46 protein-coding genes and 2 CRISPR repeat arrays are annotated in these 49,739 nt (G+C 68.9%); of the genes, 19 read left to right on the top strand and 27 right to left on the bottom strand.

The genetic code is table 11. The annotated features are described in order from the left end of the window. Nucleotides 1-40: 40 nt before the first annotated feature. Nucleotides 41-1,585: a CRISPR direct-repeat array (repeat unit 29 nt; unit sequence GTGCTCCCCGCGCGAGCGGGGATGGTCCC). A gap of 981 nt (nt 1,586-2,566) precedes the next feature. From GSI01S_RS13815 to cysE, 15 genes are all read left to right on the top strand, one after another. Then, the gene (locus GSI01S_RS13815; RefSeq protein WP_006897201.1) at nt 2,567-2,812 is read left to right on the top strand and encodes a hypothetical protein; all 246 of its coding nucleotides are present in this window, start codon (nt 2,567-2,569) and stop codon (nt 2,810-2,812) included. A 237-nt stretch (nt 2,813-3,049) separates the two neighbouring features. Beyond that, on the top strand, nt 3,050-3,568 hold the full coding sequence (locus tag GSI01S_RS13810; protein WP_006897200.1) for a hypothetical protein: 519 nt from the start codon (nt 3,050-3,052) through the stop codon (nt 3,566-3,568). Between the two features lie 673 nt (nt 3,569-4,241). Continuing rightward, on the top strand, nt 4,242-7,025 hold the full coding sequence (locus GSI01S_RS13805) for a CRISPR-associated helicase/endonuclease Cas3 (protein WP_006897198.1): 2,784 nt from the start codon (nt 4,242-4,244) through the stop codon (nt 7,023-7,025). Then, nucleotides 7,022-8,611: a type I-E CRISPR-associated protein Cse1/CasA gene (casA, locus tag GSI01S_RS13800; RefSeq protein ID WP_006897197.1), complete on the top strand. Its 1,590-nt coding sequence runs from the start codon at nt 7,022-7,024 to the stop codon at nt 8,609-8,611. The genes GSI01S_RS13805 and casA overlap by 4 nt, the downstream gene beginning before the upstream one ends. Beyond that, nucleotides 8,608-9,234: a type I-E CRISPR-associated protein Cse2/CasB gene (gene casB, locus GSI01S_RS13795; protein WP_006897196.1), complete on the top strand. Its 627-nt coding sequence runs from the start codon at nt 8,608-8,610 to the stop codon at nt 9,232-9,234. Before casA ends, casB begins: the two co-directional genes overlap by 4 nt. A gap of 28 nt (nt 9,235-9,262) precedes the next feature. Continuing rightward, a complete protein-coding gene (locus tag GSI01S_RS13790) occupies nt 9,263-10,336 on the top strand; it encodes a type I-E CRISPR-associated protein Cas7/Cse4/CasC (RefSeq protein ID WP_006897195.1) in 1,074 nt (357 codons plus the stop codon). Continuing rightward, nucleotides 10,333-11,034: a type I-E CRISPR-associated protein Cas5/CasD gene (gene cas5e / locus GSI01S_RS13785; RefSeq protein WP_006897194.1), complete on the top strand. Its 702-nt coding sequence runs from the start codon at nt 10,333-10,335 to the stop codon at nt 11,032-11,034. Before GSI01S_RS13790 ends, cas5e begins: the two co-directional genes overlap by 4 nt. Continuing rightward, entirely contained in the window at nt 11,035-11,706 is a 672-nt protein-coding gene (gene cas6e, locus GSI01S_RS13780; RefSeq protein WP_006897193.1) for a type I-E CRISPR-associated protein Cas6/Cse3/CasE, read from the top strand. Nucleotide 11,707: 1 nt separating this feature from the next. Continuing rightward, the gene (gene cas1e, locus GSI01S_RS13775; protein ID WP_006897192.1) at nt 11,708-12,685 is read left to right on the top strand and encodes a type I-E CRISPR-associated endonuclease Cas1e; all 978 of its coding nucleotides are present in this window, start codon (nt 11,708-11,710) and stop codon (nt 12,683-12,685) included. Continuing rightward, nucleotides 12,679-13,026, top strand: a complete 348-nt coding sequence (gene cas2e / locus GSI01S_RS13770) for a type I-E CRISPR-associated endoribonuclease Cas2e (RefSeq protein ID WP_006897191.1) — start codon at nt 12,679-12,681, stop codon at nt 13,024-13,026. Before cas1e ends, cas2e begins: the two co-directional genes overlap by 7 nt. Nucleotides 13,027-13,120: 94 nt before the next feature. Then, a CRISPR array of direct repeats spans nt 13,121-15,223; the repeat unit is 29 nt; unit sequence GTGCTCCCCGCGCGAGCGGGGATGGTCCC. A 285-nt stretch (nt 15,224-15,508) separates the two neighbouring features. Beyond that, a complete protein-coding gene (locus tag GSI01S_RS13765) occupies nt 15,509-16,126 on the top strand; it encodes a biotin transporter BioY (RefSeq protein WP_006897190.1) in 618 nt (205 codons plus the stop codon). Further along, nucleotides 16,119-16,817: an energy-coupling factor ABC transporter ATP-binding protein gene (locus tag GSI01S_RS13760; protein WP_006897189.1), complete on the top strand. Its 699-nt coding sequence runs from the start codon at nt 16,119-16,121 to the stop codon at nt 16,815-16,817. The genes GSI01S_RS13765 and GSI01S_RS13760 overlap by 8 nt, the downstream gene beginning before the upstream one ends. Then, on the top strand, nt 16,814-17,410 hold the full coding sequence (locus GSI01S_RS13755) for an energy-coupling factor transporter transmembrane component T family protein (protein WP_006897188.1): 597 nt from the start codon (nt 16,814-16,816) through the stop codon (nt 17,408-17,410). Before GSI01S_RS13760 ends, GSI01S_RS13755 begins: the two co-directional genes overlap by 4 nt. 268 nt (nt 17,411-17,678) lie before the next feature. Further along, on the top strand, nt 17,679-18,617 hold the full coding sequence (gene cysK, locus GSI01S_RS13750; RefSeq protein WP_006897187.1) for a cysteine synthase A: 939 nt from the start codon (nt 17,679-17,681) through the stop codon (nt 18,615-18,617). Next, nucleotides 18,617-19,198, top strand: a complete 582-nt coding sequence (gene cysE / locus GSI01S_RS13745; protein WP_006897186.1) for a serine O-acetyltransferase — start codon at nt 18,617-18,619, stop codon at nt 19,196-19,198. The genes cysK and cysE overlap by 1 nt, the downstream gene beginning before the upstream one ends. Nucleotides 19,199-19,276: 78 nt before the next feature. On the opposite strand, the gene GSI01S_RS13740 is transcribed toward cysE, so the two are convergent. The 6 genes from GSI01S_RS13740 to guaB form a co-directional block, all read right to left on the bottom strand. Continuing rightward, complete coding sequence (locus GSI01S_RS13740) at nt 19,277-21,007, bottom strand: GMC family oxidoreductase N-terminal domain-containing protein (protein ID WP_006897185.1); 1,731 nt, start codon at nt 21,005-21,007, stop codon at nt 19,277-19,279. A gap of 54 nt (nt 21,008-21,061) precedes the next feature. Next, nucleotides 21,062-21,655: a TetR/AcrR family transcriptional regulator gene (locus tag GSI01S_RS13735; RefSeq protein ID WP_039867721.1), complete on the bottom strand. Its 594-nt coding sequence runs from the start codon at nt 21,653-21,655 to the stop codon at nt 21,062-21,064. Next, entirely contained in the window at nt 21,652-22,875 is a 1,224-nt protein-coding gene (locus GSI01S_RS13730) for a cytochrome P450 (protein ID WP_039867720.1), read from the bottom strand. The genes GSI01S_RS13735 and GSI01S_RS13730 overlap by 4 nt, the downstream gene beginning before the upstream one ends. A gap of 66 nt (nt 22,876-22,941) precedes the next feature. After that, nucleotides 22,942-23,232 carry a DUF4287 domain-containing protein gene (locus GSI01S_RS13725; protein ID WP_006897182.1) on the bottom strand — a complete coding sequence of 97 codons (291 nt, stop codon included), beginning with the start codon at nt 23,230-23,232 and terminating at the stop codon, nt 22,942-22,944. Between the two features lie 180 nt (nt 23,233-23,412). Then, complete coding sequence (locus GSI01S_RS13720) at nt 23,413-24,579, bottom strand: GuaB3 family IMP dehydrogenase-related protein (RefSeq protein ID WP_039867727.1); 1,167 nt, start codon at nt 24,577-24,579, stop codon at nt 23,413-23,415. Nucleotides 24,580-24,641: 62 nt separating this feature from the next. Further along, nucleotides 24,642-26,153 (bottom strand): IMP dehydrogenase, encoded by a 1,512-nt coding sequence (gene guaB, locus GSI01S_RS13715; protein WP_006897180.1) that lies wholly within the window; start codon nt 26,151-26,153, stop codon nt 24,642-24,644. 66 nt (nt 26,154-26,219) lie between these two features. Between guaB and GSI01S_RS13710 the strand changes: the two genes are divergently transcribed. Next, nucleotides 26,220-26,606 carry a DUF5319 domain-containing protein gene (locus tag GSI01S_RS13710; protein WP_039867726.1) on the top strand — a complete coding sequence of 129 codons (387 nt, stop codon included), beginning with the start codon at nt 26,220-26,222 and terminating at the stop codon, nt 26,604-26,606. A gap of 93 nt (nt 26,607-26,699) precedes the next feature. Here the strand turns inward: GSI01S_RS13710 and GSI01S_RS13705 are convergent, their stop codons facing one another. The 3 genes from GSI01S_RS13705 to GSI01S_RS13695 all read right to left on the bottom strand — a co-directional run bounded on the left by GSI01S_RS13705 (nt 26,700) and on the right by GSI01S_RS13695 (nt 29,034). Beyond that, nucleotides 26,700-27,536, bottom strand: a complete 837-nt coding sequence (locus tag GSI01S_RS13705) for an anti-sigma-D factor RsdA (RefSeq protein WP_006897178.1) — start codon at nt 27,534-27,536, stop codon at nt 26,700-26,702. After that, on the bottom strand, nt 27,533-28,108 hold the full coding sequence (locus GSI01S_RS13700) for a sigma-70 family RNA polymerase sigma factor (protein WP_006897177.1): 576 nt from the start codon (nt 28,106-28,108) through the stop codon (nt 27,533-27,535). The genes GSI01S_RS13705 and GSI01S_RS13700 overlap by 4 nt, the downstream gene beginning before the upstream one ends. A gap of 83 nt (nt 28,109-28,191) precedes the next feature. Continuing rightward, the gene (locus GSI01S_RS13695; protein ID WP_006897176.1) at nt 28,192-29,034 is read right to left on the bottom strand and encodes a hypothetical protein; all 843 of its coding nucleotides are present in this window, start codon (nt 29,032-29,034) and stop codon (nt 28,192-28,194) included. 460 nt (nt 29,035-29,494) lie between these two features. Between GSI01S_RS13695 and GSI01S_RS13690 the strand changes: the two genes are divergently transcribed. Then, entirely contained in the window at nt 29,495-29,734 is a 240-nt protein-coding gene (locus GSI01S_RS13690; RefSeq protein ID WP_045540292.1) for a WhiB family transcriptional regulator, read from the top strand. Between the two features lie 126 nt (nt 29,735-29,860). Here the strand turns inward: GSI01S_RS13690 and groES are convergent, their stop codons facing one another. From groES to rplM, 16 genes are all read right to left on the bottom strand, one after another. Beyond that, complete coding sequence (gene groES, locus GSI01S_RS13685) at nt 29,861-30,157, bottom strand: co-chaperone GroES (protein ID WP_006897174.1); 297 nt, start codon at nt 30,155-30,157, stop codon at nt 29,861-29,863. Nucleotides 30,158-30,326: 169 nt separating this feature from the next. After that, nucleotides 30,327-31,355, bottom strand: a complete 1,029-nt coding sequence (gene tsaD, locus GSI01S_RS13680; RefSeq protein ID WP_006897173.1) for a tRNA (adenosine(37)-N6)-threonylcarbamoyltransferase complex transferase subunit TsaD — start codon at nt 31,353-31,355, stop codon at nt 30,327-30,329. Then, a complete protein-coding gene (rimI, locus tag GSI01S_RS13675; RefSeq protein WP_006897172.1) occupies nt 31,352-31,909 on the bottom strand; it encodes a ribosomal protein S18-alanine N-acetyltransferase in 558 nt (185 codons plus the stop codon). The genes tsaD and rimI overlap by 4 nt, the downstream gene beginning before the upstream one ends. Further along, a complete protein-coding gene (tsaB, locus tag GSI01S_RS13670) occupies nt 31,902-32,612 on the bottom strand; it encodes a tRNA (adenosine(37)-N6)-threonylcarbamoyltransferase complex dimerization subunit type 1 TsaB (RefSeq protein WP_006897171.1) in 711 nt (236 codons plus the stop codon). The genes rimI and tsaB overlap by 8 nt, the downstream gene beginning before the upstream one ends. Continuing rightward, nucleotides 32,609-33,061, bottom strand: coding sequence for a tRNA (adenosine(37)-N6)-threonylcarbamoyltransferase complex ATPase subunit type 1 TsaE (tsaE, locus tag GSI01S_RS13665; protein ID WP_006897170.1), 453 nt, complete (start codon nt 33,059-33,061; stop codon nt 32,609-32,611). Before tsaE ends, tsaB begins: the two co-directional genes overlap by 4 nt. Continuing rightward, complete coding sequence (locus GSI01S_RS13660; protein WP_006897169.1) at nt 33,058-34,257, bottom strand: alpha/beta fold hydrolase; 1,200 nt, start codon at nt 34,255-34,257, stop codon at nt 33,058-33,060. The genes tsaE and GSI01S_RS13660 overlap by 4 nt, the downstream gene beginning before the upstream one ends. Then, on the bottom strand, nt 34,250-35,410 hold the full coding sequence (gene alr, locus GSI01S_RS13655) for an alanine racemase (protein ID WP_006897168.1): 1,161 nt from the start codon (nt 35,408-35,410) through the stop codon (nt 34,250-34,252). Before alr ends, GSI01S_RS13660 begins: the two co-directional genes overlap by 8 nt. Before the next feature lie 5 nt (nt 35,411-35,415). Further along, nucleotides 35,416-36,846, bottom strand: a complete 1,431-nt coding sequence (locus GSI01S_RS13650) for a bifunctional ADP-dependent NAD(P)H-hydrate dehydratase/NAD(P)H-hydrate epimerase (protein ID WP_006897167.1) — start codon at nt 36,844-36,846, stop codon at nt 35,416-35,418. A 13-nt stretch (nt 36,847-36,859) separates the two neighbouring features. Next, the gene (glmS, locus tag GSI01S_RS13645; RefSeq protein ID WP_039867719.1) at nt 36,860-38,722 is read right to left on the bottom strand and encodes a glutamine--fructose-6-phosphate transaminase (isomerizing); all 1,863 of its coding nucleotides are present in this window, start codon (nt 38,720-38,722) and stop codon (nt 36,860-36,862) included. A 17-nt stretch (nt 38,723-38,739) separates the two neighbouring features. After that, a complete protein-coding gene (locus tag GSI01S_RS13640) occupies nt 38,740-39,642 on the bottom strand; it encodes an alpha/beta hydrolase family protein (protein ID WP_006897165.1) in 903 nt (300 codons plus the stop codon). A 49-nt stretch (nt 39,643-39,691) separates the two neighbouring features. Next, entirely contained in the window at nt 39,692-39,937 is a 246-nt protein-coding gene (locus tag GSI01S_RS13635; RefSeq protein ID WP_006897164.1) for a hypothetical protein, read from the bottom strand. Continuing rightward, nucleotides 39,934-40,551: a hypothetical protein gene (locus tag GSI01S_RS13630; protein WP_101841721.1), complete on the bottom strand. Its 618-nt coding sequence runs from the start codon at nt 40,549-40,551 to the stop codon at nt 39,934-39,936. The genes GSI01S_RS13635 and GSI01S_RS13630 overlap by 4 nt, the downstream gene beginning before the upstream one ends. Beyond that, entirely contained in the window at nt 40,548-40,868 is a 321-nt protein-coding gene (locus GSI01S_RS13625; RefSeq protein ID WP_006897162.1) for a hypothetical protein, read from the bottom strand. The genes GSI01S_RS13630 and GSI01S_RS13625 overlap by 4 nt, the downstream gene beginning before the upstream one ends. 95 nt (nt 40,869-40,963) lie before the next feature. Continuing rightward, a complete protein-coding gene (gene glmM / locus GSI01S_RS13620) occupies nt 40,964-42,292 on the bottom strand; it encodes a phosphoglucosamine mutase (protein WP_006897161.1) in 1,329 nt (442 codons plus the stop codon). A gap of 14 nt (nt 42,293-42,306) precedes the next feature. Beyond that, nucleotides 42,307-42,828 carry a 30S ribosomal protein S9 gene (rpsI, locus tag GSI01S_RS13615; protein WP_006897160.1) on the bottom strand — a complete coding sequence of 174 codons (522 nt, stop codon included), beginning with the start codon at nt 42,826-42,828 and terminating at the stop codon, nt 42,307-42,309. Next, nucleotides 42,825-43,268 (bottom strand): 50S ribosomal protein L13, encoded by a 444-nt coding sequence (gene rplM, locus GSI01S_RS13610; RefSeq protein WP_006897159.1) that lies wholly within the window; start codon nt 43,266-43,268, stop codon nt 42,825-42,827. Before rplM ends, rpsI begins: the two co-directional genes overlap by 4 nt. Nucleotides 43,269-43,443: 175 nt before the next feature. Between rplM and GSI01S_RS13605 the strand changes: the two genes are divergently transcribed. Continuing rightward, the gene (locus tag GSI01S_RS13605) at nt 43,444-43,977 is read left to right on the top strand and encodes a YceI family protein (RefSeq protein ID WP_039867718.1); all 534 of its coding nucleotides are present in this window, start codon (nt 43,444-43,446) and stop codon (nt 43,975-43,977) included. Here GSI01S_RS13605 and GSI01S_RS13600 read toward each other — a convergent pair. Both GSI01S_RS13600 and GSI01S_RS13595 read right to left on the bottom strand, forming a co-directional pair. Next, nucleotides 43,974-45,155, bottom strand: a complete 1,182-nt coding sequence (locus GSI01S_RS13600) for a type VII secretion-associated protein (protein ID WP_006897157.1) — start codon at nt 45,153-45,155, stop codon at nt 43,974-43,976. The genes GSI01S_RS13605 and GSI01S_RS13600 overlap by 4 nt on opposite strands. After that, the gene (locus GSI01S_RS13595) at nt 45,152-49,102 is read right to left on the bottom strand and encodes a type VII secretion protein EccC (protein WP_006897156.1); all 3,951 of its coding nucleotides are present in this window, start codon (nt 49,100-49,102) and stop codon (nt 45,152-45,154) included. The genes GSI01S_RS13600 and GSI01S_RS13595 overlap by 4 nt, the downstream gene beginning before the upstream one ends. A 161-nt stretch (nt 49,103-49,263) precedes the next feature. On the opposite strand from GSI01S_RS13595, the gene GSI01S_RS13590 reads away from it, so the two are divergent. After that, nucleotides 49,264-49,739 (top strand): EsaB/YukD family protein (locus GSI01S_RS13590; RefSeq protein ID WP_006897155.1); only part of this gene is annotated, 476 nt, incomplete at its 3' end.

Here is a 49,739-nt window from a genome sequence, read left to right as displayed (position 1 = left end):
ATGGTCCCTCGGGAGGCTCGAATGTTGGCTCCTCGAAAACGTGCTCCCCGCGCGAGCGGGGATGGTCCCAAGGGCAAGATCCCTTTCGATAAGCAGATCGGGTGCTCCCCGCGCGAGCGGGGATGGTCCCCTTTTGCCCGGACCAATCGCCGGAATTCCTCTGTGCTCCCCGCGCGAGCGGGGATGGTCCCGCCAGGTACAGGCGTTTGCGGATAGCGGGAGTGTGCTCCCCGCGCGAGCGGGGATGGTCCTCCGTCAGCCATTGCCGCCTCCACAGAGGATGAGTGCTCCCCGCGCGAGCGGGGATGGTCCACTCCGGAGCATACGGTGGTCCAGCACCATCGAGTGCTCCCCGCGCGAGCGGGGATGGTCCGAATGCTTGGGCGGTGGTGCGTATCGTGCTCCCCGCGCGAGCGGGGATGGTCCGCAAGTGATCGATCGCGCCAAGTCCATGATCGGGTGCTCCCCGCGCGAGCGGGGATGGTCCCTCGTCCCCGCGCCAGGCCACGGCTCCGGATCGGTGCTCCCCGCGCGAGCGGGGATGGTCCCAGCGCGAAATTCAGGCTGTCGCCGCTCTTGCGGTGCTCCCCGCGCGAGCGGGGATGGTCCCTTGCGGAGCAGCCACAGCATGGTGGCCTGCTCGTGCTCCCCGCGCGAGCGGGGATGGTCCCGGCATAGGAAACGGTTTTCGCTGAGTGACTTAGTGCTCCCCGCGCGAGCGGGGATGGTCCGTTCTCGGAGTGGTGCTTCACCAAGCGGTACGTGTGCTCCCCGCGCGAGCGGGGATGGTCCCTCTTCTTTGCACTCGACGCACTCGACGTTGGTGTGCTCCCCGCGCGAGCGGGGATGGTCCGTCCTTGAACGAGACCTTCCCCTTCGACACCATGTGCTCCCCGCGCGAGCGGGGATGGTCCCAACCATCCTGTTTAAGCATTACGTCATTACCGGTGCTCCCCGCGCGAGCGGGGATGGTCCCCCCTGGAAGGAGCCCCATCATGTACCTCGCCGTGCTCCCCGCGCGAGCGGGGATGGTCCCCGGACGGTGGGGCTCAGTGCGGTAGCGATGCGGTGCTCCCCGCGCGAGCGCGGATGGTCCTCGGAGGCGGTGTGCGCTTCAGCCTTCGCGATGGTTCTCCCCGCGCGAGCGGGGATGGTCCCACGACACAGACATCCGACGCACACGGCCCGATGTGCTCCCCGCGCGAGCGGGGATGGTCCCAAGCGCGGCAGCGACGGCGACAACGGCCGCATGTGCTCCCCGCGCGAGCGGGGATGGTCCCCCGTTGAGGACCACGAGCGCGACCTGTGTCGGGTGCTCCCCGCGCGAGCGGGGATGGTCCCACTGCTTCTGCGATGCGCGCATCTCGAGGCTCGTGCTCCCCGCGCGAGCGGGGATGGTCCCTTCGGAACCACCGTCAAGGCGGCGTATCAAGTGTGCTCCCCGCGCGAGCGGGGATGGTCCCGGAATCATGATGCTTAACCATGATCAAGCCATGTGCTCCCCGCGCGAGCGGGGATGGTCCCTTCGCGTTGCCGATCCAGGTCGGTCCTCGCGGGTGCTCCCCGCGCGAGCGGGGATGGTCCCGAGACAACGTTCTCGTCTGCAACAACCTGGTCGTGCTCCCGCGCGAGCGGGGATGGCCCGGCCTGCGCCGGGTCGGTCTCTATCAGGTCATCGATCTCTGCCTCGATCGACGCGAGCGTCACCCACGGCGACGAGATGTAGACCTCCTCGAGGATCTTCCGTCGGTAACCAAGCTCTGCCGTACGTGCCGGAGGGTGTGAGTGTCGAGTACCTCGAGCTCCGCAAGGATTGTCGTTCGCGTCGGTGTCCGCGCATCACGGATCGCCTGCGCGCCGGCCTTCGTGAACAGCCGATCCTGCTGCGCGCGCGAGAGCCCGTCGAAATGCACGCGGGCATCGAGGGCGGATCACGAAGGCCGAAGCCGAGGCGATCCGAAACTCACGCGGAGGACGAGCTCGGGCGCGGTCGGTGATGCCGGATGCGATCTATCGGGCCGCGGGCGGCGATCGCGACCTTGCGGTGGAACTGCTGCATCAGCACGGGTACATGATGGACCGGCCAGGCAGGTCTCGCACCGTTCGCGGTGGCGCGGAAATGACTCGACCGAAGGCAGCGCGCAGACCTGTGACTCAGGGAGGATCTACCCGGGGGGCGGCGGTCGCGTTCCTCCGAACAGGTGGAACCCTGGGGGCATGGACGTGCCGGAGGAGTACCCGCCGTTGGGCGATGGTTCCTCGATTCCCTTCACGCCGCGCAATGCTCCGATGCCGACTGTTGGAGATATGCGCAGGGTGTTGCACAAGCACCGGCACGGATCGACTGTTCCGAAGAAGTCGCACTTCCCGCGGTCGTGGTCCGATCAGGACATCGAAGACGCGTTGGAGTTGACTGTTCGCGCGCCGGACCGCGTGACCAGGGGCGGAGACAAGCTCCAGTTCACTCGGGAAGTCGACGGTGTGGAGGTTCGGGTGATGATCAGAACCGATCCACCGGGACCGCGGTTCTGGTCCGGATACCCAGCGCGGGGATAGACTCGTGAGCATGGACATCGAGGAGTTCGCGACCACGCTGGTGCGCCGTCATGGCACCGCGCTTGACGACGCCTCCCGAGACATGGCCACAGGTGCCCTTGACGCTGGCGAGTTCGAAGTCGCGGCGATCATCGTCGCAGAGGACGCTGCGGACGTCTCGGCTGAGGAGATGGAGCAGTTGCTGGCGCTGTCCGCCGACTTCGATGAGCAGGACGTCGTGGTGGTGCGGAACATCGCGCGTCGCCTTGCGTCCTGAGTTATCCACAGGCCGACTGATGTCGGTGGTTACCCCTATGCCTTGAACGGCTGGAGGTTTCGTCCGTTTCTAGGCCCGACCGCGAGATGCGGTCGGGCCTTCTTTGTGTTGTCCGGGAGATCCGGACTCATCCGAGATGGAGCCTGTCATGTCGCATCGCACCTTCCGAGGACCCTGCATTCGATCATCGCTCCGTGCGCTCCGGAGGGGCGCCATCCGCGACTGCGGTTCTTCGCGATGGGCGAAGACAACAGCGGCGGCGACGGTGGGCACGATGCCGGAGGCGGCGGCGGTGGAGACGGTGGCGATGTCTTCAAGTCGGAGCACTCGAAGAACGCTGTCCCGACGGATCTGGTGTCGAAGCGCCAGGGGCGGGCTGCTGCGGAGCAGGAGCGAGACGCTCTGGCGCAGAGGCTCGCCGAGATCGAGGACAAGAACAAGACCGACGAGCAGCGCAAGCAGGAGGCCGAGGCCAAGCGCGACGCCGATCACCGCGCCGCTCAGCTGAAGGCCGACCAGTACGAGGCCACCGAGAAGGCGGGGCTGCCGCTGTCGTGGGCCAAGCGGATCGCGGGGGCGACCCCGGAGGAGATGCTCGCCGATGCGCAGCAGCTCAAGTCCGACATGGACGCTCAGTCCGCCGCCGGACACCGGACGGACGGTGCGGGCGTCGGTGGGGCGGGCGCCAACGACACGGCGGCGACGGCGGCACCTGGTGCCGCTCGTGCGTCTGTGTACTACCAGACCAGCAAGTAACGACCCCCGGCGGCGGCTGCCGTCGGGATCACTAGAAAGGAACAGCTCATGGCTGTCACTCTGGCCGAAGCCGCGGTTCTCTTCGAGAATCAGCTGTCGCGCGCCATTCACGAGATGTTCGTGCAGGAGTCCCCGATCCTGGACCGGCTCCCGCTGATGCCGATCGAAGGCAACGCGTACGCGACGACCAGGAGCAGACGCTGCCCGGTGTCGCGTTCCGTGGTGTCAGCGAGGCATACTCCGAGTCGACCGGCACGTTCAAGTTCTCCCCGCGCGAGCGGGGAGGGACGGAAGCGGACGCTGCCGCTATGCATCCGATACCTCCGGCCCGAAGCCGCAGCCAGTCCCGTTACGGAGAACGGCCGCTGAGCTCGACGATCCTCTACGCAACACGCACGGAACCTCTTCTCACTGCGCAAGTTAGCAAAGCCTAATACGCTGATACTTGGTTGAACCCGACTTCAACCAAGCCCTCCATCAGGGATGATCCGTGGGTACCTATGTCTGGCATCCTCGGATCGAGGTGGTCCCCGCCAGCGCGGGGTTTGCTAAGGAGGGCTCGGCCTGCAGCGGCAGGCCGAGCCCTCCTTAATTGAGACGATTCAAATCAATAATTGGGTGCCCATTTCTGGACTCGGTTGCATGCGTCACACCCACCTGCTAAACCTGACTCATGCCTAGCAAAGCACTCGGGTCGGACATTTCCGCCGCGGTCGTCGGCCTCTCCGACGCCGCGCGGTCGTTGTGGGCCAAGTCCGACTACACCGAAGGCGTCGAGTGGCTGCCGCTCTATCAGCACATGGCCGACGCAGCCGCCGTCGCCGGGATCCTGTGGGACGAGTTCCTTCCGAACGCAGTGAAGCGGGAGGTCGCAGCGGCGCTCGGCGACGACGCTGACCTCGCCCGCCGGATGCTCGTATGGCTCGCAGCATCACACGATTCAGGCAAGGCGAGCCCCGCGTTCTGCGTACAGGTAGAGCACCTGCGGGCGAAGGCCGAGGACGCCGGACTGCCCTTCCACCCGTCTGTCTGCCGGAACCGGTCGGCCTTGCCTCACTCGATGGCCGGCTACCTCGTCCTGAGAGATCGTCTGACACGCACACACGGTCTGGGCAAGCGGGAGGCTGCAGCACTGGCGGCCATTTCCCTCGGCCACCACGGCACCTTCGCTACCCCGCCACCCCACTACGATGGCGGCAGCGTCGAACTCCTCGGCACCGGCACGCAATGGGAGACGGTTCAGCGAGAACTCGTCGCATTCACTGAGACCCTCGCCGGCCTGACCACTGAGGACTTCACTGAACTCGGTTCACGCCTCATCCCCCAAACAGCGGCGGTCGTCGCGACCGGGCTCACGATCATGGCGGACTGGATCGCCTCCAGTTCCGACTCGTTCCCCCTGCGTACCAGCCCTCGTCCCGCACATGCAGCAACCGACGCTATGCGCGCCCTGAGGCTTCCTCCGCCGTGGTCAGCCGACCTCCCGGACGACAACGAACTATTCGCCGCCCATCTCGAACTTTCCGCGCCGAGACCGCTTCAGACTCGCTTAGTGGACCTCACCAGGTCCATCGAACGTCCGGAACTGATCATCATCGAGGCGCCGACCGGCGACGGGAAGACGAAGGCCGCGCTCGGCGGAAGCGAGGTCCTCGCCGCACGGTTCGGGCTCGGCGGCGTCCTGTTCGCGCTCCCGACGCAAGCGACGTCCGACGGGATCTTCGGCACCGTGCGCGAATGGCTCGATCTGATTCAAGGCGACGACGATGTCTCTCTCGGCCTGGCCCACGGAAAGGCACAGTTCAACTCCGACTTCCAGGCCGTGCCGCGCATGTCCTCGGTGTTCGACGACAGTCGAGACGGCCGCGCTGTGGCTCACTGGTTCCTCACCGGCCGCAACAAGCTCGCGACCATGTCGGACTTCGTCGTCGGCACGATCGATCAGCTTCTGCTCGGGGCACTGTGCGCCAAGCACGTGGTGCTCAGACACCTCGGAGTCGCGGGAAAGGTCGTTGTCCTCGACGAGGTCCACGCGGCCGACCACTTCATGCGCCAGTATCTGTGCCGCATGCTTACATGGCTCGCCGCATACGGAGTGCCCGTCGTCGCTATGTCGGCCACTCTCCCACCGTCGATCCGTCACGAATTGGTCAGTGCGTACAACGACGGGCTCGGCAGGCAGACTCCGAAACCCGCAAACGATGCCACCTATCCACGGCTCACATGCACGTCCGACAGCGGATCGACAGTGATCGCGGTGCCCTCGTCTGGGCGCAGCTCACGGTTGACGATCGATGAGTTGCCAGGCAATACAGACGAAATCGCGGACGCCGTACTCACGGCGGCTATGGGCGGCGGCAACATCGCCGTCGTCTGCGACACCGTTCGTCGCGCCCAGGACCTCTATCGTCTGTTGACCGACATCGTGCCACCGGAGGTTGAGATCGACCTCTTGCACTCGCGGTTCCTCACTCCGGACAGGATGCGGAAGGAGCAACGTCTCCGAGAGCGGCTCGGACCCGACGCCGAACGGCGCGACGGTCCGTTGATCGTGATCGCGACCCAGGTCATCGAGCAGTCGCTGGATATCGACTTCGACGCCATGTTCAGCGACATCGCACCGATCGACCTCCTGATCCAGCGCGCCGGTCGACTGCATCGTCACGGTCACAAGGACGCCTCCCGACCGTCGGCACATCAGACCCCACGGCTTCGGATCACCGGATTCGCACGCAGAGACGACGCGGCACCGGAATTGGACGCCGGCTGCCGGGCCGTCTACGGCAAGTCCGCGCTGTTGCGCTGCATCGCCACACTCGACGAGCACTTCGCCCGTCATGACGTGATCGTCAGCCCGGACCATGTCTCCGGTCTCGTCTCGCACGCATACGAATCGGTGACCGCACCGCCCGGATGGGAGACCGAGTGGGAGGACGCCGAGGCATCTGCTGACGAAGTACGCGCCAAGAAGGCACAGCGCGCACGCTCGTTCTTGATCCCGGCTCCGGCGAAACGCCCGCTCGTCGGCTGGGCCGATCAAGCTGCGCTCGCATCCGATCCCACAGGCGAACGCAGTGTGGCACAGGTCCGGGACTCGGAGGACACGATCGAAGTTGTCGTGATCCAACGGATGGCCGGCCGCCGCATCATTCCCGAGTGGGCGACGGAGATGGCAGGCGAAGACGTTGATTTCGCAACCGTCATCGAAGACGACATCGCGCGCGCCGCCGCGATGAACACTCTCCGACTCCCCGGATTCCTGGGCTCGGCCGGGATCGGCGACGCACTCATCGCTGAACTCGAAGACAACTGCATCGACACCTGGCAGAACTCACGCTGGCTTCGAGGCGTGCTGCCCCTAGTTCTGGACCGCGATGGAAACGCCGAACACGCCGACCATCACTTCCACTACGACGACGACCTTGGGCTGGTCGTCACCCCATTGGAGAAACTATGACTGAACCGAACTTCAATCTGGTCGATGAGCCGTGGATTCGCGTGCGCCTCTGCGACGGCCGGTCCGACACGGTCTCGCTCCGAGCGCTCTTTCACCGCTGCACTGAAATCCGGCGCATCGCCGGTGAACTCCCGACACAGGACTTCGCGATTCTGCGCATCGCGCTCGCAGTGATGTACCGAACGCTGGGCACGGACGAAGAGATCCATGACGTCTGGACCTCCGGTTCGCTACCGCTGGATCGCATCGACGAATACCTCGACCAGTGGCACGACCGCTTCGACCTCTTCCATCCGACACAACCGTTCATGCAGGTCGCTGGGTTGCGGAGTACTTCCGGCGACACTAAGCCGCTGGGCATTCTGATTCCCGACTCGCCGGGCGACGACAGCCTCTTCACCATGCGGCGAGACGTTGCATCGTTGCCGTTCGCCGAGGCCGCACGGTGGCTCGTCCATTGTCAGGCCTACGATTTCGACGGCATCAAGACCGGTGCGGCAGACGACCCTCGGACCAAGGGCGGGCGCGGCTATCCCATTGGCATCGGCTGGGCCGGATGGCTGGGCGGGCTGTATCTCGAGGGTCGCGATCTCCGTGAGACTCTTCTCCACAACTGGGTGCCTGACAATGATCATCTGCAGCGAGATCGTGCATTGTGGGAGCTCGAGCCGCTGACGCCTGAGCCGCGGCCGGCATCGGCGATCGGGCCGTTCGGTCCCGCGGGTCTGTTCACCTGGCCGATCCGTCACATCAGACTCTTCGCGGACGGGGACCAAGTGACCCGAGTGCTGATCTGCGTCGGTGATCCGATCGCGAAGGCGTTCCAGTACGGGATCGAGCCGATGACATCGTGGCGTTACAGCGATCCTCAGACGAAGAAGGAGAAATCGCAGACCCCGTTGTACATGCCGCGCGCTCACTCCCAGGAGAGGTCGCTGTGGCGCGGACTCACCGCACTCCTGCCGTCGCCCAGGCCGCAGCAGGACAAGAACGGCGTGGTCTTGGCCCATCCGTCGACGATCGTGGCACGCCTCGGCGAGCGCGTGTCCATCGGTGACATCCCCAACAGCCTCGTCGACGTCGTATCCGTCGGCGTCGAGTACGGCGCGCAGATGTCGAGCTATTCGGAGATCTTCACCGACAGTCTCGTCGTCTACCCGGCGATCGCCGACCCCGAGGGATCCTCGTACGCCTGCGTCATCGACGCCGTCAAGCGCGCCGACGACGCGGTCAGCGCGTTGGCGCGACTGGCGGGCGATCTCGCCGTCGCCGACGGCGGCGAACCGGCCGGCGCCGCATCGGCCGCGCGGTCCGCCGCGTACGCCGCCCTCGACCCACGCTTCCGGGACTGGATCCGATTCGTCGACAATGATCGCGACAGCGAAGAGCTGTCGCAGGCGTGGTACGGACTGGCCCGCGACGCACTCTCCGATCTCGCTGACCAACTCCTCGATTCCGCCACACCGCGATCACGCGCAGTCAGAACCGTCGACGGTCGACAGGTCTCGGCCGGCACGTCGGCCAACTGGTTCCGGTACAACCTGCTCAAACATCTCCCCGACGCCCGAAAGGACCATGCGAAATGACCGATGGCACCGAAGCCCGAGAGCGGTACGGCATCAACAGGCATGTGGCCAAGCGCGCCGCCGACCTCTACGCGGGGGCCCGCAGGAACAGCGGCCCGGCCGTGGCCGCGTTCGCCAAGCTCCGGCGAGCGGCGACCAGCCAGATCGGCGAGGATCCCGCGGCCTGGCAGGTCGCCTTTCTCGGGTATCCGACGCCGGACGGCGATTTCCCGTTTCCCACCTTCGACGAACAAGCCGTCTACGACGCACTCCGGCTGTATGCGCTCCACCAGCAGTCGAAGAACGAGCCGATGCACGTCGACGGCCCCTCCTTCGGTACCGCCCTGAGCCGGCTCGCCCACACCGAGTCCTCCGACGGCCCCAGCGAACCGGTGCTCAAGCGCTTCAATGCACTGGTTACCGCAGACAGTCCGGAGGAGACCCGATGGCATCTGCGGAGTCTCGTCGGCCAACTCCGCGCCCACGGGATTCCACTGGACTACGGCCGTTTCGCCGATGATCTCGCTGCCCTGGCCGGCAAGCAACGCAAGGGCACCGCCCCCGGCGAGTCCAGGCGCAGAGTGCAACTCCAGTGGTCTCGTGACTTCAGCCGCACTCCCCAAACCACCGCCGAATCTGTTTGAACACGTCCCTCGAATAACAGGAGAAACCATGTCCCTCTTCATCGATTTTCATGCCATCCAGGCCGTCCCGCCGTCGAACATCAACCGCGATGAGGACGGCAGTCCCAAATCCACTGTGTTCGGCGGCACCCGACGTGCACGCGTCTCGAGTCAGGCGTGGAAGCGTGCGATGCGACACGACTTCGACAGTCACCTCGACCAGACCGAACTCGGCGTACGGACTCTCCGAATGATCGATCAGATCGCTGCCCGCATCACCGACCGCGACCCGTCCATCGTCGGCGAAGCCGCCGAGAAGCTCGCGGTCGATGTGCTCACTGCCAGCGGTATCAAGGTCGAGAAAGTGAAGCCCCGCAAGTCGGACCCCGACCAGACCGAGTACTCGAAGACCGGCGCTCTCCTATTCCTCAGCAATCCGCAGATCGACGCACTCGCCGACCTCGCCGACGCTCCCGACGTCAACGTCGACGCCGCCGCACAGGTGGCGCACGCCATCGGCACCCACACCGTCGTTCCCGAATTCGACTACTTCACCGCCGTCGACGACAAGCAGTCCGAAGACAACGCGGGTGCCGGGATGATCGGCACCGTCGAGTTCAACACGGCCACCCTGTACCGCTACGCCACGGTGAATGTCTCGCTCCTACAGGAGAATCTGGGCTCCGCTGACGCTTCCGCACGAGGAGTAGAAGCCTTCGCTCGTGCCTTCATCCGGTCGATGCCGACCGGCAAGCGCAACACTTTCGCCAATAAGACCCTGCCGTCGTTCGTGCTCGCAACGGTCCGCACCGACGAGCCGATCAATTTCGCTGCGGCATTCGAAGAAGCGGTTGAGCCCGTACAGGCGCAGCATCGTCCCGCGCGGGCCGCCGGAACGGACCCGGTCAAGCTCGAGGGAAGCCTGACACAGCGGTCGATCACTGCGCTGGTCGACGAGGCCCAGCGCGTCTACGAATCCTTCGACGCCGCGCCCGAGTCGGCGTACGTCCTGTCGACCAAGTACGTCGACGGACTCGACGACTTCGCGCAGGCGGTGTCGATCAGCGAGTTGGTGTCCGCGCTCGGCGACAAGGTCCGCGACCAGTTGGACAGCCGACAGTGAGCACGCTGCTTCTGGAACTCGCCGGGCCGCAGCAATCGTGGGGTGACTCGAGCCGGTTCACTCAACGGCAGACGAGACCGGAGCCGACCAAGAGCGGGGTGGTCGGACTGTTCGCTGCGGCACTCGGTCGGCGCCGCACCGACCCCATCGAAGATCTGGCCGCCCTGACCTTCGGAGTCCGGACCGACCAGCCCGGCCGGCTCGAGCGCGACTTCCAAACCGAGATCGATTGGCGGAACGGCAAGTCGAGGCCTCTGACGCATCGCTACTACCTCGCCGACGCACGATTCCTCGCCGCTGTCGAAGGTCCGCGTGAATTGCTCGACGGTCTGGCGGAGAGTCTGCGCCATCCGACGTTTCCGCTCTACCTCGGCCGGAGGGCCTTTCCCCCCGCAGGGCCATTGCGCGGTCGGATCGTCGAGGCTTCAGTGAAGGAGGCGCTTGCGACGGCGCCGTGGGTGGCAAGCGCTCGCCACCGCCGGCTTCAGGGTGCAACGGTTCATCTGCCGGTCGTCCGCGACGCCGGTCCGGGAGACGATGTCGCGGAGTCGGTCCGCGACTACCCCGTCAGCTTCGACCCCGAGCACCGCCGCTACGAGTGGCGTGACGTGGTTCATGATCTGGTGCCCGTCGACAATCCCGATTCTCAGCGTCCGGCGTCGCATCCGGACTGGCTGGCCGCACTAGGAGGCAGCTGAATGTACATGTCTCGAATCGCCCTCAATCATCGGCGACGTGGAGCTGTGAAGCTCCTCGGCAGTCGACACGCAATGCACGCGGCTGTGATGTCCGCGTTCGCGCCAGGGACCACCACGGAGTCGGCGGAGGGGCGCGTCCTGTGGCGTGTGGATCGGCGCGATGACGCGGTAGACCTGCTGATCGTCAGTCCGTCGGAACCCTGCTTAGTACACATCGGCGAGCAGGCGGGGTGGACCACCGGATCACCGTGGGCCACACGCGACTACACGACCTTTCTGGAGTCGTTGTCCGCAGGAGAGGAGTACGTGTTCAGGCTGACCGCCAACCCGACTCACCGAATGACCGCCGACGACGGGCGGAAACAGATCGTCGGACACGTCACCTCGGCGTATCAGCGACAGTGGTTCACAGAGCGCGCCGAGCGCCACGGCTTCGAACTCGTCGCGAGCGCCGGCGACGACGTCGAAGACCCTCGGGAGGAGCTGGTAGTGAGCGAACGCGACACCGCAGTCTTCCGACGCGGCCAACGGCAGGTGACCCTGGTGACCGCCTCGTTCGAAGGACGTCTGCGCGTCGCCGACGCGGACCTGCTCCGCCGAGCACTCACTCACGGCATCGGACGCGCCAAAGGCTACGGCTGCGGGCTCATGACCTTGCTGCCGGCGAGCTGACATGGATATCCCCGGCGTTCGCCCGTCGCGGCCGAGTGAACTCGTTCGCGTGCAGGATCGACTCTCGTTCGTGTACGTCGAGCGCGCGACCATCGGCCGCGACGACAGCGCCATTACCGCGACCGACGATGCCGGCGTCATCCACATCCCGGCAGCATCGCTTGGCGCGCTGCTACTCGGGCCGGGGACTCGCGTCACCCATCAAGCGATGCTGCTGCTCGCCGACAGTGGGTCGACTGCTGTCTGGGTCGGTGAGCGCGGCGTTCGCTACTACGCGCATGGACGTCCACTCGGGCGAACCACCCGCCTGCTGGACGCGCAGGCGCGGGCCGTGACCAATACACGGTCACGGGTGGCCGTGGCGCGGGCGATGTACGAAATGCGATTTCCCGACGACGACGTGTCCGAATGCTCGATGCAGCAGCTGCGGGGGCGTGAAGGCGCGCGGGTGCGAGGTCTGTACCGGACCCATTCCGATCGCACCGGCGTCGAGTGGAATCGCCGAGATTACAAGCCGGACGACTTCGCGAGTTCCGACGTGATCAACCAGGCGCTGTCAGCGGCTCACTCGTGTCTCTACGGAATCGTGCACTCGGTGGTGGTCGCTCTCGGTTGCAGTCCGGGTCTGGGCTTCGTCCACACCGGTCACGACCGCTCGTTCGTTTACGACATCGCCGACCTCTACAAGGCTGACATCACGATTCCGGTGGCGTTCGACGTCGCCGAGACCATCGAGCGTGAGGATCTTCCGGAGGACGACGTCGGCGGCATCACTCGACGGGCGGTACGCGACGCGGTGAAGTCCGGAGCGATTCTCACGCGCTGTGTGCGCGACATCCACACCCTGTTGCTTCCCGGAGACGATCGCGGCGATGCACGGGAGGATTACGCCGACGTCATCGAATTGTGGGATGACCGGCAGGGGAATGTCGTCGGCGGCACCAACTTCGCGCCCGAGGATATGGAACCGCCGTGGTAGTCGTCGTGCTCACGAGTTGCCCGCCGAAGCTGCGCGGTCATCTGACGCGGTGGTTGCTCGAGGTGAGTGCGGGGGTATACGTCGGTCACGTGCCCGCGCGAGTCAGGGACCTCTTGTGGTCGCAGATCATCGAGTACGTGAGCAACGGCAAGGCCATCATGGTGCACAGTTCAGATGGAGAACAACGGCTTGCGTTCAGAACTCACCTCCATGAATGGGAGCCCGTCGACCTGGATGGAATCACCCTGATCCGCCGCCCGACCGACAATGCGACCACGCGCGGCCGCGTCCGCAAAGGATGGAGCACAGCGTCGCAGATGCGGCGGCGTCGACGCGGGTAGACGCACATCAGCGCTCCGCGCGCATTCCGCAGCACGACCGCGCAAAGTGATTCCAGAACAACTTCTCGAGTTACGTAGTCGCTGTTCAAGAAGTGTGCTCCCCGCGCGAGCGGGGATGGTCCCAAGGGACAGATGACACCGCTGGTGATGGGGACGTGCTCCCCGCGCGAGCGGGGATGGTCCCTCCCGTAGTGCTGCACGTGGATACGGTCCCCGGTGCTCCCCGCGCGAGCGGGGATGGTCCATCCGGAAGACCGGAGGCGCGAGCAAACAGCTTCGTGCTCCCCGCGCGAGCGGGGATGGTCCGGGCCAGGCCCCGGAATGCCCGGGGGCCTGGCCGTGCTCCCCGCGCGAGCGGGGATGGTCCCGTTGCCCGCGCATCAGTCTGGTGATCTCATCCGTGCTCCCCGCGCGAGCGGGGATGGTCCTGGGATGCGGACCATGCCAAGTGGGAGAAGTCGGTGCTCCCCGCGCGAGCGGGGATGGTCCGGCGTACGACGCCAAGATCGCCGCTCTGTCCGCGTGCTCCCCGCGCGAGCGGGGATGGTCCCTGAAAGCAGTGCCCGCATCCATCGGCTTCGCGGTGCTCCCCGCGCGAGCGGGGATGGTCCCGGCAGCGTCATAGATATGCCTCCAAATCGTCTGTGCTCCCCGCGCGAGCGGGGATGGTCCCGGCATGGAGCTGCCCGCCGGGTCATACGTGCTGTGCTCCCCGCGCGAGCGGGGATGGTCCGTGTGGACCGTGCTGGTCCGCACTACCTCCTACGTGCTCCCCGCGCGAGCGGGGATGGTCCTGCTCACGCCCATACAGGGTCTCTGTGGGTCGGTGCTCCCCGCGCGAGCGGGGATGGTCCGACGAGCGGATCGACACGTCTCGTCCCGATGGTGTGCTCCCCGCGCGAGCGGGGATGGTCCCTCACCGATCTGCGCCGCCGGCACCCCGGCTTTGTGCTCCCCGCGCGAGCGGGGATGGTCCCTCCCAGCCGACGTTCGCCAGCCGCGTGCTCGGGTGCTCCCCGCGCGAGCGGGGATGGTCCCGTCGCCGACGTCGAACTGACAGTCTCACCGAAGTGCTCCCCGCGCGAGCGGGGATGGTCCCCTCGGTCCTCCCCAGCCGGCCACCGATCCCCGGTGCTCCCCGCGCGAGCGGGGATGGTCCCTCGGGCTGTCGGTCACGCGGTACTGGCAGAGGGTGCTCCCCGCGCGAGCGGGGATGGTCCGGTGGCACGCACCGACTGCGGCAGCGGGAACAGGTGCTCCCCGCGCGAGCGGGGATGGTCCCACGGACGACTGGCAGACATGGTCGACGGGCAAGTGCTCCCCGCGCGAGCGGGGATGGTCCCTGGGTCGCCGTCGCATTGACGGCAGTCCTCATGTGCTCCCCGCGCGAGCGGGGATGGTCCCGCCGCATGATCATGCAACACCGGCCTCCATTCGTGCTCCCCGCGCGAGCGGGGATGGTCCTGTGTCGTCGGTTGGTACGCCGAAGATCACCACGTGCTCCCCGCGCGAGCGGGGATGGTCCTTCGAATCGGCGTGCGCCGCCTGCACCTTCATCGTGCTCCCCGCGCGAGCGGGGATGGTCCCGGCGTCAGGCGTCGTTCGGTGCGGCGTGGCTTGTGCTCCCCGCGCGAGCGGGGATGGTCCTTGCCCGCGGTGCCTCCCGACGCGAGCGGCGTCGTGCTCCCCGCGCGAGCGGGGATGGTCCCGAATCATGAGGTCGATGCGCGCCAACCGCGAGGTGCTCCCCGCGCGAGCGGGGATGGTCCCCGTGGACGGCCCGCTCGATTGGATCAGACCGGGTGCTCCCCGCGCGAGCGGGGATGGTCCCAAGCTCGCGCCGACTGCGAGCAAGTACACCGCGTGCTCCCCGCGCGAGCGGGGATGGTCCCGACAGCATCCGGTGGATCCGGCGGTTCCACCAGTGCTCCCCGCGCGAGCGGGGATGGTCCCTCCCATGCGTCGGACGTAGACATGTAGGGCTGGTGCTCCCCGCGCGAGCGGGGATGGTCCCTTCAGCAGCGCTCGCCGAGGTCGGTTCGAGCAGTGCTCCCCGCGCGAGCGGGGATGGTCCCGCCCCCGGAGGCTTTTCTGGCGTACCTACTGCGTGCTCCCCGCGCGAGCGGGGATGGTCCCCGCGTCGAGCGATCCTCCGCATCGGCATGTTGGTGCTCCCCACGCGAGCGGGGATGGTCCCGGGGCCAGGTCACTATCGGTGCGGTCGATCCAGTGCTCCCCGCGCGAGCGGGATGGTCCCATCTGCAGGTAGTCGTTCTTCTGGACCCCGTGCGTGCTCCCCGCGCGAGCGGGGATGGTCCCGTCAGAGCGGCACCGTGACGCCACGTCGACTCGGTCGCGAACTCCTCGATGTCCGCCCGACGAGGATGGTCCACCCGCCACCCCACCCGTTTTCGTTCCCGCGCCACGCTCCCGCCCAGCCCGCAATAGGTATCTGTGCCACCCGCCAAATACCCTTGACCCTGTGACGCACCTTTCCTCCGACACCGAAGGCCGCCGCTCGCGCTGGTCGCTGACCATCGCCGACCTGGCTCAGGCCGCCGTCTTCGCCGCGCTCATCGCGGTCCTCGGCCTCCCCGGGCAGATCAATCTCGCAGGCGGAGTCCCGATCACGCTGCAGACGCTCGGCGTGATGCTGGCGGGGGCGGTACTCGGACCGAAGAAGGGCACGCTCGCGGTCGTCATCTTCATGGTGCTGGCCATCGCCGGGCTGCCGATCCTGGCGGGCGGACGCACCGGCATGGTGGCGCTCGGCTCCCCGACCGCAGGCTACTTCGTCGGCTTCCTGCCCGCGGTGATCGTGATCGGCCTGCTCACCGCGCTGATGATGCCGAAGTACAACATCGTGGCCGGCATCGTGATCAACCTCTTCGGCGGCGTCCTGATCATCTACGCGTGCGGCATCGTGGGCCTGCTCCTGCGCACCGACATGTCGCTGGGCGCGGCCATCGCCACCAACGGATCCTTCGTCGCCGGCGACGTGCTCAAGGCGCTCGTGACCGCTCTCGTCGCGGCCCCCGTGCATCGCGGCCGTCCCGGTCTCATCGCGCCGCTGCGGCCGTCGTTCCTCCGCCGTGCCTGAGCCCGCCCCGTCGTCGATCGTCTTCGACGGCGTCGAGCACGCCTTCGGCGACCGCGTGGTACTGCGCGGAGTGGACCTGGCCATCTCGCAACGCCGCGTCGGCATCGTCGGCGCCAATGGCAGCGGCAAGTCGACGCTGGCACGGATGATCAACGGGCTCGTCCTCCCCGACCGCGGGACGGTCACGGTCAACGGGCTCGACGTCCGCAAGAACAAGCGCAGGGTCCGGCGCGACGTCGGCTTCATCTTCTCCGATCCGGACCGGCAGATCATCATGCCGACCGTGGCCGAGGACATCGAGCTCTCGCTCTCGCGCATCGTCTCCGACAAGGCCCAGCGTCGCGCCCGGGCGCGCGAGGTACTCGCCGACTTCGGCCTCGACGGCCACGCCGACCAGCCCGCGCATCAGCTCTCCGGCGGCCAGAAGCAACTGCTCGCGCTCGCCGCAGTGATGGTGGTCGGACCGACCATTCTGGTGGCCGACGAGCCCACCACCATGCTCGACCTCCGCAACGCGCTCATGCTCCGGAGAGTGTTCGCCGACCTCGCAGAACAGCTGATCGTACTGACGCACGACCTCGACATGCTCGACGACTTCGACCGCGTGCTCGTCCTCGACGACGGCCGGGTGGTGGCCGACGACGAACCGGCCCCCGCACTCGCCTTCTACCGCGACCTGATGAGCCGATGATCGGCGTCTACGTCCCCGGCCGCTCCCTGCTGCACCGGCTCCCGGCGGGGTTCAAGATCGTCGCGCTGATGGCGTCGATCATCACGCTCGCCGTGGTGGTCCGAACACCGATCGCCGCCGGGATCGCCCTGGCGGTCACGGTCGCGACGTTCGCCCTCGCCTGGATTCCGCCCCGCCACGCTTGGTCGCAGGTCAAGGGCGTGGTCTGGGTACTGGCGGCGCTCTTCGTCTTCCAGTGGATCATCACCGACGCCGCGCGAGCCTTCGTGGTGTGCGCGGTCCTGCTCGCCTCGGTGGGGCTGGCCGCCGTCGTCACACTCACCACCCGGACCACCGACATGCTCGACGCGATCATCACCGGCCTCTCGCCGTTGCGCCGGCTCGGCGTGCGGACCGACCTCATCGCCATGGCGTTCGCGCTCACCATCCGCAGCATCCCACTGATCGCCGAAGTGCTCGCCCAGGTGGACGAGGCGCGTCGCGCCCGCGGACTGCGCGCCGGCCCGCGCGTTCTCCTGGCACCGACGGTGCTCGCCGCCCTGCAGACGGCCGACGGCTTCGCCGAGACCCTCGCCGCACGCGGAATGGACTGACGAGCAGCCCTTCCCCGATCTGTCGGTCACCGCGGTCTGTTAGCCTTCAATCAGACGGCTTGACGACTTCAAGGAGGATGCGGTGGACCCCTTCCCGCACCTGTCGCGCGCCCTCTTCGCCCACTCGGTGTACTTCCTCACCGATCACTGTCAGTAGGGCTCATCGCACCGTGCCGTCCCGTTCTCAAGGTCGGCACCTGAGCACCGGATCCAGGCCATCAGTGTCTGCAAACCGACCCTCACGGACCCATTTCGCAAAGGAAAAGTCATGTCTCCCACCATTTTCGACGACGTCACCGCTCTCATGGGCCGCACCCCGCTGGTGCGCCTCAACCGCATCACCGACGGCATGGACGCCACGATCCTGGCCAAGCTGGAGTATTACAACCCCACCAACTCCGTGAAAGACCGCATCGGCGTGGCGATCGTCGACGCCGCCGAAGCCTCCGGAGAACTGCCCGCGGGCGGCACGATCATCGAGGCCACCAGCGGCAACACCGGCATCGCACTGGCGATGGTCGGCGCGGCGCGCGGCTACAATGTCGTCCTGACGATGCCCGAGTCGATGTCGAAGGAGCGCCGCGCCCTGCTCCGCGCCTTCGGCGCCGAACTCGTCCTGACCCCGGCCGCCGAAGGCATGGCCGGCGCCGTCAACGCCGCGGAGAAGATCGCCGCCGAGCGCCGCGGTTCGGTCCTCGCCCGCCAGTTCGCCAACGAGGCCAACGCCGAGATCCACCGTCGCACCACCGCCGAGGAGATCTGGAACGACACCGACGGCGCGGTCGACGCCGTGGTGGCCGGCATCGGCACCGGCGGCACGATCACCGGTATCGGCCAGGTCATCAAGAAGCGCAAGCCCGAGATCAAGATCTACGCCGTCGAACCCGCCGAGTCGCCCATCCTCAACGGCGGCGCGCCCGGACCGCACAAGATCCAGGGCCTGGGCGCCAACTTCGTCCCCGAGGTACTCGACACCACCGTGTACGACGAGGTCATCGACGTCGACGTCGACACCGCCGTGAAGTGGGCCCGCCGGGCGGCCACCGAGGAGGGCCTGCTCGTCGGCATCTCGTCCGGTGCCGCGCTGGCCGCCGCCGTCGACGTCGCCAAGCGTCCGGAGCTCAAGGGCAAGACCATCGTCGTCGTGCTCCCCGACTTCGGCGAGCGCTACCTGTCGACGCTGCTCTTCGAAGGGCTGGTCGACTGATGTCCGAGCCGGTTCCGCTACTGCGCCTGCTGCGCGAAGATCTGCGCGTCGCGCAGGAGCGGGATCCGGCGGCCCGGTCGATGATCGAGGTCGCACTCGCCTACCCGGGAGTCCATGCACTCTGGTTCCACCGGGTGGCTCACCGACTGTGGAACTCCGGCGGGGCGGCGCGTCTACCCGCGCGCCTGCTCTCGCAGTTGGGCCGGTTCGTCACGGGCATCGAGATCCATCCCGGCGCGAGGCTCGGCCGCCGCATGTTCATCGACCACGGCATGGGTGTGGTGATCGGCGAGACCGCCGAGGTCGGCGAGGACGTCGTGATGTTCCACGGATCCACCCTCGGCGGCGTCAGCATGTCGAAGGGCAAACGTCATCCCACCGTCGGCGACCGCGTGCTGATCGGCGCCGGCGCCAAGGTCCTCGGTCCCATCACGCTCGGTGACGACGCGAAGATCGGCGCCAATGCCGTTGTGGTGCACGATGTTCCGGCCGGATTCGTCGCAGTGGGCGTCGCCGCGACGACACGGGCGGCCGGCGCACCGGTGCACGACCCGTACGCCGACCCGGCGATCTACATCTGATTCTTCCTGCTCAAACGCTTATGCCGTTCTCCGTGACCCGATTCGAGTCACGGAGAACGGCATAAGCGTTCAGATCGGTCAGGCCTTCTCCACCGGGGTGATCGGCAAGCGCAGCGCGCCGGGCGCGTCCGCCGGAACCACCGGCGCCTTCGGCGCCACCGGGGTCAGCCGCCGGTAGGCGTCGCCCTGCGCGGGACGCGGGTCGGCCTCACCCTTGTTCGGCCACAGGGAGATCGCACGCTCGGCCTGCGCGCAGATCGACAGCGACGGGTTCACGCCGAGGTTCGCGGTGATCGCCGCGCCGTCGGTGATGTGCAGCGTCGGGTAGTTCCAGACGCGGTGGTAGGGGTCGATGACGCCGGTGGCCGGGTCGTCGGAGATGACGCATCCGCCGAGGTAGTGCGCGGTGAGCGGCATGTTGAAGATGTCGCCCCAGGTGCCGCCCGCCAGTCCGCCGGGCAGCTTGGCCGCGATCCGGCGGGTCGCCTCGTTACCCTCCGGAATCCAAGTCGGATTCGGCTCGCCGATGCCCTGCTTGCTCGTCACGTACTTGAACGGACCGCGCTTGCGGACGAAGGTCGTCAGCGAGTTGTTGTTGTTCTGCATCACGAGCGCGATTACCGTCCGCTCGCTCCACTTGCGGACGAAGAACAGCCGCAGCAGCATCAGCGGGTTGGTGACGGCGTTCTTGAGAAACTGGCCGAGTCGGTTGGGGACGCTGCCACCGTCGGTGAGCAGCGTCTGCAGGTAGGCCATCGCGTTGCTGCCCTTGCCGTACCGCACCGGCTCGATGTGAGTGTTGGACGTGGGGTGGAACGACGAGGTGATCGCGACGCCCTCGGTGAAGTCGCGGCTCGAATCGTACGACCGCGCCTGCGCTCCGAGGATGGATTCGGAATTGGTGCGTGTCAGCACGCCCATCGCGTCCGAGAGCCTCGGCAGGGTCGAGCCCTTGGCGCGATGCATGATCTTCTGCGTATTGAACGTGCCCGCGGCGACGATCACCTGGTCGGCGGTGAACTGCCGCCGCCGGGCGCCGAACGGGCCCCAGGACGACGACCCGTGCGCCGACACCAGCCATGAGCCGTCGGCCCGCTGCTCCAGGCGATCGACGGTGGTCCGGTCGATGATCGTCGCGCCGTTCCGCTCGGCCAGACCGAGGTAGTTCTTCATCAGCGTGTTCTTGGCGCCGACGCGGCAGCCGGTCATGCACGCGCCGCACTCGGTGCAGGCGGTGCGTTCGGGACCCGCGCCGCCGAAGTAGGGGTCGGGCACCGTCTCACCCGGGGCGCCCTCGCCGCCGGTCTTGGCTCCGAAGAAGACGCCGACCGGGGTGGAGGTGAAGGTGTCGCCGACCCCCATCTCGTCGGCCACCTCCTTCATGATGCGGTCCGAGTTGGTGAACGTCGGGTTGGTCACCACACCGAGCATCCGGCGAGCCTGCTCGTAATGGGGCGTCAGCTCCGATTCCCAGTCAGTGATGTGGTTCCACTGGGGATCGGTGAAGAACGGTGTGGGCGGCTTGTAGAGCGTGTTGGCGTAGTTCAGCGATCCGCCGCCGACGCCGGCGCCGGCGAGAACCATGACGTCCTTGAGCATGTGGACGCGCTGGATGCCCATCAAACCGAACTTCGGCGCCCAGACGAATCGGTTGAGACGCCAACTCGTCTTGGCGAACTGGTCGTCCTCGAAGCGGCGACCGGCTTCGACGATGCCGACGCGATATCCCTTCTCGATGAGGCGGAGCGCACTGACGCTGCCGCCGAATCCGGAACCGATGATGAGGACGTCGAAATCAGTCTGCGCCATAGCCGACCATACTAATGATCATTGTCTCATTATCGAAAGCCAGTGTAGGCTACGCTAACTCCTGGTCTCGGTGAATCCGAGCACGGTCGGCGTGACGAAACGAGCGATCACTGCGCGCTCTCGCTCCGGCGACCCCTCTGGCACCGCGAGCAGCGACACGATCACCCGGACCACCCATCGCGCCGCCTCTCCCCCTTCCTCACCGCCGGTGCCGAGGAAGGCCGTCGCCACCGTCTCGATGAACTCCGACGACAGCGCCAGTTCACCGGCCACTCCCGCACCCGCCGCGGTGAACCAGGCGGCCAGCGCGGGATCCCGGCGGACCTCCGTCAGCGCCACGACGATCGACTCGGTCAGCCGGTCCGCAGGCTCCGGTCGGCCGGAGACGGTCTCGGCCACCACGGCGCCGATACGGCGAGCGACCCGTTCGATGTACGCCAGCTGCAACTGGCGCCGGCCGTCGAAATAGCGGTACAGGGTCGCCCGGGAACACCCCACCGCGGCGGCGATGTCCCCCATGGAGGCGTTGGCCCCCTTCGTGGCGAACACCTCGCCCGCGATCTCGAGGATCGCGTCCTGTACGGCGGGCCGCCGGGTGCCGCGCATCCAATCCGCCCCGCGCACTCGGAGATCCTGATCGTCGGTCATGCCGAGAACGGTACCGAGACCGGTCGCCGCACATAGTTTCCGGACGCCCATTCGATTCCGTCGACGTCGACGTGGAAGTCCGGGCACCGCGCGAGCAGTTCTTCGAGCGCCACCCGCGCCTGCATCCGTGCGGCGGCGGCGCCGAGGCAGTGGTGGGATCCGTGGCTGAAGGTGAGGATGTTCGCGGGGTCGCGGCGGACGTCCAGGTCGGCGGCGTCCTCGCCGTACACGCGTTCGTCACGGTTGGCCGACGCGTAGCAGAGCAGCACCTTGCGGCCCGCCGGGATCGTCACCCCCTCGACCTCGACGTCGCGCGTCGCCGTACGGGCCAGCCCCTGCACCGGCGAGGTCAGCCGCAGCAGTTCGTTGACGGCCGACGGCAGCAGCTCGGGTTCCCGCCGAAGAATCGCACGCTGATCCGGATGCATGGTCAGCAGCGCCGACGAGCCGCCCAGCATGCCGGTGGTCGTGTCGTTTCCGCCGGCGACCATTGTGAAGGCGAACGCCAGCACCGACAGGACGCCCGACTGGTCCGCCGGGTCGTCGGTCAGGCCGGCGGCCACCAGATGCGACACCGTGTCGTCGCCGGGACTGCGCTTGCGGAATTCGATGAGGTCGGCGAAGTACGCCATCAGCCCCATCACCGCCTCTGACGCCGATTCGACGGCCGAGGCCATGTCGGCGCCCGGGTTGGCCGCGACGATCGCGTCGGTCCACGCGTCGAACTGTCCGCGATCGGACTCCGGCACGCCGAGGTAGTGGGCGACGACCATGCTCGGCAGCGGTTTGAACAGGTCCGCGGCGATGTCTCCGCCGCCGCGGGAGGCAAGGTCGTCGAGCCGCTCGATCACGAACTCGCGAACCTCGGGCTCCAACGTCGTCACCTGTCTCGGCGTGAAGCCGCGCGCCACGAGGCGACGGAAGGCGGTGTGCCGCGGCGGATCCTGCATCACCATCGGCGGGTTGTCCTGCAGGCCGATGCTCTCCAGTTCGCCGTACGCCACGGTCAATCCGCGCGCCGAGGAGAAGGTCTCCCAGTCCCGCGCGGCGGCCATCACGTCGGCATGGCGAGTGAGGACGTAGTAGTCCGCCGCCGGATCCCCCTCGGGCACCACGTGATGGACAGGGTCGCGGTCGCGCAGGAGCGCGTACATCTCGAACGGATCGCGCCAGGACGGACCCGACCGCAAGGTGAACTCCGGAGACAGATCGTTCTTCATGTCCCAACTATGAGACAGTTCACACATATTGTCAACGACGGACGATGCCTCCGCCTCCCGCCCGCGTCAGCGTGACGGGTTCGTCGCCGCCCCGTCGAGCCACAGCGTGTCGCCGGCATCGCGGTGCGGGCCGGACGTCCCGACGTGTTTCGCGCTGATCTTCGGCCCCTTGGTGATGACGTGGACCAGCGCCATGCCGTGTCCACGGCCGAGCCCGTACTCGTCCTTCAGCCATTCGAGAATCGGCCCGGCCTTGGTGCCCGGGCCGAAACCGCGTTCGGCTGCCTGCTCGACGAGTTCGCGTGGGGTGTGCCCGGTCTTGATCTCGATGGTGTCGAGGTATGCCTGGAATGACATGACGGTTCTCCTGTCGTCGGATGCTGTCACCAGTATTGACAGCCGCCGGCACCGAAACTGATCGGTATCAGCCCGAAACGACTCAGGACGGTTCACGACCATGTCGCAGACCAAGAGAGCCGAGACCCCGGTACTCCGGGGTCTCGGCTCACCGAGTGGGCGACGCCTGGCGTCGCGAGGTCAGGCTCGGACCGAGAGGCCGACCTTCTGGAACTCCTTGAGATCGGAGTAACCCGCCTTCGCCATGGACCGGCGGAGGCCGCCGACCAGGTTCAGCAGGCCGTCCGGATCGTCGGACGGTCCGTTCAGCACGGTCTCGAGGGAAGGCCGCTCCTCGTCGATCGCCACCTGCAGCAACGCACCGCGCGGAGTGTCGGGGTGCGCCGCAGCCGACGGCCAGAACCAGCCGCGGCCCGGAGCGGTGTCGGCGGCGGCGAGCGGTGTGCCCAGCACCGCGGCGTCGGCACCGCACGCGATCGCCTTGGCGAGGTCGCCCGAAGTGTGGATGTCGCCGTCGGCGATCACGTGCACATAGCGTCCACCGGTCTCGTCGAGGTAGTCGCGACGGGCCGCGGCCGCGTCGGCGATCGCGGTCGCCATCGGGACCCCGATGCCGAGGACCTCACCGGTCGTGGTGGATCCCTCCGTGGAGCCGTATCCGACGATGACGCCCGCGGCGCCGGTACGCATCAGATGCAGTGCCGTGCGGTGGTCGTGCACGCCTCCGGCGATCACCGGGATGTCGAGGTCGGAGATGAAGGTCTTCAGGTTGAGCGGTTCGGCGACGAGTCCGTCCTCGTGGCCGCGGTCGACCAGCACCACGTGCTCGGCGGAGATGATCGTGCCATGCACCACCAGAATCTCGGCGCCCGCCTTGATCAGCGCGGGTGTCAGTTCGGGGGCGTGCTGGGGGCTCACCCGGACCGCCGTGGTGACACCGGCCTCCCGCACTCGGGCGACGGCCTGCGACAGCAGGTCGAGGTTGATCGGGGCGCGATGGAGCTCCTGCAGGCGACGGATCGCCGCGGACGGGTCCGGATTCTTCTCCGCGATCTCGACCAGCTCGGCGATCTTGTCCTCGACGTGCTCGTGGCGGGCCCAGAGGCCTTCGCCGTTCAGCACGCCGAGCGCACCGAGCTTCCCCATCGCGATGGCCGACTCCGGCGAGCCGAGCGCATCGGTCGGATGGTTCAGGATCGGCGATTCGAAGCGGTATGCATCGATCTGCCATGCGGTCGAGACGTTCTTCGACGACCGCGTCCGCCGGGACGGGATGATCGAGATGTCTTCCAGTTCGTACGTTCGGCGAGCCGTCCGGCCCATGCCGAATTCGACGAGGTCACGCACCATTGCGCCTTTCTAGTGGAAACTCAGGCGAGCGGGCTGCGGCGGTCGCGCCGCAAACCGGCTCAGCGTGCATAGTAGTTGGGCGCCTCGGCGGTGAGGGTGATGTCATGCGGGTGCGACTCCTTGAGACCCGCCGCGGTGATCTGCACGAACTGCGCGTTCTGCAGGTCGGCGATGGTCTGCGACCCCGTGTAGCCCATGGCCGCGCGGAGGCCGCCGGTGAGCTGATGGATCACCTGTGACAGCGGTCCGCGGAACGGCACCCGACCTTCGATGCCCTCGGGGACCAGCTTGTCCTCGGCGAGCACGTCGTCCTGGAAGTAGCGGTCCTTGGAGTACGACTTGCCCTGGCCACGCCCCTGCATCGCACCCAGCGAGCCCATGCCGCGGTAGCTCTTGAACTGCTTGCCGTTGACGAGGATCAACTCACCCGGCGACTCCTCGGTACCCGCCAACAGCGAGCCGAGCATGGCGGTCGAGGCACCGGCGGCCAGCGCCTTGGCGACATCGCCCGAGTACTGCAGACCGCCGTCGGCGATCACCGGGACATCGGCCGCCTTGCACGCGGCGACGGCCTCGAGGATCGCGGTGATCTGGGGCGCGCCGACGCCCGCGACGACGCGGGTGGTGCAGATGGAGCCGGGGCCGACGCCGACCTTGACCGCGTCGACGCCCGCGTCGATGAGCGCCTGCGCACCCGACCGAGTCGCGACGTTGCCGCCGATCAGCTGGACGCGGCCGCCGACCTCCGCCTTGAGCTTGGCGATCATCTCGAGCACCCCGCGCGAGTGGCCGTGGGCGCTGTCGACCACGAGCACGTCGACGCCGACCTCGGCGAGGGCGAGCGCGCGATTCCACGCCTCGTCGCCCGCTCCGACGGCCGCGCCCACCAGCAGCCGGCCGTCGGCGTCCTTGGTGGCGTCGGGGTGCTGCTCGGTCTTCACGAAGTCCTTGACCGTGATCAGTCCGGTCAGCTTGCCGTTGCCGTCGACGATCGGCAGTTTCTCGATCTTGTGCCTGCGCAGCAGACCGAGCGCCGCCTCGGCGGAGACGCCCTCGGACGCGGTGATCAGCGGCGCGGGAGTCATCACCTCGGACACCGGCCGGGTCTCGTCGGCCTCGAAGCGCATGTCGCGGTTGGTGATGATGCCGACCAGATCGCCGGACGCGTCGACGACGGGCAGACCCGAGATCCGGTACCGCGCACACATCGCGTCGACCTCGGCGAGCGTGTTGGTCGGCAGACAGGTGACCGGGTTGGTGACCATGCCCGCTTCCGAGCGCTTCACGGTCTCGACGGCGGCGGCCTGCGCCTCGATCGAGAGGTTGCGGTGCAGCACGCCCATACCGCCGGCGCGCGCCATCGCGATCGCCATCCGGGCCTCGGTGACGGTGTCCATCGCCGAACTGACGAGCGGGACCCGGAGGGTAATCTCCCGGGTCAGCCTGGACGAGGTGTCCACGGCGTTCGGGACGACATCCGACGCCGCCGGGAGCAGCAGTACGTCGTCGAAGGTGAGGCCGAGCATTGCGACCTTGTCGGGATCATCTCCACCAGTGCGAACCTGCGTCATCTGCACATCGTATCCGCTGTGGATTGAGGAAGCCTGTCCGCCCGGTTATCGGCTACGGTGGAGGACGTGCATGACCAGTTCCCCGGACTCCCGCCGGACCCCTTCGCCGATGACCCGAACGACCCTGCGTCGGCCCTGGACGCGCTCGACCCGGGAATCCCTCTTGACGAGGGTGAACGCACCGCGGTGGAAGAGGATCTCGCCGACCTCGATGTGTACGAACGCCTCCTCGCGCCGCGCGGTGTGCGGGGCCTGGTAGTGATGTGCGAGGACTGTCGCGAAGATCACTACCACGACTGGGACATGTTGCGCTCCAATCTGCGCCAATTGCTCGTGGACGGCACGGTCCGACCGCACGAGCCCGCGGTGGATCCCGAGCCCGACGACTACGTCACCTGGGATTACTGCCGCGGGTACGCCGACGCCTCACTGCGCTATCACGAACGCTACTGATCCGCAGGGGAACGAACTCCGGACACACGAGAGGGACCGTGATCGTCGATCACGGTCCCTCTCGCTGTTCGGACTACCTCGCGGCCCCTCGGGTCAGCGGATGCTCTCCGACGGCGCGGTGGTCGTCACCGACGCCGACGCCGTCGCCGACGACGTGGTGGTCGTCGGCTTGTCCGTGTCCGTCTTGCTCGTGGACGGTTCCTGCGTGGTCGACGGCGCGGTGCTCGGGCTGCTCGAACCGCTGGAGGAGCCCGGCGGCTTCAGCATCACGGTCGGGTCCGGGACGTCGGGGCTGGTGGCGGAGGTCGGCAACGGCAGCGACGGCAGGGACGACAGCGGCGGAATCAGCGCACTCGGGTCCTGCCTGCGCACGTCCTCGATCAGGCTGCGCAGTTGATCGGCCTCGGACTTGTCCTTGAGCGGGCCGATGTCCTTCTCGGCCTTCGCGATCAATTCGCGGGCCTTGACGGTGTCGCCCGCGGCGAGCGCCTTCTTGGCCTCGGCGATGTTCTGCTCCGCGTTCATCCGCGACTGCGTCTGCTGCGCCTGCTCGGAGAACACCACCTGCTTCACCGACCACAGCGGATCGCCGGGCTGCGATCCCTCCGACAGCACGAGCAGGCCGGCACCGGCGACCGCCAGGATGGCGGCGGCACCCGAGACCACCCGGAGCCTGCGCGCCAGTCCGCCGCGACGCTCCCGCTCGTTGGCCCGAGCGATGGCCGTCTCGATGTCGGCGATCGTCGGCGTGCTCGGAACCGGCCCGGCCAACGACTCCGCGCGCCACTGCGCGAGCAGACCGGCGAGCCGGTACTCGGCGTCGTCGCCGATCCGGGCGGCCCTGCCTGCCGCGAGATCGTCGATGAATTCGTCGTCGTGGTGCACCGCGCCCACGTCGATGGGACCGGTAGGCATTTCGTCCTCCGTCATCGACGTTCACCTCCTGGGGTCATGAGTTTCTTGAGCTTGGTGAGCGCCCGATGCTGTGCCACTCGCACCGCTCCCGGGCTGCTGCCGACCATGTCCGCGGTCTCCTCAGCGGAGAGACCGACGACGAGCCGAAGCACCAGAATCTCGCGTTGCTTCTCGGGAAGGGTGCCGAGAAGATCTCGCATCTGCCTCGAGGCATCTGATTCGAGGGCAGCCTGTTCCGGCCCGTTCGAGAAGTCGAGCGAGTCGGGGACGTCTTCTACCGGATCTGACTTCACGCGGGCCGCCGAACGCATCGCGTCGGCGACCTTGTGCGAGGCGATGCCATATACGAACGCCATGAAGGGACGCCCCTGGTCTTCGTACCGGGGCAACGCCGTCATCACCGCCATCAACACCTCCTGAGCCACGTCGTCAGCGGAGAACAAGTGTCGTTCTCCGGCACCGATTCGTCCTCGGCAGTAGCGCAGGACTGGTTCCCGCACACTGTCGAGCACTGAGGTCAGCGCAGCGCGGTCACCATCGGCCGCCGCACGGACCGCCTGGCCCAACGCATCACCTGTAAGTTTCATCGCCGCTTAGGTGCCCGGGTGTTACGCATTCGGGAGACTACTGACCGCGGTGCGCCGTGTGGTTCGCCTAGATCAGTCATCAATCAAGCGTACCGAGCCGCGTGCGCCGAACCCGCCAAGGGCGCGAAGCCCATGCCCAGGCCGATGAGTTTCTCCTGGATGGCGGCCGCCGCCCGGCTCTGCTCGTTCCGGTCGGCGGCGAACGAGGCGAGCATGCTGCGTGCTGCCCACTCCAGCGGCGCCAGTCCGGCCGCCGCGCAGTCGCCTGCGACGTTCCGTGCAGTCTGCGCCGCCGCCTCGACCCGGCCCGAGGCCGCGTCGGCGGCAGCGGCGATCAGTGCGGTCTTGAGCCGATGGCGCACCGACGGTGCCCCGGCGGACAACTCGAGCGCCCGCGCCGCGAGGTCCGCGGCGTCGGACCGGCCGGTGTACAGGGCCAGTTCGGTACGCACCCACGCCAGGCGCAGTGCCGGACGGCCGTCGAGCACCCAGTTCCCGCGGGCCGCCGTCGATACTGTGCCCGCCGATTCTGCCGCCGCGCGTTCCAGGAGCCGGGCCGAGCCGGCGAAGTCGCCGATCCCCAACCCGTCCGCGGCCAGCCCGACGAGGGCGTCCACTCGAGCGACGGCGGCCCAGCGGCTCTCCTCCGCTCCCGCGCTCACCGCGACGCGCAGTGCCGCACCGTCATCGGCTCGCGCGTACCCGTGACCCCCGGCCTGCCGCGTGAGCGACGCGCGAGTCGCCAGTGCCAGTGCGGTGACCCCGGCGCCGGTGGCCGGATCGGCGAGCAGGTCGGCGATCAGCGCACGCGCCGCGGCGGCCCTGCCGAGCGCTCCGAGCCGAACCGCACGCGCCCAGCGATCGCCCCCCGGCGGACAGTCCGGCGGTGCGTCGACGCCGAATGCGTCGTTCCACTGATCCGACATTCGCAATTCACCTTTCACTACCGGCGCCTGCGCGCAGAATGAAGATTTCATTTCGACTAACAAAAGATGATCACGTGGAAGCAGAATTGCCGCAGTCGACAACTCCCGTTATCTCCGACGTAACCTTCGTACGATTGCAGTCCATCCTCCCACCGAGGCGCCGCGCCGTTCGACCGGCCCAGCGCCTCCGCCCTCGATCAACAAAATCGCAGGTAAAGGGCGACATAGAGTCGGAGTATCCGTCGCCCGCCGAGACCGCCATGGTCCCCGTCACGTCACCGGGCGTTCACTTGTTCGCTTTTAATCGCAGTGATTCGAGACCGGAGAACGAGTTGACTCGCTTTTCCGGACGCACATACCGTGAGCGTCGTAGGTAAGAGCGTTTCTCATTCAGGAGCGAAGATTGACGACCACAATCGACAGACTGCCCGGCCCCAACTCCGACTTCTGGGACTGGCAGATGCAAGGCAGATGCCGAGGGCTCGAATCGTCGGTCTTCTTTCACCCCGAGGGTGAGCGCGGCCAGGCGCGGATGCAGCGCGAACGGCGTGCCAAGCAGGTCTGCGCCGACTGCCCCGTGCTGCAGCAGTGCCGTGCGCACGCCCTGCGTGTGGACGAGCCGTACGGGATCTGGGGCGGCCTCACCGAGTCGGAGCGGAATCTGATGCGGCGACGCAATCCCCGGCGCCTGGCCGGCTGAGCGTCCCGGAGCGCCGGTCCCTGTACGAGGCCCCGAACGCCCCGGACATCGAGCCTCAGACAGCGATCAGCCCCGGTTGAGATCGGACTCAACCGGGGCTGATCTGTGTCTGTCCGCCGACTGGCGTCAGCCGACCACCGCGAGGATGTCGCGGGCCGACAGGATCAGGTATTCCTGACCTGCGTACTTGATCTCGGTGCCGCCGTACTTGCTGTAGATGACGACGTCGCCTTCCTTGACGTCGACCGGGATACGGTTGCCCTGATCGGTGACGCGGCCTTCGCCGACAGCGATGACCTTGCCCTCCTGCGGCTTCTCCTTGGCCGAATCCGGGATGACCAGGCCGGAAGCAGTGGTGGTCTCAGCCTCGACGGCCTGAACGAGGATCTTGTCCTCAAGCGGCTTGATGTTCACGCTCGCCACGATGTCAGTTCCTTTTCCTTCATGTAACTGATGGGAAGTTCGCGGCACCGGGTCGCTTTGCCACGTCGTCGCGGGTGCCGCGGCGCTGCATTTCGGATGCCAACTAGCACTCTACCCATGAGAGTGCCAGCACATCAAGGGCCCCGGTGTCCGAGCCGGTCGCGGCAGCTCAGAGCTTGCTGATCTGCACGCTCATCCCGGGATCGGTCGCCACGGTGAGAGGCGACGGAGGGGCGCCGCCACCGATCACGTGGGCTCCCAGGGTGGCGACCATGACGCCGTTGTCGGTGCACAACCTCGGCTTCGGCACGCGCAGTTCGATACCCGCGGCGGCGGTCCGCTCGGCCGCGAGCGACCGGATCCGCGAATTGGCGGTCGCACCGCCGCCCAAGACCAGGGTGTCGACGCCGCGATCACGGCATGCGCGCAGCGCCTTGGCGGTCAGCACATCCGCGACCGCCTCCTGGAACGACGCGGCGACGTCGGGCACCGACACGGGGGCACCCGACCGGACCCGGCCCTCCACGTATCGCGCGACGGCCGTCTTGAGACCGCTGAAGGAGAAGTCGTACGGCGCGTCGCGGGGCCCGGTCATGCCGCGCGGGAACGCGATCGCGGCGGGATCGCCGTCACGGGCGGCCGCGTCGAGTGCGGGACCCCCCGGGTAGCCGAGATCCAGCAGCCGCGCCACCTTGTCGAAGGCCTCCCCCGCGGCGTCGTCGACGGTGGTGCCCATTTCGACGATCGGCTGTGACAGGTTCTGCACGCCGAGCAGATGCGTGTGCCCGCCGGAGACCAGCAGCGCCACCGCGGGCGGCATCGGACCGTGCTCGAGGGTGTCGACCGCGACATGTCCGCCGAGGTGATTGACCGCGTACAGCGGCACATCCCAGGCCAGCGCGTACGCCTTGGCCGCGGCGACGCCGACCAGCAGGGCTCCGGCGAGTCCCGGTCCGATCGTCACCGCGATGGCGTCGGGCCGGTCGATCCCGGCCGCCTCACGCGCCCGCTGCATCGTCGGGACCATCGCCTGCAGGTGGGCCCGCGAGGCGACCTCGGGGACCACGCCGCCGTACCGCGCGTGCTCGTCCACGGACGATGCCACTTCGTCGGCCAGCAGCGTCGCCGTCTCGCCGTCCCATTCGACGACACCGACTCCGGTCTCGTCGCAGGAGCTCTCGATACCCATCACGATCATGAGGTCGCGTGCCCTTCCGGCCGGTGATTGCCCGGTTCGTCGTTGCTGTGTTCGCCGCTGCTGTGTTCGTCGCCGTCCCGGCGCGCGGCGCGCACCATCGTGTACGCGTCCGCGCCGGACGGCTGATAGTAGTTGCGTCGCACTCCCGCCACCTCGAATCCGCTGCGCTCGTACAGCGCGATCGCCGGGACGTTGTCGGTGCGCACTTCCAGGAATACCGGCGCGTGGACGGCGTCGGCAACCCGCAGCAACGCGTCGAGCAGAGCCCGCCCGTAGCCGCGCCCCTGGCAGGCGGCGTCGACCGCGATGGTGTGCACCTCGCACTCGTGGTCGCCGGCACGGCCCAGCACGCTGATACCCGCGTAGCCGGAGACCGGGGCGCCCGGGACGGTGCGCACCGCGAAGTAGGTGTTGTGCGGCGCCCGCAGTTCGGCGACGAAGCCGGTCAGCGGCCACGGCGAATCCGTGGCGAAGAGTTCCCGCTCGATCTCGGCGCATCGGGCCAGGTCGGAGGGAGTCAGTTCGTCGACGACCGGGCCGGGGCCCTCACTCATGTGTCGCCGAGGGCAGCAGCGACTTGCGCTTCTGGTCCTTGAGTTCGACGGCGTCCGGGCGGCGCAGGTACAACGGCGTCAGAGGCTCGGCCGGAGCCCGAGCGGTGAGTCGCTCGGCGGCGACGGCGACCAGCGAGGCCGGGGTCGGTGTGACCAGGTCGGCGCCCGCCGCGCCGAAGCGCTCGGTGAATCTGCTCTCCCCCACCACGTCGGAGAGCGTGCGCCCCGCCAGTTCCGCGACCAGCGTGTCGGGTGAGTCGACGGCCGGTCCCGCGACACGCCGACCGGCCTCGTACAGCGCCCAGTACACCTCGCGGCGACGGGCATCGGTGAGCACCAGTCGCGTCCCCGCCTCCGGCGCAGGCGTGCCGCGGTCGATCGCATCGAGGGTGCACACCCCGTAGGCGGGAAGGCCGAGCGCGTCGGCGTACGCCGCTCCGGTGGCCATTCCGACGCGCAGCCCGGTGAACGGTCCGGGACCGCAACCGACGACCACGGCGTCGAGGGCGTCGCCCGCCACACCCGCCTCGGCGAGCACGTCCCGCATCAGGGTCGTGAGCACTTCGGCGTGACGGCGCTGATCGGTCACGATCCGCTCCGCGAGCGTCACGGGCCCCTCGTCGCGCAGTTCCACCACGCCGGTCACCACGGCGGAAGTCGCGGTGTCCAGCGCCAGAGCCCGAATCGGCGGCTGCGCGGTCATCGGTTCACCCACTCCCAGGTCGCATGTCGTGTCTCGGTGTCGTCGTCGCGGCGCAGCCGGACGATGAGGTATTCGTCGACGAGTCGCTCCACGACGCCTTCGCCCCATTCGACCACGACCACGCTGTCGTCGAGGTCGGTGTCGAGATCGAGGGCGTCCAGATCGTCCAGGCCGCCCAGCCGGTAGGCGTCGACGTGGACCAGGCCGGTGCCGCCGGGCACGCCGGGAGCGTGCTGACGAGCGATGATGAAGGTCGGCGACGAGACACGGCCGGCCACGCCGAGCCCGGCGGCGATACCGCGCGTCAGCGCCGTCTTCCCCGCACCGAGCGGACCGTCGAGGATCACCAGATCCCCCGGGCCGAGGTCGGCGGCGAGCTCGCGGCCGAGGTCTTCGGTGTCGGCTACCTCGGGCAGGTCGCGGGTTCCGGAGGTGCGCTGCGGCGTCATCCCTGTCGCTCCGATCGTGCGTGCTTGTCCGAACGCGCGCGGCCGGAGAGCCGCCACGGCAGCACCGGCCGGCCCAGCGCCAGGCGCGACCGCGAGACCAGGTCGTCGATGGCGTCGGTGACCAGCTCCGGGTCCTCCATGGGGAGCATGTGCCCGCAGCCCTCCGCGATGACCATGCGGGAGTCGTGACCGAGCTGTCCGTACATGCTCAGTGAGTTCGGCAGCGGCGTCAGCCGGTCCTCGTCGCCGCACATCACCACCGTCGGTACCTGAGCGAGCACCGGCAGCGCCGTCGCCTCGTCGTGGCTCTCCAAGACGTGCAGGAAGTTCACCATGGTCGCGATCGACGTGTTCTGAATCATCGACTCGACGGCGTGGCCGGCGCGCGGGCTGTAGTGGTCGTGGCCGAAACTCGCCGCGACGAGCACCGGTTCCACCGCCCGGCGCGTGATCCCCCGGCCGGCCTGCACGGCGCCCGGGATGTAGCGGACCGACAGGCGCAGCGCATCGACGATCGGGTTGTTGAGTCCTTCGCCGAGCCCGGCCTCGGTGATGCCCCTGGCCGCCGTGGAGACCAGTGCGACGCCCGCGATGCGACCGCTGTGAGAGAACATCCGCGAATGACGTCGCGCGAACGACATGATCGACATCCCGCCCATCGAATGGCCCACCAGAACCACCGGTCCGGTCGGCGCCATCGTGCGGATCACCGCGGCGAGGTCGTCGCCGAGCTGCGCCATCGTAGAGCTCTCGGCGGACGCCGGGTCGCTCGCTCCGTGGCCGCGCTGGTCGTAGAAGACCATCTTGATGTGCCGGCCCGCCCAGCGCTCGGCGAGACCGAACCGCTGGAAGTGCCAGGCCGCCATCCGCAGGGTGAACCCGTGCACGAAGACCACGGTCAGCTCGGGCGTCGCGGTGCGCCCCCACTTGCGGTCGCCGCGCACGTCGGGACCGCCGGTGAGCACCGTGCGGACCGCGAGACACACGCCGTCGTCGGCGGTGACCGTCGCAGCTTCGTCGGCGTAGATCGCTTTGAAGTCGACGCCCGCATGCGGATCGATCCGCCCGTCGGCCTTGCGGAGCTTGCGGCGGCGGAAGGCGCCGCCCGCCGTCACCGCGCCGAGCGAGCGCGCCTCCGACAATCCCGAGCGCCATGCGGCCTTCCGTCGCGGCTTCGCACGCTCGCGGTCAGGCATCGACGTCTCCCCCGGGACCGCCGACATACCGTCGCACCGCGCGCGAACCGATTCGGGAGATGATCTCGTAATCGATCGTGCCGATGGTGTCGGCCCAGTCGGTCGCGGTCGGCACCGGCGCGCCGCCCGCGGCGCCCGCGGGTCCGAACAGCACGGCCCGGTCGCCCTCGGCGACGCCGCCGCCGTCCGGTCCGAGGTCGATCACCAGCTGATCCATGCAGACCCGCCCGACGTTCGGGAAGATCCGGCCGTTCACGTGCACGCCGAACCGGCCGGACAGCAGGCGCGGAACTCCGTCCGCGTAGCCCGCGGGCACCACGCCGAGAACGGTGTCGGCGGGAGCGACCCACGTGTGGTTGTAGGAGACGCCCTGCCCGGCCGGAATCCTCTTGACCAGCGAGATCCGCGTCTCCAGCGTCATCGCCGGAATCAGCCCGAAGTCGCCGATGTCCGGGACCGGCGAGTAGCCGTAGATCGAGAGTCCCGGACGGACCGCGTCGCGCGCCAGGTCGGGCCGGGTGAGCGCCGCCGGAGAGTTCGCGATGTGCACCAGCTGCGGCCGTACGCCGCGCGCACGCAGGTCGGCGACGGCATCGTCGACACGCTGCGCCTGCTGTGAGTTGAGCGGATGGTCGGGCACGTCGCCGAAGGCGAGATGACACATCACACCGTGCAGGCTGATCGCGCCCTCCGCACATGCGGCAGCCACCGCGTCGGCGGTCTGCGCCCATTCCTCCGGGCTGACGCCGCTGCGCGCGAGCCCGGTGTCGAGCTTCACCGTCACCGTGGCGGTCCGGCCGAGTCTGCGCGCCTGCGCCAGCACCAGCTCCAGCTGCCGCGGCGAGGAGACGGCGATGTCGATCCCGTCGGCGATCGCCCCGGCGAAATCGGCCTCCGCGGTGTGCAGCCAGGCGATCAGGTGCCCGTCGATGCCGGCGGCGCGCAGTGCGCGGGCCTCGCTGATCTGCGCCACACCGAGCGCGATGGCACCCGCTCCGAGCGCGGTGCGGCCCACGGCGACCGCCCCGTGCGCATAGCCATCGGCTTTGACCACCGCGATCACATCGGAGCCCGAGCGCTCCCGCAGGACGCCCACATTGTGGGCGATGGCGTCGAGATCGACAGTGGCGTAGAGGTTAGCGTGCGAGTCCATCGCACCTATTCTCGCAAATCCAGCAGACGGCGGAGCGTCGGCGCGACCGCGTCGCGCAACGCGGCGGCGCTGATCGGCGCTCCCCCGCTCGCGAGCGCGGCGGCGCGCGCGTGCACGCGGGCAGCGCAGACGCCGGCCGAACGAGCGGGGAGTCCCGCCGCCAACAACGATCCGGCGATGCCGGTGAGCACGTCGCCCGCCCCGGCGGTCGCGGCCCAGGACGACTCCGCGTCGTTGCCGCTGACCCGACCGTCCGGGTCGGCCACCAGGGTGATCCGGCCCTTGAGCAGCACCGTCACCCCGAGCCTCTCGGCCAGGCCGCGCACTGCGCTCAGCCGGTCCGGCCCCGGTTCGGCTCCGGCGAGCCGGGCGAACTCCCCGGCGTGCGGCGTCAGCAGCGTCGGTGCGGTCCGATCCGCCAGAAGCTCGGGCGCACGCGCCAGCACGGTGAGCCCGTCGGCGTCGACCAGTGTCGGAAGGTCGGTCCCGAGCACATCTGCCAGTAGATCGTGTGCTTGCTCACCCGTGCCGATTCCGGGGCCGATCGCCCACGCCTGGACTCGCCCGGCATCGGCGACGGTGGACGCCGCGACCACCTCCGGCGACTTCGCCAGCACCTCGTCGACCGCCGGACCGACGTAGCGGGTCATGCCCGATGTGGCGGCCACCGCGGCCGAGGTGGCGAGCACCGCAGCCCCCGGGAACACCGCGGACCCGGCGATCACGCCGACCACGCCCTGCGAGTATTTGTCGTCGCCCGGCCCGGGAAGCGGCCACAGCGCGGCCACCTCCGCATCGCTCGGACTGGTCACCTGTGCAGCCGGTACCGGGATGCCGATGTCGGCCACCACCACCCGGCCGCAGGCCGGCGCGGCGAGCAGGTGGGCGAGCCTCGGCGCCCCGAAGGTCACGCACACGTCGGCCCGCACCGACGGTGTGTTCACCACGCCGGTGTCGGGATCGACGCCGGACGGAAGGTCGACGGAGAGCACCGCCGCGCCCGTGTCCGCGATCCGCGCGAAGACCTCCGCAGCCGGCGGTCGCAGCGGGCCGCGGCCGCCGAGCCCCACCACGGCGTCGACGGCGATGTCGAGTCCGTCCGGCACGGTGGCGCTCACGCGGCCGCCGGCGCTCCGGAACGCCGCCAGGCCCGCACCGTGCGCGTGATCGGGATCGAGCAGGAGTGCGTCGACACGGACGCCGCGCCGCCGCAGACGAACGCCGGCGTAGAGCGCGTCGCCGCCGTTGTTTCCCGCGCCGACCACCAGCAGCACCCGCCGGCCGTAGACGCCGCCGGTCCGCTCGCGCAGTTCGGCGCTCACCTGCGCCGCCACCGCATTCGCGGCACGGGCCATCAGCACACCGCCGCTGAGCAGATCGCCGGTCGCGGCTTCGGCGTCCCGGATCTGCGCGGCGGTGTAGTAGCCGGTCACCACGAGGTCCTCATCGCTATTCGACGGTGACGGACTTGGCCAGGTTCCGCGGCTTGTCGACGTCGTAGCCGCGCGCCTGGGCGACGGTGGCTGCGAACACCTGCAACGGGACCGTCGAGACCAGCGGCTGCAGGAGGGTCGCGGTGTGCGGGATCGGGATCAGATGGTCGGCGACCTCCGCCGCCGCGGTGTCCGTGGCCTCGGCGATCACGATCGTCCGGGCACCGCGCGCCTGGATCTCGCGGATGTTGCTGATCATCTTGGAGTGCAGCAGGGCCCGGCCCTCGGGGGACGGCATCACCACGATCACCGGCAGCCCGTCTTCGATCAGGGCGATCGGGCCGTGCTTCAGCTCGCCTGCCGCGAAACCCTCGGCGTGGATGTACGCGAGTTCCTTGAGTTTGAGCGCGCCTTCCAGCGCCACCGGGTAGCCGACGTGCCTGCCGAGGAACAGGATCGTGTCGGCCGAGGCGAGGCCGCGGGCGAGCTCTCGGACGGGCTCCATCTGCTCGAGCACCTTCTCGACCGCGGCCGGGATCTGTTCCAGTGCCTCGAACTCGCGTGTCACCTCGTCGGCGTACTTGGTACCGACGGCCTGAGCCAGTGCGAGGCCCACCATGTAGGCCGCGGCGATCTGCGCGAGGAAGCACTTGGTGGACGCGACCCCGATCTCGGGGCCGGCGTGGGTGTAGAGCACGGCGTCCGATTCGCGCGGGATCTGCGCGCCGTTGGTGTTGCAGATCGCCAGGACGCGGGCCTTCTGGTCCTTGGCGTGGCGTACGGCCTCCAGGGTGTCGGCGGTCTCGCCGGACTGGCTGATCGCCACCACCAGCGTCGACCGGTCGAGCACCGGGTCGCGGTAGCGGAACTCGCTGGCGAGTTCCACCTCGACGGGCAGTCGGGTCCAGTGCTCGATCGCGTACTTGGCGATCAGTCCGGCGTGGTAGGCGGTGCCGCAGGCGACGACGAAGACCTTGTCGACGTCGCGCAGGTCCTGATCGCTCAGGCGCTGTTCGTCGAGCACGATCCGGCCGTTGCGGAGGTGACCGATCAGGGTGTCCGAGAGCGCCGCGGGCTGCTCGGCGATCTCTTTGAGCATGAAGTAGTCGTAGCCGCCCTTCTCCGCGGCGGCCAGGTCCCAGTCGATGTGGAACGGGGTGCCGCCGGTCGGGTTGCCGTCGAAGTCGGTGACCGCATAGGTGTCGGCGGTGATGACCACGACCTCGTCCTGGCCGAGTTCGATCGCGTCGCGGGTGTGCTCGATGAACGCCGTCACGTCGGAGGCCACGAACATCTCGCCGTCGCCGACCCCGACGACCAGCGGGGTGGACCGGCGTGCGGCGACGATGGTGTCCGGGTGGTCGGCGTGGGTGAAGACCAGGGTGAAGGCGCCCTCCAGACGCCGCAGCGTGGCGTACGCGGCGGCCACGAAGTCGCCCGCGTGCCGGCCCGACGTGTATTCGCGCTCCATCAGATGCACCGCGGTCTCGGTGTCGGTGTCGGAGGAGAATTCGATGCCGGAGTCTTCGAGTTCGGCACGCAGCGGCGCGTAGTTCTCGATGATCCCGTTGTGCACGACGGCGATCTTGTGGTCGGTGCTGAGGTGCGGGTGCGCATTGCGATCGGTCGGTTGACCGTGCGTGGCCCAGCGCGTGTGGCCCATACCGGTGTGACCGGTGAGCGCCGCACGGCCGACTTCAGCGATCTGCTTGTCGAGGTTCTCCAGCCGGCCGGCCTTCTTCTCGACCGTCACCGCACCGTTGCCGTCCAGGATCGCCACGCCGGCCGAATCGTAGCCGCGGTACTCCATCCGGCGGAGGGCGTCCACGACGATGTCGAGCGCGTCGCGCTTGCCCACATATCCCACGATTCCACACATGGGTACCAAGAATAGCGTCAGGCGGAGCGTGGTTTAGCGCCGAGCAACTGGGACACGGTGTCCAGTTCGGGACGGTCGGCGGACTCGAGGTCGACGGCGAGCGCGTCGCCCATGGTGAGCTCGGGGTCGGAGAAGGCGGCGTACTTCTCGTCGCCGGTCAGCCGATGCAGGAAGAAGCCGGTCAGCTGCGCCCGAACCGCCTTGTGGACGGCTCGATCGGCGCCGTTGATGCCGATTAGGGACTTGACCGAGGGCGTCTCGACGAGGTCGCCCGCGTCCGCTCCGGGGAGTGTGCGCAACACCACATCGCCTGCGACGTTCTCCGCCAGGTCGAGTGCGTTGCCGGTCATCGACGCCAGGTGTCCGCTGCCTGCCAGCACCAGCGACGGCACCCGGACGGTCGCGGCCGCGGCAGGCAGGTCGGCGGTGGTGGGCGCGGGGAACACGGTCGCCAGCGCCTTGACGTTCATCGGCGGCCTGCCCAGCAGCACGGCGTCGGATGCGGCCCGGACCGCGGCTGCGGCACCGAACCCGTGTCCGGCGAGCCCGATCCGGTTCGGATCGACGCGGACCCGGCCGGTGCCGAGTTGCACGCTTCCGGCGACGGTCGCCGCGGCGCGCAGGTCGGTGCCCAGGGAGATGTCGGACGGGAACGGGCCCCGGCTGCCGTCGGGCGCGGCCGCCACGATGCCCCATGAGGCGAGGTGGAACAGCAGATCCCGGTAGCGGGCACTTCCCACCAGCCAGCCGTGCGCGAACGCCACTGCCGGAAGGTCGCTGCCGGTGCGTGGTGCGAAGATCTGACCGGACATGCCGACTATCCCGAGATCGCCGCGATCGACCTTGTTGGGTCCGCGGCGCGCGAGTTCCTTCATCAGCTTGTCGGGCGGAGGCGCCACGACCTTGTTGTTCCCGAACACGGCTCCCACCCTATGACATCGATCGCGGATAGGACTCGGTGCCGACCGATCACCGTCCGCGCGTGCGCGGCCGCGCCGCGTCGAGTCCTGCGGCCAGCATCAGCCGCCCGAGCACGGCGTCGGCCGCATCGGCGTCGGCGCGCAGCCGGGCGCGGAGCCGCTGGACGCGCACCGGATCCTCGCGCGGTGCGGGCGCCGCCGCTGCCAAACGGTCGCGGTAGCGTCGGCCGGCCTGTTCGAACCCGCTCGCGGATTCGGCGGACAATGCCTCGAGTCGGTTCTCCGGAGACGTCACCGCAGATCCGCCAGTACGAGTTCGCCCGCCGAGCCGGTGTCGGTCGTCCATGCCGAGGCCACCTCCGCGAGGGCTGCGGCGATGGCGTCGGCGGCCAGCGCCCCCGCGGAGTCGGCGTAGTCAAGACGCGCATGCACTTCGGCTCGCAGTTCGCCTTCGGTGACCGCGCCGGCATTCAGAGCGGCAGGTACCGCGTCGAGGTCCACCCCGCCCAGCCTGCGACGGGACACCGTCTCCAGTACCGCCGCGTGGCGTGCGAGCACCTCTTCGAGGACCCGAGCGGCGTGGGTGGTCACGGCCGCCCCCTGCGTCAGCCGGCTCCGCAGATCGGCGACGTCGCCTGCCACCACCCGTACCGCGCTGCCCGCCGCGTGTCCGGATCTGCCGGACCATTCCCCGACCGTTGTCGCCGTCGCACCCGCTGCTCCCTCCGCGCGGGCGAGGCGGTCGGCCAGGTCGCTCAACCGTTGCGCATCCGCCACGAATGCCGGCATCCGAAACTCGTCCACCGCTGAATGAGGCCGGCGTACGGCCGCCTCGTCCACCGCGGTCAGGCCCAGTTCCCGGCAGGCGGCGATCACCGTCGCGAAACCGTCCGCGCACGAGCCCGTCATGCCGGCCGGCCCGTCGCCCACGACGCCGCGGCCGACTCCGCGTCGGCGAACGCCGCACCGGCCCGCCCCAGATCCGCGGCCACCGCGTCCACCGCGACTCCGCAGCCACGGAGCCGGGCGGCGAGATCGAGGAGCCGGTCCAGCGTGGCGTCCGCCGCACGACGCGGCGGACCGTGATCGGCCCAGTCGCACATCCCGCCGCCGTCGAGTTCCGCGGCGCATTCCGCGAGCGTCGTCACGATGTGCTGCTGGGCGGCGGTGAAGTCCGCGAGTTGGTCCAGATCGACGTGGATCGAGTCATTGCTTCCGGCGTCCATGCCTATTGGACGCACGCGCCGCCCGCACGGTTCCGCGACACGCCGAAAATGTCGCGTCCCCGACCGGGTCGGGCGTGTCTATCGCGGGGTGCTGGTCAGACGCCCGCGACCACAGCGGCCACGCGTTCGGCGATTCCGCGCGCCGACTCGGGGGTCTGCGCCTCCACCATCACCCGGACGAGTTGCTCGGTTCCCGACGGACGCAGCAGGATGCGCCCGCATCCGTCCAGTTCGGACTCGGCGGCCGCTACCGCGCTGAGCACCTCTTCGGCGACTGCGACGGCGTGTTTGTCGGAGACGGGGACGTTGATGAGCTCCTGCGGCAGAACCGTCATCACCCCGGCCAGATCGGCCAAGCGCTGTCCGGTCTGCGCCACCCGCGCGGCGAGCATGAGACCGGTGAGCACTCCGTCGCCGGTGGTTCCGACGGCCGGGACCACGATGTGGCCGGACTGCTCACCGCCGAGGGCGTAACCGCCCGAGCGCAGTTCCTCGAGGACGTAGCGGTCGCCCACGCCCGTCACCTTGAGCTCGATTCCCGCGCTCTTCATCGCCAGGTGCAAGCCGAGGTTGCTCATGACGGTGGCCACGAGGACGCCGTCGGTCAGGTGGCCCGCCTCGTGCATCGCCAGCGCCAGGATCGCCATGATCCGGTCGCCGTCGACCACCGAACCGGTCGAGTCGACCGCCAGGCACCGGTCGGCGTCACCGTCATGGGCCAGGCCGAGGTCGGCGCCGTACTCCAGGACGGCGGCCCGCAGTTTGTCCATGTGCGTGGAGCCGCACCCGTCGTTGATGTTGAGGCCGTCGGGCTCGGCGTGGATCGCGATGACCTTGGCGCCGGCGGCCTCATACGCGCGGGGAGCCACATGGGACGCCGCACCGTGTGCGCAGTCGACCACGAGCGTCAACCCGTCGAGCGAGGTCGGGACCGACTCGGCCAGATGAGCGAGGTAGCGTTCGGCGGCGTCCTGGGCGTCGCGGATCCGGCCCACACCGGCGCCGGTGGGACGGGGCTGGTCGGCGTGCATCGCCGCCTCGATCTCGTCCTCGACGTCGTCGGGGAGTTTGTGGCCGCCCGCGGCGAAGAACTTGATGCCGTTGTCGGGCATGGGATTGTGCGAGGCGGAGATCATCACTCCGAAATCCGCCCGATAGTCAGCCGTCAGAAAGGCGACGGCCGGGGTGGGGACCACTCCCACCCGGATGGCGTCGGCGCCCGCCGCGGCCAGACCGGCGCACAGCGCGGCCTCCAGGAGTTCGCCGGAGGCGCGGGGGTCACGTCCGACGACGACGCGCGGACGGGAACGAGCGTTTGCACCGAGAACGCGAACGGCGGCCGAGGCCAGGGCCAACGCCAGCTCTGCGGTGAGCTGGTCGTTGGCCCGGCCTCGGACGCCGTCGGTGCCGAAAAGGCGAGCCACAGTAGCCGAAGCGATCAGCGCTTGCTGTACTGCGAGGCCTTGCGGGCCTTCTTCAGGCCGTACTTCTTACGCTCCACAGCACGCGCGTCGCGGGTCAGGAAGCCGGCCTTCTTCAGTGCCGGACGATCCTCGGGGCTGACCTCGATGAGGCCGCGCGCGATGGCCAGACGCAGCGCGCCCGCCTGACCCGACGGGCCGCCGCCGACCAGACGAGCGTGGATGTCGAAGGCGTCGGTGCGCTCGACGGTGACGAGTGGAGCCTTGATGAGCTGCTGGTGCACCTTGTTCGGGAAGTAGTCCTCGAGGGTGCGGCCGTTGAGCGTGAACTCGCCGGTGCCGGGCACCAGGCGGACCCGGACGATGGCCTCCTTGCGGCGGCCCACGGTCTGGATCGGGCGGTCGAGCACGACCGGTCCGCGAGTGGCGGTCTCGGTCTCGACGACCTCGACGGACTCCGTGGTGTAGCTGCCGTCCTCGTTCAGGGTCTCTTCTTCGATGACCTCGACGTCGACGTCGTTCAGGTTCTCGTTGGTCACTGGGCCACCTGCTTGATCTCGTAGTTGACCGGCTTCTGCGCGGTGTGCGGGTGGTTGGGGCCCGCGTAGACCTTGAGCTTGCCTGCGATGGCGTTGCCCAGCTTGTTCTTCGGGAGCATGCCCTTGACGGCGCTCTCGACGACGCGCTCGGGCTTGGTGGCCAGGAGCTCGCCGATGCTCTGGGACTTCAGGCCGCCCGGGTGACCCGAGTGGCGGTAGAGACGCTTGTCGGTCAGCTTGTTGCCGCTGACGGCGACCTTCTCCGCGTTGATGATGATGACGTAGTCGCCGCCGTCGACGTGCGGGGCGAACGTGGGCTTGCCCTTGCCGCGGAGCAGGTTGGCGCTCGCGACGGCGAGGCGGCCGAGCACCACGTCGGTGGCGTCGATGACGTACCACTCGCGGGTCACGTCACCGGCCTTCGGGGTGTAGGTAGGCACAGTAGTCCTCTTTTGAACTCGTTTGCTGCTGGTCAGGCACTTCTGCAGAGCGTGCTCCCGGCGACCAGTGGGGACCCGGGCACTCTGTTGACGCAGGGCACCAGCGATCTAGCTTACGCGGGCTCGTCGACGCGGGTCAAAACGCGCGTCCGGCTGGGTCCGTATCGTCGAGAGCATGACTTCAGTGATCAGCATCGGTCCCGGCGACGGCGCCCTCACCCTGCGCACCGGCGTCGCCGGGCGGGCGGCGCGGACCGGCCACAGCTTGACGATCGGGTTCGACGCGTGGCGAGCCGACATCGCCTTCGACGGCGACACTCCGGTCTCCGTGGCGCTGCGGGTGGACGTCGACTCCCTGCAGGTGCTCTCGGGCGAGGGCGGGCTGACTCCGATGACCGGTCCGGAACGGCTGGTCGCGCGCGCCAACGCTCTCAAGTCGCTGAAATCGTCCGCCTTCCCCGAGATCGTCTTCCGGGCCGGCGACGTGTCGGCGAGCGGCGACGGCTACCGGTTGTCGGGCGATCTGACGATCTGTGGAGTCACCGAGCCCCACACCGTCGACGTGGCGGTGGACGGCAGCACCGTCTCCGGGCAGTCCGCGGTGACGCAGACGACGTTCGGGATCAAGCCGTATTCGCTGATGATGGGCGCCCTGAAGGTGGCCGACGAGGTGGTCGTGACGCTGGAGGCGTCGGTCACCGTCTCCTAATCGCTCACCACACGCAGGGAACCCACGGCCCCGCGGCACGGACCGTCCACCGACTCCTCCCCCGTGCCCGTCTGACAACCGATGCTGATCTGCGTGCCGCTCTCGACGGCCACGTACCAGGCCACGGGAGAACCCGACGCCGGCGTCTCGCGATACCCGATCACGCGACGGCCCGCATAGCTCACGTCGGCCGCGAACTCGGCCACCGCGTCGTCCCCGCGCTGCGCGATGCGGTTCCGCAGGCTCTCCGCGACCGTCGCGACGGTGGAACCGCCCCGCAGCCGCGAGACTACGACGATCAGCCGCCTGCCGTCGTCGGGGGCCGCGAACACCGTGCGGCTTCCGGCGGTCGCATCGTCCCCGTCACTGCGCCGCCACTGGCCCGGAACGGCGAGTTCGGCCCGGCCCACCCGGACTGTCTGCTGCGCGGACCGCTCCGGCCGCGGCCAATGCGCCCACCCGGCGGTCGCGGCTGCGGCCAGCACCAGCACCGCGGCGACGACTGCCGGCGCGCGCAGTCCCCGGCGCGACGCGGCGATCGGCGGCGCGGGCAGGCCGGCGAGCAGCTCGGCGGCGCTCACCGGACCGAGCCGACCTCCGTGCCTGGTCAGAACCGTTCTGTCGACGGCCATCGCGCGTACACCGAAGGCTTCGAGCAGCAACCGCTGGGCGGCGGCGACCGATTCCGGATCGGGACCGTCGACGAAGACCGCGTCGGCGGCGCGCAGCGGAGCCGACCACCCGGGTTCGGCCGATATCCGGCGCGGGAGGTCCACCGCGCCCCGCCCCAGCGACCACCGGCCGTCGGTGCGCGTCACCGTGTGCACGCTCCAGTGTCCGCCGGTGGCCGGCAGCATCCGGGTCTCCACCACGGCGCAGCGGTGCACGGTCGCGTCGGCGTGCGAAGCGGCGATCGCCACCGCCCGTGGAACGGGTTCGGCGGCGGCGCCCACGGAGGCGAGTTCGCCGACCAGAGCCTCGGTGCGGACCGGTCCCCACACGGTGGGCAGCAGGATCCGGGAGGCGCCGGCGGCGCGCCGCATCACCTCGCGCAGCGCCTGCCGGGCGAGGGCCCGCCGTTCGGCGCAGTCGATGTCCTCCAGCAGCGTCGTCAGGTCCACGGTGCCGCCGGGACCGGTCACACGTCCGTACGCGAGATCGATCACCGGGCCGCTCACGCCCGTTCTCCCAGCGCGACCTGGACGATCTCCGGCGACCGGTTGCGCGACACCAGTTCGCCGCGGCCGGCCGGCAGCCGCTGCAGGCGGTGCCTGCCCACCACGTAGCCCTCGTCGGGGTCGCCGTTCATCAGGAGGACATCGCACGAGAGGTCGCGCAGACAGGCGATCAGCGGATCGAACAGCGCTCGGCCGACACCGCCGGATCGGCGCGTGAGGATCAGCCGGAAACCGATGTCGCGACCGTGCCCGAGCAACTCGATCAATGGCGACAATGGATTCCCGGACGCCGTGGCGACGAGGTCGTAGTCGTCGACCACCAGATAGACGGTGGGCCCCGACCACCTGCTGCGGTCGACGAGTTGTTGCGGTGTCACGTCGTCGCCGGGCAGCCGCGCGGCGAAGTACTCGGCGAGTTGCGCCATCATCGGCCGCGCCGTGCGTTCGGAACTGGCGTAGCCGCCCAGATGCGTCTCCGGCACCTCTCCGAGCAGTCCGCGACGGTAGTCGACGAGGACGAGCTTGACTTCGTCCGGATCTCCGCCGGCCACCAGTCCGCGGACCAGCGTGCGAAGCGTCTCGGTCTTGCCCGATTCGACGTCGGCGAACACCAGCAGGTGCGGCTGGGCGTCGAAGTCGAGGACGCACGGCCCCAAGTCGGTCTCCGACAGCCCGAGCGCTACCGTACCGGCCCGCGTCCCGGCTCCCTGCGCGGCGACGGTCTCCGCGAGCACGGAACCGTCCACCACTCGTGCGAGAGTCCGCACCTCCGGAGCCCGGCGATCGCCGTATTCCCGCGCGACGGCCTCGACCAGCTTCGCCGTTCCGGCGGACACATCGGTCGCGTCGGCGACGCCGTCCACCCGCGGCAGCGCCACCAGTAGGTGCTTCTCCTGCGCGGTCAGCCCGCGGCCCGGCCGTCCCTCCGGCACTCCGGCCGCGGCGCGGCGGCTCATCTCGGAATCGAGGGCGTCACCGAGCCGCAGTTCCACGCGACCGGCCATCAGGTCCTTCATGGCGGGCCGGATCTCGCCCCACCGCGACGCGCTGACCACCACGTGCACGCCGTACGCCAGCCCCGTCGAGACGAGGGCGTCGACCTTCTCCTCCAGCGCCTCGAAGTCGGCCCGGAGCACGCCGATCCCGTCGATGACCAGGAAGACGTCGCCGTACCGGTCGTCGGCGAAGCGGCCCGCAGCGCGCGCCGCGCGGTACTCCCGCATCGACTCGATGCCGTGCTCGGCGAAGCACGCCTCCCGGCTCGTCTTCACCGCCAGGATCTCGGCGAGCGTGCGGCGGATCCGGTCGTGCTGGACTCGGGTGGCCACCGAGCCGACGTGCGGCAGACCATCGAGTGCGGCGAGCGTGCCGCCGCCGAAGTCCAGACAGTAGAACTGCACCTGTTCGGGGGTGTGGGTCCTGGCGGCTCCGCAGATCAGGGTGCGCAGCGTGGTGGACTTGCCCGACTGCGGACCGCCCACGACAGCGACGTGCCCGGCCGCACCCGCGACGTCGAGCCATGCGGTGTCGCGCCGCTGCTCGAACGGCAGGTCGATGACCCCGTACGGAAAGGTCAAGGTGCCGGGTGCGGTGTCGCGTGCCAGCGCATCGAGGGTGATCGCCCGCTCCAGCGGCGGCAACCACACCCGATGCGGGGTGCGGCCGTGCCCGGCCAGTGCCGCGACCACCGTCTCGAGCACCGTCGCGGACGGACCCTCGTCGGCCTGGCCGTCCGGCTGCTCCGTGGCCGGTTCGGCGAGCGGGACCTCCGCGGTGGTGAACGCGACCGGCCGGGTCTGCGCACACGACGCGGAACCGGCAGACGGCCCCGCCGGTGGTCGATAGGGGCCGGAGACGAAGCACGTGTTGAAGCGTGTCGGCGCCGACGAATCGCACTTCAGGTAGGCCGCGCCGGGCGCACTCGGCAGGTGATAGGCGTCGGGGACGCCCAGCACAGTCCGGGACTCGTTGGCGGAGAAGGTCTTCAATCCGATCCGGTACGAGAGATGACTGTCGAGCCCGCGCAGCCTGCCCTCCTCGAGACGCTGGGACGCGAGCAGCAGGTGGATGTGCAGGGAGCGCCCCAGCCGGCCGATCGCCACGAACAGGTCCGCGAATTCCGGTTTCTGCGCGAGCAGTTCGGAGAACTCGTCGACGACGATGAAGAGGGCGGGCAGCGGGTCGAGCGGCGCCCCCGCCCGGCGGGCCTGTTCGTAGTCGGTGACATTGGCGAAGTTGCCTGCGGCGCGCAGCAGTTCCTGACGGCGGTTCAGTTCGCCGGAGAGTGCGTCGCCCATCCGGTCCACCATCGCGAGTTCCTGCTCGAGGTTGGTGATCACCGCGGCCGTGTGCTTGGCCTGCTCCAGACCGAGAAAGGTGGCCCCGCCCTTGAAGTCGACCAAGACCAGGTTCAACTCGTCCGGGGAGTGCGTCGCGATCAGCGCGAGGACGAGGGTGCGCAGCAGTTCGCTCTTGCCGCTGCCGGTGGCGCCGATGCACAGCCCGTGCGGCCCCATTCCGCCGTGCGCGCTCTCCTTCAGGTCAAGGTGCACGGGAGCGCCCTCCGGGGTGTAGCCGATCGGCACGCGCAGTCGTTCGGCACCGAGGCGCCCGCGCCAGGCCGACTCCGGGGTGACGCGGCCCGCGTCTCCCAGACCCAGCAGTGCGGGCAGTCCGGGATCGCTCGCGAGAACCGGCGTGTCGAGATCGAGCAGGGCGTCGAGCGACGCCGGGCGGTACCGGGCGAGCCTGCGCGCGACGGCTTCGGCGCACGGCCCGGACAGCCGGTCGGCGACGGCGAACTCCTCCAGTCCGGCGGCGGTGCGGGCGGCGACACGACCGCCGGACACCGTCAGCTGCAGCCCGCGACGCACCGCCAGCGGGCTCGGCGCGGTGCCCAGACTCACCACTGTCACGCCGTCGAGGCCTACGCCGCCGATCAATTCGTCGTCCACATCGACTCGATCGGTGTCGACCACGATCAACAGATGGGACGTCGCCGGAGAGTCGGCCGTCCGGCTGAAACCCGCTCGGGCCGCGAGATCGGCGGCGAGGTCGTCGCCGAGGGCGCCGAGCGTCGGGTACACCATGCGCACGGCACCGAGCCCGTCCCGACGAGCCGGATGGCCGATGTGCGGCAGCCACTTGACCCAATCCCATTCGGCGTCGAGCGGATCGTCGGCGACGACCGCGATCCGCAGGTGGTCCGGACCGTGCAGTACGGCCAACGAGCACAGCATGAACCGCAGCAGGGCGCGCACCTGCACCGGATCCCCGAGCAGGCTGACCGCCGGGAATCCGCGCAGCGCGATCGCCGTCGGCAGTCCGTCGACGGCCGCATGCGCGGCAGCGAAACGTCTCAGCGCCACCGCCGACACCGGCTCCAGGTCGTCGCCCGGCGGCGTCTCCGGCGGCACCAACGCGGTCGCGAGGCGGTGTGTCCCGCGGCCGACGCGGACATGGCCGAAGTCGTCGTCGGTGAATCTGCGCTCCCACATCCGGCGGCCCCCGACCAGGCCGATCAACGCTCCCGGATCCGGATGCCGCCACTGCGCCGATTCTCGTTGCGCTGCAGCCGTTTCGGCGACATCGTCGCGAAGCTGCCCGAGATGGCGCAGATAGTCCTTGCGGTTCTCATTCACCTCGGCTGCCCGCTCGGGACCGCCTCGCCCGCCGGATGCCAGCATTCCCACCATCGACATCACCATCATCAGCGGGAACATCAGAAACATCGGATTCGCCAGTGCCCCAGCGCCTCCGGTCATCACCATCATGGCGACCATGCCGATGACGGCGACCACCATGACCACCGGCAGAAGCCGCACCAGCAGATTCGGCGGCACTGCGCGCGACAGCTCCGGCGGCGCGGTCAGCTCGATCTCCCCGTCCGGCGGAGCCTCCACGACGATCCGCGGACGACGCGCGAAACCGATTGTTGCACTGCCCATTCGAGCCCCCCAGCTCTGATTCGGCCGCCGCGTGAGGCCGGTTGAGCGATTTCCCCCAATCGCTGACCGCGACGACTCCCGACATGGTTATCTCGACGACGTCCTCGCCTCACGGGCGATGGAAGAGGTTGTATCAGGAACCTTGGGGGAAGGTTTGCCGAATGACCGTGTTGACCGAACCGGACATGATCCGGACATCGATCGTGGGTGGGAGCACTCAACTCGACGCAGGCCTTCCGGCCGGCGTGCCGATCGCGGCGCTGATGCCCGATCTTCTCGACGCTCTGCGGGTCCGGGTGGACGACAGCGCTGAACCCGCGAACTGGACACTCGCCCGCATCGACGGAACCGCCTTGGCCGCCGAGCACACTCTCGCGCAGTGCGGGGTGTGCGACGGCGATCTGCTGGTGATCCGCACTGCGCCGGCCGATGCCGGGACGGTGCTGATCGACGACGTCGCCGACGGTGTGGCGGCGGCTCTGCAGCGGGACCGCTTCGGCTGGTCGTCGGACGCCTCACGCATGGTGAGCTATCTGGTCTTCCTGGTCGCGGTGGTCGGGGCCGTCCCGGCCGGCCGCTGGGCGGCGGCCGCCGGCGACGCTCCGGTGGTCCTCGCGGTCTCGGCCCTGGGTGCGGC

Source organism: Gordonia sihwensis NBRC 108236, assembly GCF_000333035.1.
Classification (GTDB): Bacteria; Actinomycetota; Actinomycetes; order Mycobacteriales; family Mycobacteriaceae; genus Gordonia; species Gordonia sihwensis.
The sequence above is the reverse complement of the archived record's forward strand: the minus strand, read 5'-3'. Positions and strand labels throughout refer to the sequence as shown.

Coding starts and splice junctions, on each gene's coding strand:
- casA (WP_006897197.1), top strand. CDS start 7,022: ATGACTGAACCGAACTTCAATCTGGTCGATGAGCCGTGGATTCGCGTG.
- GSI01S_RS13625 (WP_006897162.1), bottom strand. CDS start 40,868: ATGGACGCCGGAAGCAATGACTCGATCCACGTCGATCTGGACCAACTC.
- GSI01S_RS13790 (WP_006897195.1), top strand. CDS start 9,263: ATGTCCCTCTTCATCGATTTTCATGCCATCCAGGCCGTCCCGCCGTCG.
- glmS (WP_039867719.1), bottom strand. CDS start 38,722: ATGTGTGGAATCGTGGGATATGTGGGCAAGCGCGACGCGCTCGACATC.
- tsaD (WP_006897173.1), bottom strand. CDS start 31,355: ATGATCGTGATGGGTATCGAGAGCTCCTGCGACGAGACCGGAGTCGGT.
- GSI01S_RS13705 (WP_006897178.1), bottom strand. CDS start 27,536: ATGACGGAGGACGAAATGCCTACCGGTCCCATCGACGTGGGCGCGGTG.
- GSI01S_RS13660 (WP_006897169.1), bottom strand. CDS start 34,257: ATGCCTGACCGCGAGCGTGCGAAGCCGCGACGGAAGGCCGCATGGCGC.
- GSI01S_RS13815 (WP_006897201.1), top strand. CDS start 2,567: ATGGACATCGAGGAGTTCGCGACCACGCTGGTGCGCCGTCATGGCACC.
- GSI01S_RS13740 (WP_006897185.1), bottom strand. CDS start 21,007: ATGGCGCAGACTGATTTCGACGTCCTCATCATCGGTTCCGGATTCGGC.
- GSI01S_RS13755 (WP_006897188.1), top strand. CDS start 16,814: ATGATCGGCGTCTACGTCCCCGGCCGCTCCCTGCTGCACCGGCTCCCG.
- GSI01S_RS13810 (WP_006897200.1), top strand. CDS start 3,050: ATGGGCGAAGACAACAGCGGCGGCGACGGTGGGCACGATGCCGGAGGC.
- guaB (WP_006897180.1), bottom strand. CDS start 26,153: ATGACGCAGGTTCGCACTGGTGGAGATGATCCCGACAAGGTCGCAATG.
- cysK (WP_006897187.1), top strand. CDS start 17,679: ATGTCTCCCACCATTTTCGACGACGTCACCGCTCTCATGGGCCGCACC.
- GSI01S_RS13695 (WP_006897176.1), bottom strand. CDS start 29,034: ATGTCGGATCAGTGGAACGACGCATTCGGCGTCGACGCACCGCCGGAC.
- GSI01S_RS13700 (WP_006897177.1), bottom strand. CDS start 28,108: ATGAAACTTACAGGTGATGCGTTGGGCCAGGCGGTCCGTGCGGCGGCC.
- casB (WP_006897196.1), top strand. CDS start 8,608: ATGACCGATGGCACCGAAGCCCGAGAGCGGTACGGCATCAACAGGCAT.
- rimI (WP_006897172.1), bottom strand. CDS start 31,909: ATGAGTGAGGGCCCCGGCCCGGTCGTCGACGAACTGACTCCCTCCGAC.
- GSI01S_RS13630 (WP_101841721.1), bottom strand. CDS start 40,551: ATGACGGGCTCGTGCGCGGACGGTTTCGCGACGGTGATCGCCGCCTGC.
- tsaB (WP_006897171.1), bottom strand. CDS start 32,612: ATGACCGCGCAGCCGCCGATTCGGGCTCTGGCGCTGGACACCGCGACT.
- GSI01S_RS13595 (WP_006897156.1), bottom strand. CDS start 49,102: ATGGGCAGTGCAACAATCGGTTTCGCGCGTCGTCCGCGGATCGTCGTG.
- cas6e (WP_006897193.1), top strand. CDS start 11,035: ATGTACATGTCTCGAATCGCCCTCAATCATCGGCGACGTGGAGCTGTG.
- alr (WP_006897168.1), bottom strand. CDS start 35,410: ATGGACTCGCACGCTAACCTCTACGCCACTGTCGATCTCGACGCCATC.
- GSI01S_RS13690 (WP_045540292.1), top strand. CDS start 29,495: ATGCAAGGCAGATGCCGAGGGCTCGAATCGTCGGTCTTCTTTCACCCC.
- cas1e (WP_006897192.1), top strand. CDS start 11,708: ATGGATATCCCCGGCGTTCGCCCGTCGCGGCCGAGTGAACTCGTTCGC.
- GSI01S_RS13605 (WP_039867718.1), top strand. CDS start 43,444: ATGACTTCAGTGATCAGCATCGGTCCCGGCGACGGCGCCCTCACCCTG.
- GSI01S_RS13735 (WP_039867721.1), bottom strand. CDS start 21,655: ATGACCGACGATCAGGATCTCCGAGTGCGCGGGGCGGATTGGATGCGC.
- GSI01S_RS13725 (WP_006897182.1), bottom strand. CDS start 23,232: ATGTCATTCCAGGCATACCTCGACACCATCGAGATCAAGACCGGGCAC.
- cysE (WP_006897186.1), top strand. CDS start 18,617: ATGTCCGAGCCGGTTCCGCTACTGCGCCTGCTGCGCGAAGATCTGCGC.
- GSI01S_RS13730 (WP_039867720.1), bottom strand. CDS start 22,875: ATGAAGAACGATCTGTCTCCGGAGTTCACCTTGCGGTCGGGTCCGTCC.
- tsaE (WP_006897170.1), bottom strand. CDS start 33,061: ATGACGCCGCAGCGCACCTCCGGAACCCGCGACCTGCCCGAGGTAGCC.
- GSI01S_RS13805 (WP_006897198.1), top strand. CDS start 4,242: ATGCCTAGCAAAGCACTCGGGTCGGACATTTCCGCCGCGGTCGTCGGC.